The sequence below is a fragment of the Exiguobacterium sp. ZWU0009 genome, assembly GCF_000798935.2.
GTDB classification, from domain to species: Bacteria; Bacillota; Bacilli; order Exiguobacteriales; family Exiguobacteriaceae; genus Exiguobacterium_A; species Exiguobacterium_A acetylicum.
Genome location: NZ_CP018057.1, coordinates 1,758,437 through 1,812,925, shown reverse-complemented (window position 1 = coordinate 1,812,925; position 54,489 = coordinate 1,758,437). Strand labels below are relative to the sequence as shown.

Below are 54,489 nucleotides of genomic sequence, written 5' to 3'. Positions count from 1 at the left end.
GATCGACAGTGTCGTTGTGATTGACCGAGGTGTACCGTATATTAAATCCGATGCTGCGTTACGGATTGCCGGTCATTTAAGAGGTGGGTGGCATCTGTTAAGTATACTTCGGATTGTTCCACGTCGACTTCGGGATCGTGTCTATGACTTCGTTGCAAATAATCGCCATCGTTGGTTCGGGCAAAAACAGCAGTGTGCACTGCCGTCTCCGGAGACACGTGCTCGATTTCACGACTAAATATGAAAAGCCGCGACGAATCGGTCGCGGCTTTCTCTCTGTTCATTGATTCATCACATGTAACCAGTGACAACTCGGCAGCGGATCGCCGAGAAAACTTAAACCTAAATCATGGGCTTGGTGAATCGTCTCGAAACAATCGTCCCCTTCATCTAAGTACACTTCATGATGCGGTGATTGGAGATGTGTTCCTGCGATACGCCAAAGATTTGAACGATGTGCCACCTTGATCTCGTAGTCGATGTTAGGTGAGACGACGAGCGGATTACCGACAGAATGGTGGAGTGTATACCGAGTTGGTGATTGATTTGATAAATAGACCCGCTGTGTCGAGGCAACATCTTCTCGATATAACTGATGGCGAGCATCAAAAGAGCGGGTAGGATTTGCTTGTTTTGATAGTTGATGAGTAGTTTCACCACTACATGTCAGGACTTCTGTAAAGGTGCGATACTCTTTAGAAAAAGGCGAATATTGTCGCGCATCGCCTTCAAAATATCGATGCGGAGAAAACGGATTCGGATTCACGAGAATCGGAGGAGCAATGAACGTCAGTACACGTAATCGGTATGAAGAAACCTTCATATGTGAAGCGGATAGTGGGTACAAAGAAAAATAGAGCACGAACTGTTCAAATTCTCGTTCCCGGTCTTGTTCTTGTTTTATCTGATTCGTAACGCGGGCGAACTTCTCGATTGTCCGTGCGAACGGCATCGATTTTCTAGAAATGGGACGTAACACCCGGATTTCGAAACGTGTAAACCGTTCAGGGTCAATCGTTCCTTGCCACTCGGGTATCATAGTTTGACCTAACCGATGTCCATCTTGAAATACCGTATAATGCGATACTTCTGGAATTTCACCCCATAACAGTCGTACAGCATGATCTTGTTGGATCAGGACAGTCATTTTTCGGTTCCAGAACAAATCATCCGTACTTGAAACAAGCGCGGTGACGATGCGTGTCTTCGAATCTGAATCGATCAGTTCGAATGACAAAGGCTCAAATAAAGGAAGTGTCTCCGTTTGATAGCTATTCGAGTTTTGAATGAAACAGGGTCTACCATTTAATAAGAGACGGACGTTACTTGTCCCTTCCCAGGTGAGACAAACGGTTTCTCCACTTTGTTTGATTTGAATGTGATTGATGTCAATCATGAGACTGATCGCTCCTTACACGAATTCTGAAAGAAAACCCCTTCCACTTCAGGATCAGAAGGGAAGGGGGAACGTCATAATAATCCTTTAGCGACTTCTAGTTTTTCTTGATCGTGTTTTAATTGTTTTTTCAAGTCATGCGCGTGATACATATCGTGATCGATCATGTATCCGGCGATCGCAGCGTGAGTCTGAATGGCTTTGTTCAGTTGTTCGGTCAAGACTTTCCGCACATCAGGAGAAGCCGTTTCCGTAATCGCGACAGCATAAGCACGGACAAGTGATTTACTGCTGATCAAGAAGTCTGTCGCAATCAACTCGTCTCGTTTTTTACTGGGACGATTAATGGATTGAAGAGCTTCATTCATGAGAACCGCCTCCTTCATGATCTGCCAATAGCCTTTGTAAATCGTTTAATGCTTGTTCGCTATCTTTGATGTCTTGAGCAATCAATTTTTCAAGCGTCTCATCTTTAACAAAAGAACGAACAGCAACAGCTTTAACGAGACAAGCTTGTTTCATCGTCATGATTTCATGGATTTCGAGTGTTTCATGGATTGCAAGTGGTGATTTAGCCATCGGTCTCACTCCTTATCATGTAACATCCGTTTGACAGTATCTTTAACGTTTTGCATTCCTGTTTTTTCTGCTAGGTCGTGATGAAGTTTGTGTGCGGGTACCTTCATGTTCGGAATGTTTCCTTGCGGTGCAGGATTTTCTAGATGAACGAATTCACCAGTTCCATCCTGTGCTTCCCCTTGAGCCCAGCGACCTTCTTTTGAAGCTGTTCCTTCCGATAGGTCCCAGAACTCATAAGCATGCGGTTGCGCTTCCATTTCGTCTTCTGGTGCAAAAGTAGCCGGCACGACGATTCCGTTTTTCGTCTCAAGTTCTTCGATCGCAGCCATCCATTGATACTGGTGATATCGGTCGCGAGCGAGCATTTTACGGAAGGTAGCACGAACGCCTTCATCTGTCGTCATATGATAGAGGCGGGCGACCTGAAGGCGACCTTGTGATTCAGCATGTAAGTTCGAGCGCATGTCTGCCAATAAGTTACCACTGGCGACGATATAGGATCCGTTCCATGGAATGCCGTTTGCGTTCGATGGCAATCCACCGAGACCGCTGACAAGTAGGTGCTGAGGATTCATTCCCCCGAGAATTGCTGCTGTCGCCGGATCTTTTGCAGCTTCTGCCTGATCATCCGGTGACGCCCCGTCGAGCAATTGAGAAATAAGGGAACACAGCATCTCAACGTGTCCGATTTCTTCCGTCCCGATATCCATCAGCATATCCTTGTACTTTTCTTCGCCTCGGCAATTGAAGCCTTGGAAGAGATATTGCATCATGACCGTCATTTCACCGAATTGTCCACCGAGTACCTCTTGCACGGCCCGAGCAAGTTTTGGATCGGGTCGATCTACCTTGACTTCGAATTGTAATTCCTTTTGATGACGAAACATGAAAAGACCCCCTTTAAGTTTTAAACATATAAAAGTTACACATGTTATATACCTTAATCAGTTTCTTTCAAACCTGTTTTCACCTTATTTTTCGTTATGCTGAAGTGATCGGTTAATTAAAGTGTTGTTTTTAGGTTCATTGACCCACTCGGTGATGTTATTGAAAATGAAGGATGTCTCATTCAAGATGGACTGTCGCCACTGTTTATTTTTAGGAATGTAAAGTGCATCGAACCGCTCTCTAATCCGTCGAGTGGCAACTGCTTGATTGAAAAAGAGACGATTTTCATCAATCGTTGCTTTCAATGTTCGGAGTAGGGCGAAAGGATGTTTTCCAAGCGTCCCACACTCTACGGTTAAACCTAAAAAACCGATATCGCGCTTTTTTGTTTCTTGATACAGATAGTTTAACCATTCCCCTTCAATCGCATAAAACTGTTGATCTCGTGGTTGATCGACAATCGGGTAATGTGTATATCCTTCTACTTCCTTTGCGTGTCTTGGATCATCCGATGACATGACGAGTTGGACTTGCCCCGCTGGTCCATAACCAGTATGACAGTCGAGCATCACGACGTGTCGGTAAGTAGATAGGGTATCGACGAGACGACTTAATACGTCAGAGAAGTAAGCGTCTGGCGTACGTCCGCCATAATAGAATCCGGTCGGATGTTTGAATTGTCCTAGTGTCGCAGCCTTTAAAAAAGCATGTGGACCTAGACGAATCAAGTCGTATAAGACATGTAACGTAAACGGCACATAATCCAGAAGACGCCCTGATCCTGACCGTTTTATGAACAAAGACTGTAAGTCATCAAAACCTGGATTACGTAAATCTGCCTTTGAAAAATCGTGAATCGCATTTCGATTTAAATTGAGGTTATGATGTGTTTCTTTACGATGATGTTTCATCCCGTACGCATTAATACCATGGATCAGCAAAACATCGACTTCTCCCGTATTTAGCTGTTTCATATGGTCTGATAAAAATTGAAGTTGCATGGCACTCCCTGCATATCCTTCAATTCCGTGTAACCCACTCGTTAGGATCAATAATGTTGAATTGTTACCGGATTGCCCATGCCACCAATCGGAACAAAGCGATCCTTGTTGTTTGAGTGATTCATGAATAAGTTTCGGATAATACCGAGAGAGCATTTCCTTCGAAGTCTCATTGAAACGTTGGCGTGCTGTTTCATACGTACCAGAAAAATAATGCAACATCGTTATTCCCCCTTCATCAAACTTAAACTTGAAGAGCAATCAAGAGATAATGTCGAACTGAGAATTTCTAAAGCATGATCTTTTGCAACGGCGGTTTCTGCTGCCGTACAGTCTTCAGGAACATGAATAGCATATTCACGCATGTAAGCGTCGTTTGCAGTAAATAAGATACACATATCTGTCGTTAGACCGGTGATGATAAGACGTGATACTTCCAAATGCTTCAATAAAATATCAAGTTGGGTCCCGAAAAAGCCTGAATGTTTTGGCTTGATGATGAAGTAATCGTTCTCTTCTGGGTGCATTGTTTCGATGAGTACATCGCCAAGACCACCGCGGCACTCATCAATGATTTGGTTAACATTCTCTTGCCACAGACCAAAATTATCATTGACATAAATCACTGGGATGTTTTGACGTTTACAATGTTGTTTTAATTTTGAGAGTGGTTCGAGGACAGGGAGCGTCTGTTGCAATAACTGCTCAGCTCCTTCGAAATCCATCTTATTGATGACATCGATGATCAACAATGCTGTATTTTCTTGAACAGTCATGGCGGACTCCTCTCATAAAAAGGTGACTAAATAATGATACGGCGAATAAAGCTGGGCTTTAGAGATAAAAATCTCCGAAGGGGAGGCTGATTCACGGGCTCCCCGGACATCAATTAAACAACGATAAATGAGTGATTCCAACTCTGCGATGAAATCAGGATATTGATACAAGGCATCCTCCATCCGTCTTTTACGGTGATCTTCCATCAAGACGATGCAGGGATTGGTCTCTTTTAAGGGTATTGCACTGAAGACAGTTTTTTGCTGTTTAAAATCTTGATTTAAACAGCGAACGATTTGATTTAAATCAGCTTCCACTTTCTTCACTTCCTAGTTGTAGATTATTCATACTGTTCTTATACATGTTATTGGTTGTGTTCCACTCTTCATCACGAGGTAAACGGATAAAAAAGTCGGATCCTTTTTCGATTTCTGAATGAACGGTGATCCGTCCGCCGTGCGCTTCAATGATTTCCTTACAAATCGGTAAACCGAGACCTGTTCCTTGAACTTGGAGATGATCTTCATGTTCGACGCGGTAATATGGATCAAACAGATGGGGAAGATCTTTTTTGGGAATACCATACCCGTCATCGCTAATGGTGATGACGATTTCAGCTTCACAGCACGCTAACGAGACCTGAATGTTCGAACCGGCTGAAGAGTACTTTATTGCATTATTCAGGAGGTTTAATAAGACTCTCCGGATTTTTTCTGGATCAGCCGTGATCAGGCAAGGACCATCGCTTTCGATTTGTATATGATGCGTCGATGTCGTGACGTTCAACCATTCCGTTAACTCAATGAGCATATGTTCGATGCAAAATGATTCTAACTGATATGATTCTTTTTGATGACTGAGTCGCTGATAATCAAGGAATTCGGTTAACAGTTGACTAAGTCGCTGTGTCTCACTCCGCATCGTCTCTAGATATTTGCGCTGTTTTGAAGTAGACAACGTCCGATGTAACATCAGTTCGCTAAACCCTTCAATGGACGCAAGCGGCGTTCGTAGCTCATGAGATAAAACCGAAATGAAATTTTGCTCCCTTTTGGCATAATTGACTTCAACCGTACGTTCACGAAAAACAAATAAAATCCCTTGTCGATCGGACAAAAATTCTGTATAAAGTCTTACATGACGATCGTCTGACATTGAAAAATCCTGAGCAGGAACGACTGTTGCGTGCTCAAAGCCTGCTTTGATTTGTTCGACATAGGCATATAACGCATCTGTTTCGAGAATCAACGGTTCGAAAGTTTCGATGACGAATGCTAAGTTTTCGGATTGTTTTTCAGAAGGTGACCAGTTCGGGAACAATTGATGGAACATGTGATTCGTAAAGATATTTGTGTTCGTCACATCGACGAACAATATAGCTTCTCGAAGACCATTTAAGATACGTTGAATTAATTGATGATGATCTTTTATACGGATATCATCAAGCAACCGCATCAATCCGATATTTAATAAATGTGTCGTTTTCTGAAGTGCGATTGTCTCGGTGAAACGATGATGAAATTGTAACGTCAATGTACCAATGAATTTTGACGGACTGTGTAAAGGGAGAGCACACAACGTCGATTGTTCCTTCTTGATTAGATGGAGCGATGTATCTAACTCAGTCTTCGCTTCTAACTCTAGCCGCTCTTGGTCAAATGTCGGTTCGTCTGATAAGGCGATATGTACAGGTTCAAAACTTTCCGACTGTGGTGAAAAATGGATATGCGACGCCCGAAAATGACTACCGATTGCTTGTAGCCAAGTGTGAAGACCTGACATTGATTGATGGCGTAAAATTTGAGTAGCTAACTGGTTTTGAAATTGAAGTTGTCGCTCAATTATTTTTTGTTGATAGAAAGACTCTTGAAGTTGTGAATTAACAGCTTGCGTTTGCTGATGTTCAAATGCGAGCAATGTCGTCATTTGTTGCATCGATCGCCCAAGTGAACCAATCTCATCGTGGCGGTTCTGGAAATCATGATGTTCCAATCGATCAGGTTGTTTCGTTTGATCGACGAGATCGAGTAAGTCCGTTCGAAAAGACCGCACAAGTCGTAAAATCAAGTAACTGAGAAGGCAAAAAGCGATGATCATCACACCAAAAGCATAACGTAAAACTTCAACGGTTCTTTGTTGTAGTGACTGTTGCGCTTTTCGCTCTTCATCATGAATCAATCGAAAATAGTCATTGATAGCGGAGTCAGATTGTTGAACCAGCTTTTGATTATCCGTGAGTACTTGCAACGTGAGTTCCAGTTCCAAAAATCTCGCAAATTGAACGAGTTGATGTATAAAGCGTTCGTCCGCTGGATTTGAGTAGCGTTGACTAAATGATTGAACCTGTCGTTGAAAACGTTCCAACCGCTGCTTGACCTGCTTGAGATCAGATTGATCATTAAAGTCAACTTGTTGAATTTGAAGATTTACTTGCTGTGCTTCATTCCAAAGCGTACGAGCTTTCGTTTTTTGTAGTGTTATTTCTTGAGATGAAGCACGGTGTTGCTCGAGTTCTTTTTGAGAAAAGTAAAAGGTTAGGGCGCCAATGCTTGCAAAAATCAAGAAATTTGAGAGTAACAAGATATAAAATCGATGGAACAGACTTGATGAAAGCCACTTCATGACTAGACCTCTTTCTAAAAAGATATATAAACAAACGATAAAAATACATGTTTAAAGAAATCTTATCATAGACATTAAACATTCTGCATGAATTGCTTCATCGATTAAAATATCATTTTGCCTTTTTCTGAAAAAATCCCTAGATTTTGACACTTCATATCCTTTAAGATAAACGATATACATATGTGCAAAATCACTCGAAATGACACTTCAAGCCATACTATTGATTGTGAAAAGGAGGAAGCTTCTGTACTATGTTTATATAAAGGAAAGAAAAAGAAGGTGAAATGGATGAAGATGACTCGCTCTACGGACTATGCCATTCGTGTGCTTATTTTCGCAGCGTCGCATCCGAATCGGCTCGTACAAATTCAAGAAGTGGCAACCCATTATGATATTTCTAAAAATCATTTGATGAAGATTGTCCATTCATTGAGCAAGTTTGGTCTCATCATTTCCGTACAAGGTCGTAATGGTGGATTCAAATTAGCGAAATCGCCAGAGACGATTACGTTAGGAGAAATCGTTCATTTATTTGAAGAAGTCTCCTATCTTGAAAATGTGACAGTTCCCAATAAAAATGGTAGTTTGCAAAACACACGTCAAGCGTTCGATCAAGCATTCATGTCCTTTACGGACGCGTTGCAGGCATACACGTTACAAGATTTAATCGCGCCGACGATGAACGACTGAAGAGAGAGTCAGAGAGGGATAGATGATCTCTGACTCTTTATCCGTGTACATATTCCAGTCATGCAGATTTTTATCAGATCATCATGTTAATTATGATTAAAACTAGTATCTTTTATGTTACTATAAACAAGATTCGGACGCTATTCGAATCTTAATTTTGAAACAAAAACATGTACACTTTGTACTTGTTTTTGTGGTATAACTTTACAGGAAGGAGGGGATATTTCCAATTCACCTGCTTGATTTCATACAGGACTCTTACTGTCCATTCAGATAAAGGATTAAAGGCATTCGTCCATTGATCCACGTAAAAGGGAGGGTTTCGGAATGTCCGAAATGACCATCGAAATGTTCGTTCATTTCATTCAACACCTAGTGCATTCTCCACGATTCGTCGTCCAGCGTCAGCATGAACATGAGGACGCCTATATGTTCGAAATTCGTGAGTTGAATCTATCGCGTGTCTCAAAAGCCGTATTACTTCATAAGACAGTTGATCTTCTTCATGAAAAGACGTCAGAAGATACACGCGAAACGTTGACGAATGAACTGGTCACTCTATCACAAAAGACGTTAATGAAGTCAGATACGATTGCGATGCTTGAAGTGCAGTCCACGATACAGGACTCACTGCATCTTACATTTTCACAGAACAAAAAGATTTGGTTTTCTGGCATTCTTGATACTGAAGAAGCGATCAATCGGTTCACAGAACGTTTTCAAAGCGTCATAAATGACGATCGAACGTCTTATTAAACAAAAGCAGGTCGAGCCACATCAGTGGTTCGACCTGCTTTTGTCTTATCCTGTACAGAGCATCAAGACGTTACCGTCGGGATCCGCAAACGTAAAATAAGCAAAGTCATCGAAACGTTCGATGTCTCGAATGATGGGTGCGTGTAGTGACCGCACAAACTGATAGGATGCATCGATGTCCGTCGTATAAAAATTAAACAAGGCATGGGGAGAAGGGTGATGTCGGTACGTTGCGTCATTCGTATGATCATCGAGCGTCAAACTCGTTGGACCCTCTAGTGGAAGATTGTAGACAGGTGACGAGACGCGCGACGCATCAAACGGCAGCTGCAGTAACTGGTGATACCAAGCGGCGGCACGTTTCACATCCTGAACATGCAAAAAAACAGCGTTCAAGCGGGGCGCAATGAGGTGGGTCGAAATTGACATCAGAATCTCCTCCTTTGTTTTCATACATGTTCCTTTCGATAACCGCCTCTTAATTCCTCCAATCCCTATAAATGGAATATGGTATGATATATCAGGAAAATCATTTACGAATTGGAAAGGAATGATGAGATGGAAACCATCATCTGTACGACGTGTGGTGTTGAACAAATCAATCCGCAACGCGAAACATGTCCGATTTGCTTAGAGGAACGACAGTATGTCAATCCAACGGGTCAAACGTGGACGACGCTCGCTGCCATGCAAACATCAGGAACGTATCAAAACGTCATTAGCGACGACGGAGCAGGCGTCTATGCGATTCAGACAACACCGGCGTTCGGTATCGGTCAGACGGCATATCTTGTCCAAGGAAAATCGTTCAACCTGTTATGGGACTGCATTACATATCTTGATTCAACAACGAAAGAGCAACTTGACGAATTTGGCGGAATTCAGGCAATTGCTTTATCACATCCGCATTATTACGCGACACAAGTCGAATGGGCGGAAACCTTTGACGTGCCGATCTATATTCATGAAGATGATGCGTCGTTCGTGACGCGACCAAGCGAGCGCATCGTCTTCTGGAGTGGTGAACGCTTGGAGTTGACGGAAGATTTGATGTTACATCGCGTAGGTGGTCACTTCAAAGGAGCAGTCATTTGTGAACGAAAAAACGCATCAGCGGGGCTGTTGTTGACAGGAGACATCATTCGGATCGTTGCCGATCGGGCATGGGTCAGTTTCATGTACAGCTATCCGAATGTGATTCCGCTTCCGGCAAAGACGGTCGCGCGAATGGCAGAAACGTTACGTCCGCTTCACTTTGAAAAATTATATGACGCCTTTCATCGGAAAATCGAAACCGGTGCGTCTGAAGCAGTAGCGCGCTCTGCAGAGCGGTACATTGCTGCCTTAAACGGGGACTGGTTCACGACATGAAGTCGCGCTTGATCGTCATCCGTGGGAATTCTGGTAGTGGAAAAACCACGCTTGCAAAAGCGTTACGATCGGTCTTACCGGATAGCATCTTATTCTCGCAAGATGTCATCCGCAGGGAGATGTTGAACGTAAAAGATGGACCAGGAAATCCGGCGATTCGCTGGATCGAAGAGTTGATCGGACTTGCTGACGGACGCCACGCGACGATTCTGCTGGAAGGAATTCTTGCACAGGACTGGTACGGTGAGATGATTGACCGGTTGGAACGACGCTTTACTTCACGGTACGCGGCGTATTATTTTGACGTCTCATTTGAAGAAACGGTTCGTCGCCATGAAATGCGCCAGCCCACGGAGTTTTCTGTGACGGATATGAAACGCTGGTGGATTGATCGGGATCACCGCCCGACAGATCGTCTAATTGCTGAGGATAGATCGATAGAATCCGTGATTCAAATGATAAATCAAGAGCAAAAAGGGGAGAGCGAATGACACACTACATTTTTGACATGGATGGAACGTTGTTTCAAACGAATGCCGTGCTGTCGCATGCGCTAGAAGAGGTCTTTCAAGAGTTGCGTCAAACGGGGCGCTGGGAGGGGGAAACCCCACTCGCCCTCTATCAGCAGATCATGGGCGTCTCGTTGCCGGAAGTCTGGCAGACGTTACTAACGGACTTTTCAGCCACAGACCAACAGGCTGCGGATCACAAGTTTCGACGTAGCTTAGAGCAGGCAGTCAAAGCGGGGCACGGTCGCTTATATCCAGGAACGGTCGAGTTGCTCGCTCGTTTGAAACAAGCGGGTCACTCCGTCTATATCGCCAGTAATGGGTGGCCATCCTACTTGTCAGCAATCGTGACGACGTATGGACTTGAAGCGTATATCGATCATGTCTATAGCATTGAAGACATTCGTTCCGGTGATAAATCAGCACTCGTACGGGAGATTTGTAAGATGCACGATATCTCGTCAGGCTACGTTGTCGGTGACCGCTTATCTGATTTCAAAGCGGCGCATGCGAACGGGCTCGCTGCAATCGGTTGTCAGTTCGATTTTGCACAAGAGCAGGAACTCGCAGTCGCGGACCGCGTCGTAAAAGAGTTGAGTGCTGTCTACTAAAAAGAGCCGTCTTCTGTGGAAGACGGCTCTTACTTATAGCTAGCAATTATTCTGCCCACCAGAGGGCATCGTTTGGTTTCTTCGCGATTGATGCGACTTCTTTTTCACTCGATACAGTCGGATGCGATCCTTTAAGTGCTTTTCCGGCTGTATTTTTAAAGAAGAAGAAGAACGTGACGAATCCGATGACGCTGACTGCTGTTAGATAGAAAGCAGGAGCAAGCGGATTTTGTGTCGTATGGACGAGCCAAGTCGAAACGAGTGGCGTCGTTCCACCGAAGATCGAGACCGAGACGTTGAACGTCACCGATAGTGTCCGATAACGGACATCCGTATAGAAGATACTCGGTAGAAGACTTGGCATCGTTCCTTCAAAGATCGCCAAGAAGAAGCCGAGGATGAAGATCCCGATTCCGACGAAAAAGAGTGGTTTAAGACCAATCAAGAAGAACGACAGGATTGAAAGCAACGATAGTCCGGCTAACGCGAAAAGGACGATATTACGATTCCCTTTTTTATCACTGAGCTTCCCGAAGAAGTAAGCGAGCGGAATCATGATCACCATGACCCCAGTAATTAGAATCGTACTTGTCGAACTTGACATGCCGATGACTTCATCGAGGTACGATGGCATGTAGGACAAGAGCATGTAGTTCGTAATATTGAAGAAGGCAACAGCGATGAAACAAACGATGATATCACGTTTGTGGTCGCGAAGAATTTCGCGGAATGTCGCAGGCTCTTCTGTGTTTTCATTAATCTCATTTTCGAAGATCGGTGATTCATCCAAGTGACGACGTAAATAGAGACCAAATAAACCGAGTGGTGCTCCAAGAATGAAGGGAATCCGCCATCCCCAAGATGCCATTTGATCATCCGATAAGGTGACGAAAAGTGTTGTAGCCAGTAATGAGGCGAGAATATATCCACCGAGTGTACCGATTTCAAGTCCACTTCCGAGGGCACTCCGTTTGTTATCTGGTGATGACTCAGCGATGTAGACCATTGCGCCGGCATATTCACCGCCAGTCGAGAATCCTTGTAAAATCCGGGCTAACAATAACAGGATCGGTGCCCAAATTCCGATTTGATCGTAGGTCGGTAATAGACCAATGATGAGCGTGGAACCAGCCATCATGACGATCGTCGTTGTTAAGACGACCTTCCGCCCGAGTCGATCTCCGATGCGTCCAAAGACGATTCCGCCGATTGGTCGCATTAAAAAAGCGATCGCAAACGTCGCAAAAGTAAAGACGAGCTTCAGTTCATCATTTTCAACAGCGCTAAAGAAGTTTTGACTGATGATGATTGCGAGATAGGAATAAAGACCAAAATCGAACCATTCCATCGCATTCCCAATTCCGGTCGCGTAGACACTCTTTTTGGTTTGCTGCATGTCAACGACATTGACTTTTTCTTTTCTGAATTTCATAAGTTCTGTTCACTCCCTTTGATAAGTTCGTATCGTACCATAGCAGGAAATGAAGTCAAGTTGCTAATGCGCTTAATCAATTGAAAACGACTGAAAACGGCTCTGTGCCGGGAGTTGTCAAACCGTTGCTACTCTAAGGACGAACAGGGGTGTGCATTTTTTATGAAAAAAATTGAAATTTTTTTGGATGTTTTCATAAATTCGAAACAATTTTCATATGTTTTCACAACTAAAAAATCAGTAATCCGCCTTTAGGATGAGGGAAATTAAACTATTTTTTGGTAATTTTAAAATGAAGATGGAAAGTAAAAGGAGAATACTTATGAAGAAGAAATGGATCGCCATTGTATGTCTTGGGCTCATTGTAGTCATCGGTAGTTGGTATGCTGGATTTCAAGAATCAAAAGTATCCGGTTTTCCGGTGCCGCGATTTGCTACGGCAGTTGAAAAACAAGGCGAGTGGAAAATCAAAACCCGTCTAGTCTCGGAAACTGACGGACCGGGTTTACTCTATGGGACTCGGATTCGCCAAGCCGATTGGAAAGAACTCGATCGTGAAGGCGCAACGGCGTGGTATGAAAAAGACGGGAAAGTGATTGCCTTGACGACATTTGATGGGGAACTGTATATCGAAAATTCTAGTAAAGAAGAGATAGGTATTTAAAGGATGCGATTATTTATAAAATGGAACGGATGGAGTCTGTTTTTCGCCTTGATTCTCTTTCTTCCTGTTGAGATGACATTGAACATCGAACGTATTATCCGCATAACGGGAACATCATACCAGTTTTTTATCTAATGGATTTTCTATTAATCACGGTGTGTATGATCCTATTTTTTACGCCTATTCGTCTGATGCAGGGGATAATAGTTCGAGGTCGAATTACTTGGTCGTTTTCCTTTAGTTGGATACCGTATTTCGTCTTCATGTCGTATGCTCTGAGTCAGTGGTTCCCAGTCACGTACCCTACTGATTTTCCGAGCCCAGTCCTTGGCTTATTATTGATTGCCGTTTTAGCGATTTATCCGTTTTGTATATTAATTTTAATTAGTTTCTTAAAAGAAAAAGCGAAATCCGATGGAACGTCTTCAGTAAAATGAAGACGATCATCAGACTTCGCTTTTTTACTTTTTTCATTTGTTAAAGATATAGTCCGTTCGCCTGAACGACGAAATGCGAGTGTTCATAATGATAGGTGATGACGGAATAGTCGAACGGACGACCGTTCGTCAAATGAAACACCGTCTCGATCGTCAATCCAGGATCGCCCTCGGTGAGATCCAGATGATGAGCCGACTCAGCGCTTAACTTCCCGACGTGCATATACATATCCGAGAACCCGATATTCAATTGGAGTGCCGTCTCTAAGTATTCGAAGATCGACTGCTCGACGATTTCACGATTTAAGTACGGAACGATTGATTGGCGATAGTAAGACTCTTCGAGACAGAGGATCTTGCTGTCGATGTAGCGGATTCGCTTGACGTAATAAACTGTCTCACCTGCCTCGATCCCGAGATTTTTCGCGATATTATCGGTTGCAGCGATTGGTTCGAGTGCGAGAACGGTCGACTCGATCGTATGACCGACGAGATTCTGCTTGAATCCTTGGGTCGAGAACAGGCGAATGTAGCCGGTGCGATTCGTCTTCCGGACAAAAATCCCGCTTCCACGGACTTGAAAGATAACCCCTTTTCGTTCGAGTAACTCAAGTGATTTTGTCATCGTCGTCTTACTGACGGCGAACTGCCGGATCAACTCTTCGAGAATCGGTAGTTTGTCCCCTTGTTTCAACTCATGTTGTTCTATGTACCGTTCGATTTCATCGGCCGTCTGTTGGTATTTCAGCATAGGACACCTTCTTTTCTTGCGAACTTTTTCTTTCTTTAGTATAGCATAAGCCTTCTGTTGATTAATAACATGTTAAATTTAATTATTTATGTATTGATTAATTGTGAATGTACAATTAAAATGAAAGGGTATTCAAGCGTCATATTCAGGGGAGGTACACGATATGGGCAAGGTTCGCGATTATCAACAATTGGCGCATTCGATTTTAGAAGCTGTCGGGGGAGAAGACAACGTCATCAGCGCCGTCCGATGTGCCACACGACTTCGTCTCGTCTTGAAACGATCGGATTCGTCAGCTAAGGAAACAGTCAGTGCACTACCTGGCGTCATTACGGTCGTTGAGTCTGGTGGGCAATTTCAAGTCGTCATTGGTCAACACGTCGGGGAAGTTCATCACGAATTTTTGAAGCTCGTCGATTTGGAACAATCGGAAACGGAAGAGGCGCCGAAAGGGACGGTCCTCAACCGAATCATTGCGACGATGTCAGCCGTCTTTGCACCGTTTGTCTACATCTTAGCTGCAGCGGGGATTCTGCAGGGAATTTTGATTTTGACGACGCTCGCTTTTCCAGCATTTGCGAAGACAGGTACTTACGAAGTCTTCAGCTTCATTTCATGGGCACCGTTTACGTTTTTGCCGATTTTCATTGCCATCACGGCAGCGAATCATTTTAAGGTCAATGCCTTCATCGCGGTCGCCTGTAGTGCGGCACTTGTCAGTCCAACATGGGCAGATATCGCAGCACGCATCACGGCTGGTGAATCCATCACGTTTTTAGGAATCGCATTATCCGGGACGACGTATACGTCATCGGTCTTACCGCCATTATTCCTCGTCTGGATCCTGTCTTATGTCGAGCGATTCCTGAACAAGACAATTCATGAAGTCGTCCGTCCTTTGTTCGTCCCGTTCTTCAGCATGGTGTTGATGGTGCCGCTTACGATTCTCTTGATCGGACCGATCACGACATTGGGTGCAGAAGGGATTGCAAACGGGTATAACTACTTAGCAGAGAATGCTCCTGCGGTTGCTGGTCTCATCATCGGTGGCTTTTGGCAAGTCATCGTCATCTTCGGTGTCCACTGGGGTGTCACGCCGATGGTGCTTGCGAACTTCGAACAATATGGTCGCGACTCGTTCCAGGCCTACCAAACGATTGCCGTCATCGCTCAAATCGGTGCCGTCATCGGAGTCATCTTGAAAGCACGCAACAAAGAAACGAAAAAAGTCGGGGTCTCAGCCGGACTGACAGGTATCTTCGGTATCACGGAACCGGCTATCTATGGGGTGACGCTCCGCTTTAAGAAACCGTTCATCTATGGCTGTATCTCGGGAGCAATCGGCGCTGTCACGGCGAGTTTCTTTAAACCATATTACTTTGCCTACGCCGGATTACCGGGACCATTGACGCTTGTCAACGGTATCGACTCCGACTATCCATCGTCGATCATCGGCTTATTGATCGGAACGGCGATTGCCTTGATTCTACCGATCGTCTTGATTCAAGTGTTCGGCTTCGGGGAGCAGGCTGCTCCGGTCGTAGCACCTGCAAGTACAGCGACACCAGTTGCAAAACAGGAAGTCAGCGCAACTCTGACAAATGAAGAGACGCTTCGTGCACCACTTGAAGGAAAAATCGTTGCCTTATCGGATGTACCGGATCCTGTCTTTGCTTCCGGTGCGATGGGACAAGGGGTAGCGATTCGTCCGACGAACAACCGGGTCACGGCACCGTTTGACGGGACCGTCGTCATGGTCGCCCCGTCAGGTCACGCGATTGGATTACGCTCGACGAGTGGTGTCGAAGTTTTGATCCATGTCGGACTTGAGACCGTAACGCTCGACGGTAAACCGTTTACGCTTCACGTCCAAGAAGGTGATACGGTGACGACAGGTGATCTCCTCGTAACGTTTGATGCGACAGCGATTGAGACGCATGGACTCGAGACGATCACACTAATCATTATCACGAACACGCAGAGTTATGCACAAATCCTACCGACGGACGAGACAGTCACGACGGCAAATACAGAAATCTTGACGATCATCAAGTAAGAGAAAAGAAGGAGGACATGAAGATGAAGACATTACCAAATGATTTCCTATGGGGCGGTGCGTTAGCGGCGCATCAATTCGAAGGTGGCTGGAATGCTGGCGGAAAAGGACCGAGCGTCGTTGATGTATTGACGGCAGGAGCACACGGCGTTGCACGACGCATCACGGATCAGGTAGAGGAGAATGAATTCTATCCGAATCACGAGGCGATTGATTTTTATCACCGTTATAAAGAGGACATCGCCCTGTTCGCTGAGATGGGACTGAAATGTCTCCGGACGTCAATCGGGTGGAGTCGGATTTTCCCGAACGGAGACGAGGCGGAACCGAACGAAGAAGGACTGAAGTTTTATGATGACGTTTTCGACGAATTACTGAAATACGGCATCGAACCGATCATCACACTGTCGCACTTTGAGATGCCACTCCACCTCGCACGTGAATACGGTGGATTCCGCAACCGGAAAGTAGCGCTGTTCTTCGAAAAATTCGCGGAAGTCTGTTTCACGCGTTACAAAGACAAGGTTAAGTACTGGATGACGTTCAATGAGATCAACAACAAGATGGACGTCAGCAATCCGTTGTTCCTTTGGACGAATTCTGGTGTCCTACTTGATCCGAAAGAGAACGCGATGGAAGTCATGTATCAAACGGGGCATCATGAGTTACTCGCGAGTGCACTAGCTGTCGCGAAAGGGAAAGCGATCAACCCGGACTTCGAGATCGGAGCGATGGTTTCCCATGTACCGATCTATCCGTACTCGTCGCACCCGGAAGACATTCTGCTTGCTGAGACATCGATGCGTCAGCGTTACTTCTTCCCAGACGTTCAAGTCCGCGGCTATTATCCGTCTTACGCGTTAAATGAGTTCAAACGGGAAGGGTATGACATTCCGATCCTAGAAGGTGACGCAGAAATCTTACGAAACGGAACGGTCGATTATCTCGGATTCAGTTACTACATGTCGACGACCGTCAAACATGATGCTGTCGTCAATAACACAGGTAACATCGTCAACGGTGGTCTTGCGAATGGTGTTGAGAACCCATACATCCAGTCGAGTGACTGGGGATGGGCGATTGATCCGGTTGGACTCCGGTATGCGATGAACCGTCTGTACGACCGCTATCAGATTCCGTTGTTCATCGTCGAGAACGGTTTCGGTGCGATTGATACGATCGAGGATGGTCAGATTCATGATACAGCGCGGATCGATTACTTGCGTGCGCATATCGAAGCGTTCAAAGCAGCCGTGCTCGAAGATGGCGTCGAATTGATCGGCTACACGCCGTGGGGCGTCATCGACATCGTCTCCTTTACGACAGGAGAGATGAAAAAACGATACGGCATGATCTATGTCGACCGGGATAACGAAGGCAATGGATCGATGAAACGGATGAAAAAAGATTCGTTCGATTGGTACCGTCACGTCATCGAGACGAATGGTGCTGCGTTACACGGTTCAGAGACGGCAAAATGATGAAGTAAGGGGCAACGGAAAAAATCCGTTGCCTCTTTTTTTAAAGAATTAGAATGAAAAAGAAGTGGGGTATGGCACACTAAGGAAAAAACGGAGGACCGGTAAATGATCAAAAAACACTATGCCGATCGACGTGACTGGCGTCGCATCACACAACGACACTATGGTCATGAACAAGTAGAAAACGAAGTGTTCAACGGACATGTGACACTCCTTCAACTGATTGAAGTCACTTCACCGTTAGACGTCCGTTATGGTGACGAAACGATTCGAATCGCTGACGCTGGTTACGTCTGGGTACAACAATTCCCAAGGGAGGCTCATCATGCCGTGACCTAGATGTATGACGCCACAGGTCAGTTGGTACAAAACTATATCGATATCTGTCTTCGTACTGGAGTGGAAGACGGACGTATTTACTGGGAGGATCTGTTTCTCGATCTGATCGTTTTGCCATCGGGAGAAGTCTTGTTAGTCGATGTGGACGAACTGGAAGCAGCACGGGAGCAAGGGGACGTCTCAGAAGCGGAATACGCGCTCGCTTTAGCGGAAGCAAAACAACTGCAAAAACAACTACAAGACGGAACTTTTCCGCTCGTCGCACACGTTGAAGTAATGAAAGAACGGTTAGAATTGCAACTCAAACAGGGAACACCGCGTTGACGGGGTTCCCTGTTTTTTTAGGCATGTCGTTCTTCGTTGATCTCGTTCGTTGCGAAATACTGTTGCTTGCGCGGGAGGAGAACCAATCCAAGGAAACAGATCGTCACGATCACGAGGAGACCGGCAAATAGAATCGTACTGAAACGAATCGACCAGATGTCACCGAGCAGACCGATCGCGACGATCGCTAGAATCTGTAGCAGACTGACGCCGACACCGTATAGACTCGTAAAGCGTCCCATTAAGTGGAGTGGAATATTCGTCTGTTGGAACGTCAAGAAACCGGTTCCCGCAAATGCGTGAAAACTACCGAGCAACAAGAAACCAGTACAGACGATCGAAAACGAATTCGCATTCGCATACAGCATGTAACCGACAGCGACAAATACATAGCCGATCGTCAGCATCGTCCTAATCGAGAGCGTTTTAGCGTAGCGGGCGACGACCCAGCTGCCGGCGACGGAACCAATCCCAGTCAGGCTCATCAGTAAACCATAGTCGGTTTCCGATAACCCGATGCTTCGTTGTAAAAAGACGACTTCTTGCGTATCAAGTGCAAGTGTCGCGATCATCATCAGCATCGCGAGGATATACAATCCCGTCACGTAGCGTGCACTTTTGCTGAACTGATAGACAAGCCGCCAATCGGATATAATGTCTTGCAGCCGCATCCCTTGTTCGACCGAAGCAGTAAAACGCGGCAAGCGCATCAGCAGGACAGCTGATCCGAGGAACGAGACAGCGTTGAGCCAAATGGCAACGTCGGCAGAAGCAACATAGAGCAGTCCTCCAGCGAGAGCCGGACCGATCAAAAAGGCACCAGACGTGATCAGACTACGATAGGCATTAAATGACGTCCGATCGTTTTGTGGAACAAGCGTCGTGATGTAGGTCAACGTTGCCGGTTCGACGACCGCTTTGATGATAGCTAAGGCGATCAAGTCGATGTAAAGCAACGATAATGGTAGAAATGGCATGATACCGATTAAGAAAGCACGCAACAAATCAGTTTGAATCAACAGTCGACGTAAGTCGGATCGGTCGACCCAACTTCCTGCGAACGACTTGATGACGAGAGCGATGACCGGACTGATGATCCAAAGCGCAGCAACGGCTGACGCTGAGCCGGTCAAGCGATAGATGTAAACGTTGATCGCAACGAGATAAATGAAGTCACCAAACTGTGAAATACCGAGTGCACTTAAGAGCGTTCGTTCCCGAGAAGACATGACAGCATCCTTTCTTACATCATTTTCCAATAGTATACCAGAAAATTCTGATAACGTTTTCGTATATCTCTATACTTTTTATGGAAGAGTGGGTATACTTGGAAAAAATCAAAGGAAGAAGGGTTCGATCATGTTAACGACCATCGATTTATTTCAAGCTTTGCCTGTACTTGAAACGGAGCGACTCCGTTTGCGACCGGTTCGCATAGAAGATGCAGCAGATATCTATGCCTATACGAAAGATGAAGAGACGGCGCGATATGTCAGCTGGCATGCGCATAAAAGCCTCACGGACTCTGAGCAATTCGTCGAACATATCCTTCGCCAATACGAAAAAGGAAATCCGGCACCTTGGGCAATCGAAGAAAAAACGAGCGGACGAGTCATCGGGACGATTGATTTCATCAAAGTCTCGTTTGAGCAACAGCAAGCAGAACTCGGTTATGCGCTGTCGCGCGATTACTGGGGGAAGGGTTTGATGCCGGAAGCAGCAGCGCGTCTCGTACAGTACGGTTTTGAGACACTCGGACTCGAGCGCATTCAAGCCCGTTGTTTTGTTGCGAATGATGGATCAGCTCGAGTCATGGAAAAGATCGGCATGACGTTTGAAGGAATCTCGCGGAGTGCTTTATTCGTTAAAGAGCGTTTCTGGGATTTAAAGATTTATGCGATCATACGAGAAGATTATATTGAAAGGAAATAATGGTTATTTTATCTTTTAAAAGGATAAGTATTTATAATAGTGTATAATTAATACAACTAATATTTATAAGGGGTGGAACAAATGGAAAACTTCGCATTGGAAATTCGAAATATTTCACAAAGAATAAATCAAATGAAAGATTCAATCTCTACTGAAGAAGCTACCAAGACTGCTCTAATTATGCCTTTTTTTCAAATGCTTGGATATGATGTCTTTAATCCTGCCGAGTTCACACCAGAATATATTGCGGATGTTGGAATTAAAAAAGGAGAAAAAGTAGATTATGCAATCATGAATCAAGGAATACCGACAATCTTAATTGAGGCAAAGTCCATAAAAGAACGCTTAACAAAACATGATTCTCAATTATTTAGATATTTTGGTACTACAAACGCAAAATTTGCGATACTAACTAACGGAGATGTTTATAGGTTTTATGCAGATTTAGAAACACCAAATGTTATGGATTCAGTCCCGTTTTTTGAAATCACACTATCCACAATAAAGGATAGTGATATAAAAGAACTTCAAAAGTTTAAGAAACAAGAATTTAATGTTGATACAATTCTTTCTACTGCTGAAGAACTTAAATACTTAAATGCTATAAAAGATCAGTTAAAAACCATTTCAGAAACTCCAAGTGATGATTTTATTAAAATGTTAATACAAGATTCGTATCAAGGAATTAAAACTCAAGCAGTAATTGATAAATTTAGACCTATTGTTCAAAAGTCCTTCAACCAGTTTATAAATGAAAGTTTGAATGAAAAACTTAAAAATGTGATTTCAGGCGAACAAGAATCAACAATAGATTCAATGGAAAGAAATGTGGAGAATCATGAAACAACTGAAATTCAAAATGACATTCCTATTCCTAAATCAATTGAAACTACTCAAGAAGAAATTGAAGGATATGCCACAGTAAAGGTTTTATTAGGATCTGCAATTGATAAAAATAGAATTTTTTATCGTGATAATGCCAGTTATTTTAATATCCTAATAGATGATAGTAATAGAAAATGGATTTGTCGTCTTCATTTAAATTCTGTAAATAATAAGTACATTACTCTTAGAGATGAACCGAATATTTGAAATAAAATAAATCACGTTTACGAAATTGAAGATTTTAAGGATCGATTAATAAAAATCGTCGAAGATTTAATTAAACCAAAAATAAAAAGTGAATAGATATATACAATTCTCTGCATTCATTTTTGAATGCAGAGAATTTTTTAATTCAAAGCAAAACACTCGGAATAAGTTTAGAACTGTGTTACACTGGAAATAAGAAAAGTAAGGAAGTAAGGAATACAAGAAAAACACAGAAAGAAGGAAGTTCGTGATGGAGCTATCAAAGTTAACGTCAAAAGGACAGATCACCATCCCCAAAAAAATTCGGCAGGCCTTGCAAGTGGAGGAAGGAGATCGCGTGGCATTCATTGAGGAGGACGGGTTTGTCATCATGGCGAAAGCGGATTTGAAACAGCTGCATGACCTTCAAGATATATTGAGCGATGAGACGTTCAAGACACTCATCCACAAAGCAAATCATCATTTGTAAACCAAAAAAAGGAGGAAATAACAGATGGATATGCGAGAAGTAGATTTACCAGGAATCGGACGGAAGTTCGAAGGCATCACGACACGAGGAGATAAGGTGGTCGTCATCGTCCATGATGATGGACGACGCGAGATGCATCACTACGATGACGATGATTTTGATGAGAGCATCTCGAGCGTGACGTTCAATGACGCAGAAGCCCGTCAGATGGCAGGAATTCTCGGAGGATTATCCTATAAGCCGAAGGATCTCGAAAAAATTGAACTCGCGTTTGATGATCTCGTCATTGAATGGTTCAAAGTCGGTCAGGATTCAAAGGTCAACAATCGAACGATCGGTGAACTCGATGTCCGTAACCATTACGATATTTCAATCATTGCGGTGCTCAAGCATGACCGTTCAAAATCGCTCAATCCAGGACCGGATACACGCCTTGAAGCCGGTGATACGATCGTCTTATCTGGAGAGCGTCAAAACATCCGTCACATCACGAAAGCATTATTCTCAATCGAAGGAGGCGGATAAAATATGGATCATCTCATATTTGAAGTCGGTACCGCGCTTATCTTAGTGGCAATCGCGGCAGTGCTCGCGAACAGACTCAATTTCTCAATCATCCCGTTTCTAATAATTCTCGGGATGATTGTTGGACCGCACGCTCCGACAATCGGGATACTAGACTTCAAGTTCATTGAAAGTGCTGAGTTCATCAGCTTCCTCGGACGAATCGGCGTCCTGTTCCTTTTATTCTATCTCGGACTCGAGTTCTCGATCGGTAAGTTGATCCGGTCTGGAAAATCGATTGTCACGAGCGGAACGATCTATTTATCGATTAACTTTACCGGTGGTCTCTTATACGGGTTCATCGCTGGATTCCCACTCTATGAAGTACTCGTCATCGCCGGGATCATTACGATCTCCTCGAGTGCGATCGTGGCAAAAGTCCTCGTTGATCTTCGCCGGACCGGTAATACGGAGACGGAGTTGATTCTTGGAATCATCATGTTCGAGGACATCTTCCTCGCCGTTTATTTGTCGGTTTTATCGGGACTGCTTCTCGGCGGTGGGACGACGTTACTCGCGTCCCTTACCTCAATCTTGATCGCCCTCGGCTATATGTTGCTGTTCTTCATCGTCGCTCGGAAGGCAACACCGCTTTTGAATAAGATGCTGAAGATCGCCTCGGACGAAGTCTTCATCATCGTCGTCTTTGCTGCCTTGTTCTTCATCGCCGGATTCTCGGAAACGATTCATGTTGCAGAAGCAATCGGGGCGTTGTTACTCGGTCTCGTCTTCTCGGAAACTGATCAAGGTGAACGGATCGAACATCTCGTCGTCCCATTCCGTGATTTCTTCGGTGCGATCTTCTTCTTCAGTTTCGGGTTGAGTATCGATCCGACGATGTTACTTGACGCCGTTTGGCTCGCACTCGGTGCCGTCGTCATCACGATCATCGGAAACTATGTGGCTGGTATGATCGCGGGACGTAAAGCAGGTTTGTCACACAAAGCATCCTCGAACATCGGCTTGACAATCGTCTCGCGTGGGGAATTCTCGATCATCGTCGCGAATCTCGGAATCGCTGGTGGGTTGATGGACATCTTGTCACCATTCTCAGCCTTGTACGTCTTGATTCTCGCCATCCTCGGACCGTTGATGACGAAGGAATCAAAACGGATTTACAACGTCATGAATAAAATCTTCAAGTGGACGGAACCAAAAGAGAAAAAAACGAAGAAAAATGCCTGACTGATATAAACGAACAACCGGTTCGCTTTCCCGAACCGGTTGTTGTTGTTTTAAGTCAAGACTTCATACGTCGCCATCAGGAATTGTCCCGAATGGCGACTTGCTGTCAAACGAAGATTCGTTTCATTCGTCCCTTCCGGAAACAGCGGGATGCCTGTTCCGAGGATGACGGGTGCGATCGCCAGTTCAATCGAGCGGATGCGTTTTAAACGCAACGCTTCTTGAATCAATTCGCCACCACCGACAAGCCAGACGTTACCTTCGATCGTTGGCGTGATCCGGTCAAGCAGTTGATCGAGCGGTTCATCCGTATAGGTGACCGTCTCAGACGTTCGTTGCGTCCAACTATAGATATAACTCGGAATATCTGCGTAAGGGTATGTCTCGCTGAGTTGCAGGACCTCATCATATGTTTTTCGTCCCATGATGACGGCACCGACTTGATCATAGAACGCTTGATAACCATTATCCCCGTCTCCGGCAACGGCAAATAACCAATCAAGTGAACCGTCGAGTCTAGCAATTTTCCCGTCAAGACTACAAGCGATATAAAGAACGGTCGTAGGTTGTGACATCCATAATTCCTCCTTTTGCATCGTGTGACTTCATCTTAGCGTATAATGACGACAAAAGATGTCGTTATTTGAGGAGGAAATGTATGAATACGAGACAATGGCGTTTAGTCCGCTTGTTAAACCGGGGGGAACACTTCTCTGCACGGATGCTTGCGGAAGAATGTCAGGTGTCGATCCGGACGATTCAACGGGACATGACGGTACTTGAAGCAAATGGTTATCCGATCTACAGCGAACCAGGCGTAGCGGGGGGTTACCGGATGCTGCCGCACCGGAACATGCCGCCACTCGTCTTGACGGATGAAGAGACGATTGTCTTATTCATCCTTCTGGAATGGGTCGGACAGATTCCCGATTTTCCATTCGGTACGATTCGACAGGAAGTCGCTGAACGCTATGCGAACGAGTTACCGAAAATGACGGAGCAACAGATTGTAAAATGGAAAGACCGCTTTCGCTTTCAAGCGGTCGATACACCACCGTCGCCGCAAAATCCTGCGTTACTCGACTTGTTAGAGAGCGGACGGATGGGGAATATTCTTTATGAGACGACAAAAGGACGACACGTGATCGTCGTGGATCCGATCGGTATATCGTTCGAACAGAATCGCTGGTACTTCTATGGACAGACGAATCGAGGGTATCGCCAGTTCCGTGTCGATCGGATTAAAGACGTGACGCTCCATGAGTTGCCGGCAACCGAGTTAACCTTTTCAGATTTGGAGCAGGGTACGGCACACGTACCGATGACGACGGTGAAACTGGAAGTATCACCATTAGGCGAACGGTTGCTAGAGGGGATTTTACCGATTCAGTCGGAACGAACATGGTTGGTTCCGGAAACTGAACTGCCGTATCTCGGACGCCAATTGATGCGGCTCGGTCCGGAAGTGCGAGTCCTTGAACCACTCGAACTCCGGGAGCAGTTGATTCGTCAAGCAGAAGAAATGATTGCTGTGCAACGGTCCGATAAGGCGCTCGGACAGGATTGATTAAAAAACTATGTTAGGATATAGGTAGAAAGAAACAATAGAGGAAGGGGTTTTCCATGGAAACACTATCATTGATTTTATTGATGCTTGCGCTTATTTTATTGACGCAAGTCATCGGACATTACATCCGTTTCATCCCAACGGCTTTGATTCAAATCATTGCCGGAACCGTCGCCGCTCTCCTGATGAGTGGTTTGACGATCGAGGTCGAATCCGAGTGGTTCCTCCTCTTATTCATCGCACCGTTACTTTACAACGATAGTTCTCACTTCCCACGAGAAGATTTATGGCGGATGCGGACAGCGATCTTCGGGAACGCGATCATTCTCGTCTTGTTGACGACGATCGTCGGAGGGTACTTCATCAACTGGTTGATTCCAGTTATTCCAGTCGCTGCTGCCTTTGCTTTGGCTGCGATTTTATCGCCAACGGATCCGATTGCCGTCAACGGGATCGCGAAACGTGTCCAGATTCCAGAACAGATTCTGACACTCGTTCGCGGAGAGTCGCTGATCAATGATGCTTCAGGATTAGTTGCGTTCAGTTATGCGGTCGCTGCTGTCGTCACAGGATATTTCTCGCTTCAAAGTGCGACGACTGAGTTCTTCTACATGTTCATCGTCGGAGCATTGATCGGATTGACGATCTCACTCGCGATGAACTTTCTCAAGGTTCGCTTGCGTCGCGCCGGCATTGAAGATGTCGTCTTTTATGCCTTATTGCAAATTTTAACGCCATTCATAATCTTCTTCATCGCCGAAGAAGGGTTTCACGCGTCAGGCGTCATCGCCGTCGTGACAGGTGGTATCTTGCATGCCTTGATCAAAGAACGGACGGAAACGTTCTTTGCACAAGAGCAGACGTTGACGGATAACATCTGGACGATGATCGCGTATACGTTAAACGGGATCATCTTCTTATTGCTCGGTTTGACGTTACCAGAAGCGACACGCGAGATTTTTGCGGATGACGCGATCAACAACTGGCGTCTCATGCTATATGTCATCGAAATCGGTTCATTCATTCTCGCGATCCGTCTCGTCTGGACGATGTTCTTCAATTGGTTCGATCATCGGTTCTTTAAAAAAGAGGACCGCGATCATCGTCGACCGTCCTTCAAACAAGATTTAATCACGACACTGGTCGGGGTTCGCGGAACGATCACGATGGTCGGGGTCTTGTCATTACCGTTCTTGACGGAGTCCGGCGAAGCCTTCCCAGAACGCTCATTGATTATCTTCCTTGCAGCGGGTGTCATTATCTATACACTCGTTCTCGCAACGATTCTTTTACCGGTCTTGAACCGTGGTGAGGCGGCTACACCAATCGCACTCGACCTGAATGCCCAAAAACAACGGATGATTCGCCGTGCAATCTCAGAAATTAAACAAGTGACGGACGAAGACAATGCAGTCGTTGCGTTTGATCTCCTTAATGAGTATCATGTCATGCTTCGGTTACTTCGGGCACAGGAAAAAAGTCAGGAAGAGCTCGATCAATTCAATGATCAATTGAAAGCACTGCGACTGGAAGCCGTCCAGTGGGAAAAGGAAGAATCAAAACGTTTCGTCGCTGAGCACAAGGTGCCGGATCTGTTGAAGAAGGATGTCTTCCGCTCGATCGAAAACCGTCGTAAGGCGATCGGCAAGGATTCGCGTTTCCAAATCGTCCAACCGATTCGTAAATTGTGGTGGAAGCGGAAACGATCGAACATGTCGTCTGATGCGTTGATTCAAATGACACAAGTCGAGCATGAACTGTATGAAAAGGTAATGGGCACAGTGATCGAACGTCTCGAGAATTGCCGCTCATCTTATCCACCAGACGTCGTTCAAAGTGTGCTGGAGTTCTATAAACGACTTCGCTTCAAACATACGCGTTGGTCGTCGCCGATTGGCGGCAAGGACGTCGATCAGCAGAAGGAAGAACTCTGTCTGAAGGCCATCGAAGTTCAGCGTCTTGAAATTGCCAATATGTCAAAAGAAGGCGATCTCTCGAACGAAGAGGAGAAGGAATTACGCCGCTTCATTCACTATATCGAGAGTGTCGTTTTGTACGAATACGTTGAATAACGACTAGGCTGCTCGTTTGTCACAACGGATAGTATTTAAAAGGTGCACGTTTCTCTGAACAAGAGAACTGTGCACCTTTTGTTTGACTCGATTTAAATCATTTCTAGCGTCTTTTGGACTGCGTAGCGTTGATGTGCGTGGAATAAGCCTTCTATAGCAGAAACGGGATCAATCCATATTAGATGATGATCGTCTTCGATTGGGTCATATATGTTCTGCCCAGCATCGCAACGATAGAACTGCCCTTCGTTTAAATAATATGTCGTTTCATTTTGTGAATAGAAATATTGATTGGCTCGTCCGATGAAATCAACCACCGTAACATCTATTCCGGTTTCTTCTAATACCTCTCTTTTAAGACAGTCTTCATGCGTCTCATAGGTCTCGATACCGCCACCCGGAAGAAACAACTTACCGTCCTTTTTTTGAATGACGGCGATTTTACCTGTTTGATGGTCGAGTATGACCGCATAAACAGCAGGTCTTGTGATGTAGCGTTGATTCTGTTCTTTCTGTCCGAAGGTGATGACATTCATTCTTCCATCGCTCCTTTCCATAAAATCGTTCGATGTCAATCATACCTTAAATTTCGTATGCAAGTATGAGCCGTACAAAAACCCCTCATTTCGTTTTAGAAATGAGGGGTTTCCTAGGAGTGACGATCGTTTGCTTCAAACAAATCGTCTAATGGATTAACCGAGCGACAAGTATTTGACTTCGAGATAATCTTCGATGCCGTAGACGCCACCTTCACGTCCAAGACCACTCTCTTTGTAGCCACCAAATGGGGCTTGTGCTGCAGATGGCGCACCATCGTTCAGACCGACGATCCCGTATTCGAGTCGTTTTCCGAGCATCAATGCTTCATCGATGCGTTCAGAGAACGCGTAAGCCGCAAGTCCGTATGGTGTGTTGTTCGCCCGTTCGATGACTTCATCAAGCGTCTCAAAGACAGAGATCGGTGCGAGCGGACCAAACGTCTCTTCCTGCATGCAAAGCATGTCTTCTGTGACATTCGAAAGCACGGTCGGAGTGACGAAGTAGCCGACAGACTCGTCAATCGTACCACCAGTCAGGATCGTTGCCCCTTTTGCGACAGCGTCATCGATGTGTGCTTTGACTTTTGCGACGGCTTTCGCATTGATTAATGGACCAACTGTCGAGTCAGCGTCCATCCCATTACCGACTTGCAGTTGTTTGACGGCTGCTGTGAATTTTTCCGTGAATGCGTCAAGAACAGACGCTTGCACGTAGAAGCGGTTCGTCGCGACACACGCTTGTCCACCGTTCCGGAATTTTGAGCGCATTGCCCCTTCGACAGCTTTATCGAGATCCGCATTTTCCGTGACGATGAAGGGTGCGTGACCACCGAGTTCAAGTGATAGTTTTTTCATCGTATCGGCTGCTTGACGCATGATCAATTTCCCGACGGCTGTTGAACCTGTGAACGTGATCTTCCGGACGCGAGAATCGGCTTGCCAGACACCACTGATCGTTGCCGCGTCACCTGTTAGGACGTTGATGACACCTTTAGGGATACCTGCTTCCTCTGCTAATTCAACGAGGCGAAGTGCCGTAAACGGTGTTTCTTCCGATGGTTTAAGGACAATCGTACAACCCGCTGCAAGAGCCGGTGCAAGTTTACGTGTGATCATCGCTGCCGGGAAGTTCCATGGTGTGATCGCTGCGACGACACCGACTGGTTCTTTTTCGACGAAGAGTCGTTTTCCTGGAACAGAAGCCGGAATCGTTTCACCGTAAATCCGGCGTGCTTCTTCAGCGTACCAACGGACGTATTGATTTCCGTAATCGACTTCACCGAGTGCTTCGACGTACGGCTTTCCTTGTTCTGTCGTCATGATCCGAGCGAGTTCCTCACGGTGTTCGTTGATCAAGCGATACCAGGCATCGACTAAATTCGCGCGTGTGTCTGCTGTTTCATTTGACCACTTGACGAATGCTTCGCTCGCTGCGTCAACGGAACGTTGTGCGTCTTCCGCTGAACTTGCAGGAACATGTCCGAGCAGTTCTTTCGTTGCTGGGTCGTAGACCGGAATCGTTTCTGTCGTATCGTACCATTCACCATTAATTAAGTTCTTTTCAATCATCTTGTTGCACCTCCGTGAATTTCATTACGTCCTTTATTAAACACCTCAAGACGAGTGAGCGGAAGTTCCGCTTTGGATGGAAAGTCATAACGAAACGGAATGACTCAAAAAAGTAGTTAATCGACTGAACAATCGGGAACAGTTAGAATAGAGGGGGATGAAAACGTCAAAATTGATGAAGGAGTCGAAAAACATGAGACGGAACTGGATCATTGGCGGTGTGGCGCTGAGTCTGCTACTAAGTGGATGTGGGGAAAGCGAAGTCAGCGAGAAAAAGTCGGAAAAAACACGAGAGTCACAGCAAAAAAGACAAGCTTCGCAACAGGCATACATAGAAAAGACGATACAGCGTGCTGATCGTTACGCTGCCCAGTACGATTATGACCGGGCGATCAAAGTGTTGAAACCCGTCCGCGCAAAAGAGACGAATCTGAAAACGGAAGAATACGAACAGAAAAAGCAGGCGCTCTTACCTATGAAAAAAACTGTGCCACATCTCTTTTTCCATTCACTGATTGCTGATCCAAAACAAGCGTTTGACGGCGACCGAAAGGAGGCGGGATACGACGATTATATGGTGACGCAACAGGAGTTCGAACGAATTTTGGATGCATTGTATAAAAACGATTACGTACTCGTCCGACCGACGGATTTAGCAAAAGAAGCGAACGGAAAGATTGTCGAGACACCGGTTCGTTTACCAAAAGGAAAACATCCGCTCGTTCTCTCGCAGGATGACGTCAATTATTACGAATACATGGAAGGGGATGGATTTGCGAAGAATTTAAAAGTGAAGGATGGCAAAATCGTCAACACGATGGTCGGAAAGCCCGACGGCGCCTATGAACTCGTACCAATCGTCGATGCGTTCGTCCAGTCTCATCCTGACTTTTCGTATAAAGGCGCGAAAGGGTTGCTCGGCATCACAGGCTATAACGGAGTGCTCGGGTATCGTTCTTCTTACAATCAATATGGGCACAATGAAAAGGTCGAAACGGCACGAAAACAAGCGAAGCAGACCGCCGTCGCATTAAACAAGGACGGCTGGCAGTTCGCGAGTCATACGTACGGACATATTTGGGTCGGAAAAGAATCAGTCGCGACGATCCGCGCGGATCTTAAACGCTACAAACAGGACGTTGCCCCGCTGATTGGAAAAACGCCGCAACTGATTTATCCTTACGGCAGTGATGTCGGGGATTGGCACGATTATTCGGGTGAGAAATATCGTTTGCTCATCGATAGCGGGTTCCGGTATTTCTTCAATGTCGATGCGAGTCAACATGCGTGGAAGCAAATTGGTCCCGACTACTTCCGCCAAGCCCGGATCAACGTTGATGGGATTCGTTTACGCCAAGCCGTTGCTGGAAAGACGAGCGTACTCGATCCATTCTTTGATGCGAAAGAGGTCTTTGATTCAGTACGACCGGAACGGAAGTGAGTGATCGAAAACTATTTGAAATCATCGATTAAAGAAATTAAAACGGTAGTGGCTGCGTTCCGTCCTGATCCGTAAATTGATAGGTCTTCGCGAGATTGGCAACGAAGACGGCTTGTCCAGAATAACGTCTAACATCTTCATCCGCCATCAGCGCTGTAACGGCTCGTCCGATATAGGTCGTCGATTCAGTCGTGGCACTCGCGAAACCGGCATCGACAACCCGTTCCGTTCGCATGAAACCGGGGCAGAGCGCGATGACAGAGATATTCGTTTGAGTCAGCTCTTGCGCCATGACGTACGTCATCCGATTAATTGTTTGCATTGCCAAATCATAGTAGAGGTTTCCTGCAACCTGATCTGGAGCGAATGACGTCAAATTGATGACGAGTGCGGCTGGACTTTGTTGCAGTAATGGCATCGCGGCCCGAATCGTCCACAAATACGCTTTTGGTCCGGCAGACATCATCGCGTCCCAATGCTCCGGTGGTCGCTCCCAAAACCGTCGTCCGGTTCCAGACGGTAAATGGCTTTCCGAACCACCGAACACACAATTGACGAGGAGATTGATTCGACCATGTCGGTGCTGGATCTGCTGAATGAGACGATCGATATCGTCAAGACTCGTATGGTCACAAACGATGGGGATGCCAAGTCCGCCGCGTACCGTGACACCAGCAGCCGTCTCTTCGATCGTTTCGCTTCGATGATCCGTCGTCTGTTCATTCGTACTTCGTCCCGTGACGTAAACGATCATTCCGGCGTCACCTAAGGCATAGGCGATGCCACGTCCGGCGCCACGGGAGCCACCAGTGACGAGTGCAATACGTTTTGACATGATGAAGCTCCTTTCAGATACGAGAAGACGGATGGGCAGATGCGCATCCGTCTTCTTCTGTCTTAAAAACCTTTAATCGTCATCCCACCATCGACATAAAGCGTTTGCCCGGTCACGTAACGGGCAGCGGCAGACGATAAGAAGACGGCTGGTCCAACCAGTTCTTCTAATTCACCGACCCGCCCGAGTGGTGTCACGTCAACGATCTCTTGCAGGTATGTAGAATCTTTCAGCAATGGTTCCGTTAATGGTGTCTTAAAATACCACGGTCCGATCGCATTGACGCGAATGTTTCGTGGTCCCCATTCAAGCGCCAGTACTTTCGTCATCTGAATCATCGCCGCTTTCGTCGTCGCATATACGACGCCGGTCCGTAAGGCGACGTGACCAGCAACCGAGGCGATATTCAGAATGCTTCCACCTGTCTCCTGCATCCGTTTACCGACTTCTTGAGCGAAAAAGAAAGCGGATTTCAGATTAGTCTGTTGGATCGTTTCCCACTCGTCTTCTGTTACATCGAGTGCCTTCGAACGAATGTTCATCCCAGCATTGTTGACGAGCCCATCAATCTGCGGTACTTGTTCGTAAGCACGAGCTACCGTCTCGACGACTTGTTTCCGGTCAGTGATGTCGCACGGGAATATGTAAGCCGTTCGACCAAGTCGTTCGATTTCTTGTGCCGTCTCCGTCAAATCGCGTTCCGTCCGGGCGACGAGAATGATGTCGGCACCGGCTTCTGCCATTCCGATGGCGAGCGCACGTCCGATGCCTCGACCAGCTCCTGTGATGAGAAATGTCTGATCGGTTAACGAAAAACTTGGAAGATACATGATGTCACGTCCTTTTATTGAGAGTCATCACTTACTCTAATGAAAAATTGACTGAAAAGAAAGAAAAATCACTCCAAGGTAGAGTGGAGATGGTAAAATATTGAAAAGGAGGGATGAGATGAAGCGTGGTTTAGTTGTGACATTATGTATAACACTCGTGAGCCTTGCTGCTATTCAACTAGTCGGTACAGAAGTCTATCGTTATTTCTTTTATGATCCGGCAACCTATCAAGCCCGATTTATGGTTGATGGAGGCGGGAAAGAAGAAGGAAAACCGACCGAGCAAAAAATGGACATCCAAAGCGGGGGATTTGCGGATAAGGATGCCTTAGGTGTTGCTACCTTTTACGGCGTCATCGGTCTTGTCATACTACTGATTGTCATCTTTAGTGTGCGTTATTTCTTGAAGCGTTTGCGAAAACGACGCAAACGAGAGAATGTAATCGACGATTTAATGCAGCCGCCGCCGGTGTTTTCCCCAAATCGTTCGACACGACAAACACTTGTTGGTGAAGAATCAGAGTCAGAGATTCGCCGTCTGTTACAAAAGTTCGATCGGCAACTGACACGACAAAAACGCCGCCGCTCCGAAGAGACGGTCGGCGAATGGTTACAACGGATTGATGTCACGCTTGATCCATCGATCTACCATCTCGTCCGGTACGGTGACACACCGGATTCGGCGATTTCACAAGATCAAGTCGATGGGCTGAGGCATGAACTACAAGTGCACCTTCAGCGCGACTGACCAAGTAAATCAAGCAGAATCGCATGATGAGAGGCGTCCCGTGAGACGAGTGACAATTCACGGACGACATCAAACCCGTCGACCGGTAACGTCTTGATTTCTGGGGATAGTCCGTCTTGGAAAATCTCCGGCAACAGGGCAATACCGAGCCCTGCACGGATGAAACCGAGGACGCTTGAACCGAATTCCATCTCGTTTTCTGCTTGGTAGACGGCACCTCGCTCGATGAACGCGTCCTTTAGGATGTTCGTCGAATCGCAATCGATCGGAAGCGACAAGAAAGAGGCGTCACGAATTTGCTCAAACGCCACAGACGTACAGCCTGTGAATCGTTCATCGTCTTGATGGACATAAAGTAAAAAGTTCTCCGTATACAAATGGGTCGTATGATACGGATGGACATGGTGACGATCGTCGAGTAAGACAGCATCGTATCGGCGTTCTTCAAGACCTTGCATCAAATCGATCGTCGTATGCGCCGTCTTCAACTTGAGATCTGGTGCTGTTGCTTGACGCGAGACGTGACGCGGGAGATACGTCATCGCGACGCTTGGCCATGATCCGAGCGTTAATGTCGTCCGTTCGTCGATCGTACCGATCCGTCGTTTCATCTGATCGATCCGATCAATCAGTTCACGACTCTCTTCAAAGACGATTTCGCCTGCTGGCGTCAACGTGACACCATGTGCCGATCGGTGTAACAAAGAGACATCAAGCGCACTCTCAAGACTTTTGATTTGTTTACTTAACGCCGGTTGCGTCATATGCAATACTTCGCTTGCTTTCGTCAGGCTGCCGGTCTCCGCGGTGACGAGGAATGCTTCCATCCATTCGGTCTTCATTGGTTCACGCTCTTTTCATACAGGTTGTTTAGAACGTACGTCATTTGAACGCATCTGACAATCATTTTGCATTTTTTATATTCTTAGTTTAGAATATTCCGAATTGGGAATATATAAAATAAAGAGGTGAACGGATATGAACGATCGGATACCAATACGATTCTCAGCACTCGGAGACGCGACACGGCTCCAACTGATCGAAGCGTTACGAAACGGTCCTCGCTCCGTCAATGAGTTAGCTGAACAATTACAGTTACGCCAACCGCAAACCTCGAAGCATTTGAAGCTGTTGCTTGACGCGGAACTGATCACTGTCGAACGACAGGCGAATCGTCGCTTGTATAGCCTTCGCCCAGAAGCGTTTCGAGAACTCGTCATATGGAGCAACTCGCTAGCGCAAATGGAAGCCCGCATGCATCGTTTAGACGCACATTTGAAGCAGATTCAGTCGAACGTGAAGGGAGACGGGACGAATGAAAAAGGAATTGAAGACTTCAATTGAGGGGAAGACGCTACGAATGGAATGGACGTGTGAAGCGCCGCGAGATAGCGTCTTTGCCGCATTTACGGAAAAAGAACAGCTTGAAGCGTGGTGGGGACCGGAAGGCTGGGAGACAACGATCAAGACGTTCGAATTTCAACCGGGTGGTATGTGGCATTATTGCATGCGCTGTGTTGATCCGGCGCAAGGTGACTTTTACGGCATGGAGTCGTGGGGGAAAGCGATTTTCAGAAACATCGATGCTCCGAACACGTATAGTCATGCCGATTACTTCTCGGACGCGTCAGGGGTGATCTCTGAACATTTACCAGGAAGCGAGAATGTCACGACATTCATTGACCATGGGGAGACGACGTTGATCGTCTTCGAGTCGACCTATGAGACAGAAGAAGCTGTGCAAGAAGTGCTCGGTATGGGGATGAAGGAGGGCTTTACGTCGCAACTGTATCGCCTCGATCGTCTATTAGCGAAATAGTGAGAAGGAGTCGGTGAGTGATGCGAAAGCTCTGTCTTGTGGTATGTCTGCTTTGTTTAGCCGGTTGCGGAACGTATACGATGGAAGAGGAGAAGAAGAATGGCGACATCATTGTCCAGAAGGATGTTGCGAACAGAGACCGATTCGAGTCCTTTTTGAAAAAGTCAACGCAAGGCAAATCGGATCAGATTCGCATCACGGCGTTTACGACTGAAGGTGATCCGGTGTTGTATGACATCAAGTATGATGGCAAGTCGTATCACTATACGTCCGATTCATCGCGTGATCAGTTCGGTACGACAGACATTGATCGCAAAAACGAAGTCTGTCGACAACTCGACAAGACGATCGTGAAGCAGAAGGCAACCTATACGTTACGTAAATGCGCTGAAGGAGAGGATCATGAGCTGCTACGATTGCCAAAACAATAATCAAAAAGGATCGTGTCCCGTCGAATCAATCAGCGGGCACGATCCTTTTTATTCGATCTCGAGACGACGTAAAGCTTCGCGCCAACTGGAGAAGCGTTCAATCAACAACGTCAGTGAAGGTGCTTGATGCGCACGCGCCCACTTAGCATATTGTTGACTCGTCAGAAGCGGTCCATGTGTGGCTGCAGCTTGTTGAAGAGCATCTAAGCAGTCTTGATCGGTGAAGAAGCCGTTCGAGGTGAGGTCGAAGTGTGCTAAGGCATTTTTCCACGTGCCGAAACGACGAATGATCGTATTCGCACTTAGCATCTCTGGATGTAGATCCCGCAATTCCGTGTAGGAGCGAATCGTCATGTTCGTTCCTTTTTGTGCGACATAAAAGGCGACGCTCTCTTCGATCGACCACCGTTTCGTTCGCTTGACCGCAGCGGGACGGTTTAATGTCATGCGATCTTTCGTCGATAAGTGGGAAGCCTTGACGATCCCTGCTCGTTCTAACAGGTGTGCCCACGAACCGAATCGGGCATTGATCTCTTCAAGAGAAGGATAAGGAAGTTGAGCTGCTAACTTTTGATAATGGGTAGCTTTCATAGGTGAATGGTGCATTTGATGAAGACCTTGAATCAAGCGGATGATCTTCTCATCCGTTGATAAGGTGGAAGTGGAAGTCGGATGTTGACGCATGCAAGATATCTCCCTTTTGAATGGTTGTTTCAATTAAAGGCTAGTGTAGCATGAGCGATTTCGAGAACATACTAACAATATCGTAAGGTAAGAAAAATAGCGCATTTTCATCTTTGAAATACAGGAGAATCAGAGATGAAACGCGAATACATTATTATAGAAGAAAAGAGGGGGAACTGATCAATGACAGAAACAGAAACGATTGATACGATGGAGGATATTTTAAAGATGCTCGACGCGCGATTGCGTGAACCAGAACCGTTTTGGGACAGGTTTTATGAAGATCGGACGAAACCGGTCCCGTTTTTTAAGAACATTCCTGACGAGAACTTAGTTCGCTATATCGAACAGGGATGGCTCTCACCGGGTGACGCGTTAGATCTCGGGACAGGACCGGGACGTAACGCGATCTACCTCGCAACACACGGTTTTTCGGTGACGGGACTCGATCTTTCAGCAACCGCGTTAGACTGGGCAACAGAACAAGCACAACAGACTGGAGCGCATGTTGCGTTTCGAAAACAAGATTTTCTAAAGACGACCGAACAGAATACATATGATTTCATTTACGATTCCGGCTGTTTTCATCATATGGCGCCACATCGACGTTTGACCTACGTGACGCGAATAAAAGAGATGTTGCGGCCAGGAGGATATTTCGGATTGACGTGTTTTGTTGCGGGTGGTCCGCTAGGCGGGGCGACATTGACGGACTGGGAAGTCTATCAAGAAAATAGTCTCCATGGCGGACTTGGCTATACGAAAGAGCGATTACTCTCCATATTCGATGCATTCGACGTCATCGAACTAAAGGAAATGAAACCCGTCGACAATCCAGAGGCATTATTTGGTCATGTTGGACTGTGGACTGGTCTGTTTCGATTAAAGGATTGATTCGTCCTGCATTCGAGACGCGAACCAGTCTACAAAGTAGTGGACATCCTCTAGCGAAACGATTTGGTGTGTATCGTATGCAGCGAACAGTGACAAAAAGCGCGGTTCGTCAGGGAAATAATGAAGCAAGATTGGGCGGAGTGTCTCTAGGTCATGTACGAAGCTTTGATCGTCTTCTAGAATAAGGTGATAGGCGCTCCGAACAATCTGTTTCACGATCGAATCGGAATGAAGCAAAGCGACCTGACTTGTTTCTAAGAGAAATAAATCCGTTTTTAACTGCTCATATACTCCACTGTTTAACGCGAAGCCAAGAGCGCTTGTCGGACGAAGGGATGGAAATCGACTTTGGAGATTTTCGCCTGCCAAAAACAAGTTGACGGATTTCAACCAGACGCCCCAGCGAAGTGCTTCGTCATCCCGTATGACGTCGCCAAGCAGACCGATGTCATAATCGATTTTGGTGACGAATGGATAGTCCTTCAACCAGTCTTCTGTCCGTTCATCTAACTGCATGTGTTCTTCTTCCGTCAACGGTTCTGTCAAAATCAGTGTAAAATCGAGGTCGGATTCAAAGGGACGCGCCGTTCCTTTGGCGACGCTGCCATACAAGTACACGCCATGAAACGCGGATAAGGTTTGTACATAGGCGACGACGTCCTGACTCACGGCACGATAACGGACAGGAATCGCTTCAGCGGAAGTTGGATTGTGGATGTAGCCATTTTTCGTGCCCAATGTCGTTGGATACTGCATCTGTCTTCCTCCTCATCCTTCAGGAATGGATTGATAGCGATACCACTTCTTGTTTTGCTGCACATATAAAAACATCGTATCATCTTTTTCTTGATAGATGACCGTATCGCTATTAAGACGAGTTGCCATGCCGTCCTTGAGCGTCTTTTCGGATGCTATTTTTTGAACACGTGGACCAGGAGTCAAAGAAAGAATCGAGACGGTTACGACCTGATCTAGTCGATACACGCGATCGTTCAAGCGGATGACGTCTTGATCTTGTTTAATGGCATCCGCCGCGATGAGGTCCGTCGTTGTCATCGTCGTCTCCGCTAAGCATCCACTGAGAAAAAGAATGACCAATACGATAGTAGCTAACGTTTTTTTCATGAAACACATCTCTTTCTCTATTAATATATCGTGTTTTACGATATATTCGAATTATACGATATAAGGGGGGAGCATCATGATTTCAGCTGATTTTGCAAAAATTTATTATCAATTACATCCACGGTTCGAAGAAAACCTGTCTCACCAAAGTGTGCGTATTTTGCAATACATTCAATTTGCGGTGAATCCGACGATCAAGCAGATTGCCGAGGCATTTCGCCTCTCACATAATACGACGTCCGAGCACGTCAAAAAGTTGGACAGATTAGGCTATATCGAAAAAAAACGGAATCCAGAAGACCAACGCCAAGTGACGATTGGTTTGACAGACATGGGGGATATAATTGTTCGTCGTCATACGGAACTTGATCCTGAACGGTTAAATCAAGTCCTTGCTACGATGTCAAAAACAGACCAACAGGCGATTGAACAGGCGTTTCGATTGTTGCGGGAGGCGGCAGATGACTGCTTTTCTCGTTAAGGTGTTTTCGAGCGCACTAGTCATTGGTCTTGTTACCGAAGTCGCCCGGCGTTCACCGTCACTGGGTGGTGTGTTGTCTGCATTGCCCGTCGTCAGTCTGATTAGCTTTGCCTGGCTCGTTAAACAGGGAAGTGAACGGGCAGAACTGAGTACATTCTTAAAGAGTGTGTTACTCGGATTACCAGCGACGTTCTTATTGCTTGCCGTCTTATATGGATTGATCCGCTTAGGGATTCCTATTTTTTACAGTATACTCGGTGCAACAAGTCTTTTTATCGTTTGTTGGTATATCCAACGTTACCTACAACAGTGGTGGCAAACCTAAAAAAGGAGACAAAGTAATGATAACCCTTCAAACAAAGCGATTGACGATTCATCCATGTACAGCGAATGACGTGACACGTTTACAACAACAGCACTACGATAACGGACCGGAAGTTCAGCATCATTTGATGTCAATAGCGTCAGATCCCTCGCTACTATACTGGGGCAGCTGGCTCGTCATGACAAAGGATAGTCAAGTAATCGGGGATATCGGATTCAAGGGGAAGCCGGACATACGACAAGCGGTTGAAATCGGTTATGGTCTGTTACCAGCGTATCTCAATCAAGGGTTTGCGACGGAAGCAGTTCAAGCATTGATTAAATGGGCGTTTGAACAAACGGAAGTGACAGGGGTACTTGCGAAGACGGAGTCGACGAATAAAGCATCGATCCGAGTGCTCGAAAAAGCGAGATTGATTCAGGTCGGGAGTGATGATCGATATATCATGTGGAAGCGAACAAAGAGGTTGTAAAGGAAACTTGACAGGTAGTGTGTTATTTACATATAGTGGAATTACGAGGTGGAATCATGAAAAATATAGTCAAGGAGATGCGCGAAGAACGAGGCTGGTCGCAAGGCGAACTGGCAAAACGATTGAATGTGTCGCGTCAGACGGTCATTTCCATTGAAAAAGAGCGGTATAATCCGTCACTCGACCTCGCGTTTACACTAGCTGATCTATTTGAGCGGCGAATCGAAGAAATTTTTACACCGAATCGAACGAGCGAGGAGGGAACAGCATGAAGCGAGTCAATGTGTTCTTAGACATCATTTTAATTGGAGCGGGTCTTTACTTAACAATGACGGATCCAGCGGCTAAAACACTCGGAATCATCCTTGTTTTAGCAGGTGTCACGTCACGTATCACAGGAACGGTATTCTCGCCAACGGAACCGTATGATGAGCGCCAAGGAGCGGTTAAAATCCGTAGTGGACATATCGCTTATCTCGTAAGTATCGGATATCTTTTTTTAATCTTGGTACTCGTTAATCTGTCGATCATTCAAGACATTCAATTTGCTCTGTTACTAGCATTAGGAGGACAACTTTTATTCTTTCCGCTTGTATTGCTGTACGTGAATCGAAAGATGTGAAGAATTAAATGTTTATAAAAATGATGCTTGTAACCGTTATCAAAAATGGTATAGAATGTAATGGAATAGGGATTGTTACTGGTCAAGCAGGCGAAACCCAAATCAGCGATCACTGGAACCGTGAGTGACGTTTGATTTGGGTTTTTCTATTTTTTCGATTTGGAAGGAGGTCACCTATGATCATTCATCAAATTTTCAACAACAATGTCATCAGTGTATTTGACGAAGCAGGGCGTGAGCGAGTCGTCATGGGGAAGGGGATCGGATTTAAACGGAATTCAGGGCAGGCGATATTAGCCTCCGATGTTGAAAAAGTCTTTTATCTCGATGATGCTGGCAATCATGAACGATTTAAATTACTACTTCAAGAAATTCCTGAAGAAATCATCGTCTTGACTGATGATATCGTAACGATTGCTAAATTGACGCTTGGAAAAAAACTCAATGAACTTGTCTATATCGCTCTTGCCGATCATTTACATTTTGCATTAGAACGTCATGAAAAAGGTTTAGAGATCAAAAATGTATTGCTTTGGGAGATTAAACGTTTATATCAAGATGAGTTTAGTGTTGGTCTGCAAGCACTTGAACTAGTTGAAGAAAAATTCAATATCATATTACCTGAAGACGAAGCAGCCTATATTGCACTTCACATCGTGAATGCTGAATTAAACGAAGAGATGCCGAACATCGTCTCAATGACAAAAGTCATTCAAGAAGTATTAAATCTCGTAAAATACCACTTTGCATTAGAATGGGATGAGAATGCTCTCGCCTATCATCGTTTTGTTACTCACCTTAAATTTTTTGCACAACGACTCGTGTCACGAACCGAATACGAAGGAGATGAGAGTGCGCTTTTCGATTTAGTGAAAATGCAATATCCAAAGTCCTATGTCTGCACTGAAAAAATCGCTACCTTTATTCAGACAAAATATGATTATCGGTTGACGGATGAAGAGAAACTGTACCTAACGGTTCATATCACAAGGTTAATCAAAGAAAAAAAGAAAGGTTGACATATAAATGTATAATTGTTATTATATGTTTAATAAATATATTTAATGGGATTGTTACTGGTCAAGCAGGCGAAACCTAGGTGAAACAAAACGTATTTTCATGAAATACGTTACTTGTTCTCATCTGGGTTTCTTTTTGTGTCTATCAACTATGGAGGTGTCTTATGAAATACGATCAATTGGCAAAAGAAATCATTGAATCTGTCGGAGGCGAACAAAACGTTAGTTCACTTGTTCATTGTGCGACCCGTCTACGTTTCGTACTTAAAGACAAAGTAAAGGCTGATAAATTAAAACTTGAAAAACTAGAAGGTGTCATTGCAGTAAAAGAGAGCGGAGGGCAATTTCAGGTCGTTGTCGGAAATACAGTACCTGAGGTATATCAAGCAATTGGGAAACAAACAAAGCTGATGGAGGAGTCAACAGACACTAGTGAGATAAATGAAAAAGGAAACATTTTTGGTCGAGCAATCGATATTATTTCAAGTATCTTTACGCCATTGCTTGGTGTCATGGCGGGAGCTGGTATCTTAAAGGGGTTACTTGCGATTGCGACGAATGCAGGTTGGTTAATTCCTACTGAAACTACGTATATTATTTTAAATGCTACAGCGGATAGTCTCTTTTACTTTTTACCTATTTTGTTAGCGGTTACATCAGCGCGGAAGTTTGGTGCGAATCAATTTGTTGCCATGACAGTAGCAGGTGCCTTGATCTATCCGACAATCATTCAACTGAAGACGGATGCAGTCGCGACGACATTCTTCGGTATACCCGTGACGATGATGTCATATACCTCTACGGTCATTCCAATCATTCTTGCCGTTTGGGTTATGAGTTATGTTGAAAAATTCTTCAATCGACATATCCATGAGAGTGTTAAAAATTTTGTTACACCTTTGATTGCTCTCATTACAATCGTTCCATTGACATTAATCGTGTTTGGACCAATCGGCGTCACGTCAGGCGACTTGATTGCTGCGTTCATTTTAAAGGTATTAGCATTTAACCCAATTTTAGCAGGGGCGTTTATTGCTGGTGTATGGCAAGTCCTTGTCATTTTCGGTATTCACTGGGGAGTCGTTCCGATTTTCATCAATAACATTGCGACTAAAGGATATGACTATATCAAACCAGCAACTGCTCCAGCAATTTTTGCACAGGCAGGAGCTTCATTCGGTGTCATGCTTCGTTCAAAAAATAAAAAGTTAAAGACATTAGCAGGATCTACGGGAATTACCGCATTATTCGGTATTACAGAGCCAGCTGTATATGGAGTTACTTTACGCTTAAAGCGCCCTTTCATTGCAGCGGTCATTAGTGCAGCAGTAGGTGGAGGAATTGTAGGACATTTTGGAAGTGTAGCGGTAGCTTCTGGTCCTCCGGGATTATTGACATTACCCGTCTTCATTGGAGATAGTATGACAGCATTTTACGGGTTATTAATTGGTGTCGGTGTCTCATTCTTATTATCGATGGTCTTAACATACATCCTTGGATTTGAAGATGATCCAATTGAAAAAGAAGCGGAAATAAATGTTCGTCCATCAACAGAGATGACGATTCCAAGCCCAGTGTCAGGTCAAATCGTGTCTCTCGAAAAAGTTTCGGATAGTGTGTTTGCAAGTGGAGCGATGGGACAAGGTTTCGCAGTCGTTCCGACTGAAGGAAAAGTCGTTGCCCCAGTGTCAGGTCAAGTAACTGCTATATTTGCAAGCAAACATGCAATTGGTATTCGATCAGAGGACGGAATGGAGATTCTCATTCATGTTGGGATTGATACGGTACGCTTAGATGGAACTCACTTCGAATTACACGTCACACAAGACCAGAAAATCGAACCAGGAGATGTATTAATCACTTTTGATATGGAATCGATTCAATCGGAAGGGTATGACATCATCACACCTGTGATTTTCACGAATTTATCAGAAGAACGACAAATTACGATTGACCAAGATCAAATTTCAGTGAGTAAATACAATAAACCTGCTTTTGCATAAGAAAGGATGAGACGATGCAATTTCCAAAAAACTTTTTATGGGGTGGCGCTATTGCTGCCAATCAAGCAGAAGGTGCCTATTTATCCGATGGAAAGGGATTATCTTCCGTTGATTTAATTCCTAGTGGGTCAACTCGAAGAGCCGTCATGAAAGGAGACTTATCACATTATGAGCCGCTCCCAGAACTAACTTATCCATCCCATGATGCGATTGATTTTTATCATCGCTACAAGGAAGATATTGCGTTATTCGCTGAAATGGGATTTAAAGCACTTCGTCTATCGATTTCATGGGCGCGTATCTTTCCAAATGGTGATGAAGAACAACCAAACGAACAAGGATTGAAGTTTTACGATGATGTGTTAAATGAATTATTAACATATGGAATTGAACCGGTTGTCACGATGGCGCATTTTGATGTTCCCGTTCATTTAGTAGAGCATTACGGAAGTTGGCGCAATCGAAAGATGGTTACATTTTTCGAACAATATGTGAAGACGATTGTATCCCGGTATCATTCAAAAGTTCGCTATTGGATGACTTTCAATGAAATAAATATGTTGTTCCACCTTCCTTATATGGGAGCTGGATTAGTATTCGTTGAAGGAGAGAATCGGCAACAAATTCAGTATCAAGCAGCACATCATCAATTGGTGGCGAGTGCGCGTGCCGTGGAAATTGCTCATACGATTAATTCGGATCTTCAAGTTGGGTGTATGTTAGCAGCAGCCATGACATATCCTTATACCTGTAACCCAGATGACGTCGAAAAAGCGATGGAACGTGATCGTGAGAATTTCTTCTTCATTGATGTACAAGCTCGCGGTGCCTATCCTGGTTATGCATTAAGACAATTGAAAGATGCTGGAATTGAAATTCAGATGGAACCAGGTGATATTGAACTATTGCGCAACCACACAGTGGACTTTATTGGCTTTAGTTATTACTCGAGTCGCTGTATCAGTACTGATCCAGAAATACTGAATAAGATGACGGCGGGGAATGTGTTCCCGACTGTTAAAAATCCATATCTAAATCAATCGGAATGGGGATGGACGATTGATCCGAAAGGACTCCGTTTAACGGCAAATCAGCTATACGACCGTTATCAACTTCCTTTATTCATCGTCGAAAATGGATTAGGAGCATTTGATGAATTGGATGGTGAAGGAAACATTCAAGATGACTATCGAATTGCTTATTTAACAGATCATATACGCGCAATGTACGAATCGATACAAGACGGTGTTGAACTTATCGGTTACACGAGTTGGGGATGTATTGACCTTGTTAGTGCTTCTTCCGGAGAATATGCAAAACGGTATGGCTATATCTATGTAGATCGTCATGATGATGGCAGTGGAACGAATCGAAGACAAAAAAAGGCGTCATTTGATTGGTATAAAAAAGTAATTGCATCAAATGGTGCCTTTATAGAAAATCAAAAACATATTAAAATCAAATAAAAGTATAGCTAACGACGTGGATCTAGAAATGCTTAGATTACAAATCGTTAGCTTTTTACTTATGATTGGGATTCTTTCATAAAAAAATCATTAATAAAGATATTTTCAAGATTCAACCATGAATCGCAAACGTATCCCGTAACTCGATGATTGTTCCTTCGGGTGCTTTTAATTTGCTGAGATGACCATCGACGACGAAGTAGATGTTTCCGCCGTGTTTCGGTAAAAATGGCATCCCGAGTTGTTCTAGACGTGTTACTTCTTCTTGCAAGTCGTCAACGTAAAGTGCGAAATGGACGGGACCCGCTGCTTGTTTCGTATAATCGGTGAACGGCTGACCCGATTTGGGTGTTTGCAACTCGATATAGAAGTCGCCGAGACGTAACCAGCTGTTAAAGTCACGGTCGTGAAACCCAGGCGACTCTTGAACAAGCGAGAATCCGAGCTGTTCATAAAATTGTTTAGACGCAGCATAATCCGTTGTCTGAATACAGATGTGATGAATTTGTTTCATACTAAAAACCTTCCTTCGTGTTCAATGAAATCATGCAGAACTAGTGTAGCATTTCACGGATCGGTTGGAACGAACGAAATGGAGAATATGATGCAACAAACGATGAATTTGATTTGTGAACGATTTTTATTAGGGCAAATGATTAGCGAACCTGTACGATTGACAGGCGGACTCTTGCATGAGACATGGCGACTACAGACGACGACTGGATCTTACGTCTTAAAGCGATTGAATCCGGACATCATGCGACGCCCTGAAGCACGAAATAATTTTAAGATGTCAGAAGCGGTCGCCATGCAAGCGTCATTTCACTTAGCAGCATTACCGGCACGTTGCATCAACGATCAAGCGGTACAGACGATTGACGGATCGGATTACCTTTTGTTTGACTGGATCGATGGCAAGACGTTATCAACCGACCAGCTTCGATCGGCACATGCACGACAAATCGGAGTTCAATTAGGACTATTGCACGGTCTTTCCATAGCGACGACTGGCTTTATAAAGCCGGATACCTCAATTACTTCAATCGATTGGAACGGTCATTTAGAAGAAGGAAAACGGCAGCAAGGAAAGTGGCTGCAGCTATTCATGGAAGAGCAGGAACATTTGCAACGAATTGAAAGATTAGCACAGAAAGCACAGAAACAACTGCCAGTAGACTGGATCGTCAGTCATCGTGATCTCGATCCAAAGAACGTCCTCTGGACACCAACGGGTCCAGTCCTGATTGACTGGGAGTCTGCGGGTCTGATTCATCGAGCCGTCGACGTGTTCGAGACAGCCTGTTATTGGTCGAAGCAGGAAAACGATACGTTCGACAGCGTTCGATTTAACGCATTTCTTGACGGTTACGCAACAAATCAAGTTTTGCCTGATGTCGACTGGACGCACGTCATCGATAGCAGTGTTCAAGGAAAGCTGGACTGGCTGAATTTTAATCTGGAGCGCTCACTCGGGAAAAGTGGGATCCCTGAAGCGGAACGAGTACTTGGAACAGAACAAGTCGTTTTAACAATAAAAGAATTACGAGCGCACGACCGGAATCTCTGGATCAAGTGGATGTCGGTAAGATAAGCGTAAATGAGGCACCGAATCACTCGATTCGATGCCTCTTCGTTATTAAAACGATTTGACCAACTGTTCAATAGTTGATTCAGGAGTGCGAATCGGAATATAACCAAGTTGCTTGATTCGGTCATTCGCAAATGTCGCGTGTTCCGCTGCACGCTTCGGTATTTGGTACGGCTTGTCACTTGCTGTGATCAACTTCATCCGGAAATCCGTCTCAGGTAGATTCGAATCGATTGCATTGAAGATATCCCCATTATGCGCATTTGTTGCGGCAAGGACGATCATTTCGACTAGATTATCCGTATGGACCCACGGGACGACATCATCCGGATGCACCCAGGTAATCACATCCGCCTCCTTCATCCGCTCGACTTGACGATCCCCCCAATAGGACTGCTCCTCGGCACAAATTGATCCTGGGCGTAAGATGATTAAATCGGAATCGGGTGTGTTTTCCTGTAACAGGCGTTCGGATTCCTGCTTTGTATGGATGTAGACGTGCTCGGACGGTAGGAGCGGTGACGTTTCCGTAAAATGTCCACTCACGACTTCGCCGTACACGGAAGTCGTCGAGATGTGAACGATGCGCTTGACACGAGCTTTTGTCGCAGCATCCGCGAGATGTTGTACACCAGTGACATTTGCTTCCTGTGCTAAATCGGGATCATCTCCGAGATAGGCAGCACAGTGAATCAACAGATCGACGCCTTGAAGTGCTGTAAGAAGCGAATTCGGATCACCGAGTTTACCGATGACTGCGTGGACACCTTTGAAGGCGTGTTGATCCGCTTGTTCCTGAGAGCGATACAAACCGCGTACTTCACGCGCTTCTTTTAGAAAACGTCGCGCAACACGAGAACCAAGCGTTCCGGTCATTCCTGTAACTAAAATCGTACTCTCTTTCAGGTTCATAAGTGCTTACCCCTTTGACTCTGTCTTTTCAGCGAAACATTGCTCACAAATGAAACGTCCTTCGCTTTTTAGGTATGCTTTGACTTCCGTCATCCCGCGATGTTTCGGATAGCGCATCTGGATGTAGACTTTTTCGTTTCCTTCAATCGTTTTGCCGCAATGAATACATGTCGGTTCTTTGCCGAACATCCTAACGCCCCCTGATTATTTTTATCTTCTACCTTATCGTAAAGGAAAAACAAAGGTGTTGGAAGAATAAAGTAAAAAAGGAATCTAAAGGAGGGTGTCTATGATCTTCATTGCTATTTTTCTCGCCGTTGGTGGAGTCGCCTGGTTCATTTCAGCGCGGAGTCAATCGAAACATCGCTCGCTCGACGATCAGGAATATACACTGAATCAACATGATGTCCATCAACAACAAAATCATCGTGATTTTTGAAGGCATATAAAGGAGCACCCGGTCGACGGACCGGATGCTCCTTTTTAGCGATTGCGTACATGGAGAAAATATTTTGCGTTGCTCCAGATCAAGGCGAAAATCAATAAGCTGATCGCGAAGATCTGAGATTGACCGGTCTCATATGAATACACGACCAATACGACGATAATACCCATTAATAGGAGTTGCAAAGAAGATTGTGAACGGATGAGTCCTTCTAACATGACGTGTCGCTCGCCGTCATCTGAAGCAGCGAACAGCTTTTTGATATAGTTTGTTTCCGAGTACTTCGGGAACTGACGGTCCGGATATATATGATGCATGAGATTAAGATAAAAAACAGAGACAAGACTACTGATGATAAAAAAGAGTCCGCTCAGTATCAAATGAAGTCCGAACTGGTTTTCAATGATGCTAAATGATGCAAGTCCGATGCTGAGAAGATTGGAGAACTGCACGATCATCATGCCGTCCGCATAGTAGCGATTCACTTGATCGTCAATCGCGTCCTCTTCGTTGGAAGAAACGGAGCGTCGAGTCAATTGACGAATTTGCAAATAGCGTACGATGTAACTGAGAGTCAAGATCGTCAAGATAACGAAAAGACCAGTGAATATGTAATCAAGATAGAGCGATCGTTCAAACTGTGACAAATGCGTATTTTTGAGGACAAACATAACGATATAACTACTAATGAAACCGAGTAATCCTGCGATGATGACCTTGACTGCTTCCTTGTTCATGTTAATTCCTCCTCATCGAAATAAAAGATGTCTTCTAGCGGTGTGTCAAACACACGAGAAATTTTGACGGCGATCAGTAGCGACGGCATGAATTCTTCGCGTTCGATTAAGCTGATCGTCTGGCGAGAAATGTTCGCGCGCCGTGCCAGTTCAGACTGATTCCATCCGTGGCGAGCACGTAATTCTTTTAAACGGGATTTCATATAGGGATTCACCTCCTATATAATGTAACTTATCATAGTCTTTTTGACAACGATAATAGTCAAAAAAGACAACATAATAGTCATTTATTCGTAAAATGATCATATCGTTGGCATAAACTGTATACTGGAATAAGTTGAAAGGAGATGTGAAATCCGTCGATGAAATCTCAGTCATGTATAAACAATGTTATTAATAATGATGAGAATGTTACGCACCAGATTGCTTCGATTCTCCAAATGGAAGAGACATTGCTCAAACAAAAAATCACGTATCTCCAGGACGTGACAGACTCGGACGCAACTAATACATACGAACAAGGACGTCAGCAGCTATCAGACAAACTCGATACGTTAAGACATTCGGTAAAAATGAATTTTATCTCGCGCGACGACGTTCCGATTCGAACGCGAGCACTCTGGAAACAGTCACTAAGAGCGACGTCTGTGACGGAAGAGGAAGCACGTCTCATTCAAGAGTATCTCCAGAATGAGGCAACGATGCTGACAGAAGCGGGAGAAGTGGTTTCTGATCTCTATGCCGCCTTATTTGATGCAGATGAGCCGACACGGAAACAAGCATTCTTATCGATTGAGGAAGCGTTCCGGACGAATGAATCTGTCATTCAACGATTATTTTCGCAACTCGTCGACTTGCGACAAGCGCGTGCTTCTGCAAGGCATCAGTCGGGATACGAAGAATTAGCTTTTGCGGAGCTCGGACGTATCGATTATACAAGCAAGGATGTCGATCATTACGCCAGCATCATTCAAACTTATTTTCTGCCGGTTAAACAGCGATTTCAGCTCGAGCAACAAACGTTTCTCGGCAAACAGGCGCTCCATCCGTGGGACGTTCGGCAATCGGCCTATACGCAGATTGATCATCATGTAACCGGGTCTGATACTTCATTCTTAGATAAGGCACAAGCAATCCTCGAGAGCGTGCATTTATATTTTGCTGACGTATTAAGAGAAATGCGACATACAAATCATCTCGATATCGGTGCCCGGTCGAATAAAGCGGGCGGAGGGTTTTGTGAGTATTTACCGGTCGAACAACAATCGTTCCTATTCATGAATCGCATCCATACGTTTGATGATCTCGTCATCTTTATGCATGAGATCGGGCATGCCGTCCATCATGATGCGATGAAAGAGACGTATGATGGACTACAACCGATTCCGCTTGAAGTAGGGGAATTCGCTGCTATGTCACTTGAGTTGTTGTCGATGAACGAGTGGCACCAAGTGATTCCAGGTCGAAAAGACGTTGCCCGAGCGAAACTCGAACAGATTCGTTCCATAGTGGAGTTTTTGCCACAAACGATTATCGTTGATCGTTTCCAGTCGTGGCTCTATGCTCACCCGGACCATCTGCCGGAAGAGCGCCAAGTTTCTTTTGCTCGTCTCCGGGAGACGTATGATACGGACGTCATCGATTGGTCGGAAACGCTCGATTGGAAAGGCCTCGAATGGATGAGTGTCATTCATCTCTTTGAGACGCCATTTTATTACATTGAATATGCGATAGCCCAAATTGCTGCTCTTCAGTTGTATCACTGTTTTACGAAAGATCCTGACCAAACGATGAAGGACTTCCTTGCAGCTTTAGCGCTTAGTCACACCCATTCGATTCAAGACGTCTATGCGAGAGCGGGAGTATCCTTCTTACCAAGTGATGCGGAAATGAAAGAGTTGATTGCGTTCCTAGAAGGTCAAATTGAAATTTGGACAAATGAGTTAGAAAAGACATATTAAAAACAACACGCTTTGATCAGAAATAGCAGATGTACAAAACGATAGGAGGATGAACATGAACACACGAAAAAACATTGTTTATGCGACCTTATTCAATGCCACAGGCAGTCAGTTATTGATGGTTGAAAATCGTGGCGATCACGGTGACTACTATACATTGCCCGGTGGGACGGTCGAACGTGACGAAACGTTACATATGGCAATCGCGCGTGAAGTATTAGAAGAGACAGGATTTACCATCATCCCAGGTGACATCGTCCATGTGGCAGAAGCATTCTTTCCGCAAGCGGGGGAACATTGTCTCTTTTTCTTCTTCGCGGGAGAAATCACTTCCGGTCAATTGCAGACGAATGTCCCAGAAGAAATTTCCGGACTCGTCTGGATGGACCGTGAAGAAGCGTTCAAACACCTCAATTTACCGGAAGCGTCAAAAGAATCGCTCTTTGCTGGTCGAACGGTACCATATGATTTTGCCGGAGAGATCATTCACGCGTAAGGAAGTGTTGCTTGACGTACTAAGGTGACGGATTTTCGGGTACAACATTACAGGAGCATTACCCGAAATTTGTAGAAAGTCAGGTGAACACACAGTATGTCGATTCTTACGTTTCACGAAGTCAGCTATCAACACATCTTACACGAAATAACGGGTGAGTTCCGAGAAGGTGTCATTACGACGCTCGTCGGACCGAGTGGTGCCGGAAAATCCACGACATTGAAACACATCAACGGACTTATTTCTCCCGATCGCGGCGAAATTTGTTTTCGAGGCGAACCACTCGAGCAGATGAATCTGCTCGACGTCCGCAAACGGATCGGAATGGCGTTCCAAAGCGCGCCGATGATTCCAGGTACCGTCTACGATAATATCAATTTACCGAAATCGATCTTCGGGGAATCGTTGCCACGCGAGGAGGCGGAACGCTTGCTACAACAAGTCGAACTATCCGTCGAACTTGAGCGACCGGTCAAAGATTTGTCCGGTGGCGAACGAAGCCGACTTGGAATCGCACGGACACTCGTCAATCGTCCAGACGTCCTGTTGCTCGATGAAATCACGGCAAGTCTCGATTACCGAATGGTACAAGAGATTGAGAAGCTAATCCTTGATCTACAGCAGGAGTTACAGACGACAATCATTTGGATTACGCATGACTTAGAGCAAGCAAAGCGGGTCAGCGACGACGTCTGGTTTTTAAAGGATGGACGATTGATCGAGTCTGGTGATTTTAAAGAACTCGCTTCAAGTGGTCAAGCCGAGACGCAAGCATTCTTGAAGGGGGAATCGGTATGAGTTACCTCCAACTGGCAACTTCGCTAATCTTCATTCTGATCCCCCTCGTCTTAGCACGGACGTTACAGCTTGGTTTAGAGAAGGACATCATCATCGCAACCGTTCGATCAATCGTCCAACTCTTGATCATCGGTTACATTCTGACGTTCGTCTTTGAGAGCGGCAGTCCAATTTTCATGTTACTCATGATTCTGTTGATGATCGGTGCAGCGACACTGAACGTCATCCGTAAAGGGGACGGGATTCCTGGGATCCAGTGGATCATCTTGTTGACACTGATTGCGGTCGAAGCATTGACGATGGGCATTTTGCTTGGATTACAAATCATTCCGTTTGAAGCCCAGCAAGTCATTCCGATCAGCGGGATGGTCATTGGGAACTGTATGATTTTGTCCTTATTGTTTCTTAATAAGTTCAAGGACGAGGTCGAACGAAGCGACGAGGTCATTGAACTGATTCTTTCGCTTGGTGGAGATGCGAAGACAGCGATTGATACGAGCTTAAAAGGCGCGATTCGGACAAGTATGATTCCAACGATTGAAGCGCAAAAAACGATGGGCCTCGTCCAACTGCCAGGGATGATGAGTGGGTTGATCATCGGTGGCGCGGATCCGATGGAAGCAGTCCTTTATCAACTATTGATTCTATTCCTGATCTTGACGACGGCGGCGATGGCATCGGTCCTCGTTGGTTTTCTATCCTACCGTCGACTGTTCAATGAAAAAGCACAATTCATCGGTTTGACCTATAAGAAAAAAGACACGTAAGGAGCACGTTATGCAGACTTATCCGATTACAGAAGCCGACCTACAACTGGTCGAACTAGCAACCGAAACGATTCAAAGCCGTTACGCTGACGATAAACATCACGTCGCAGCTGCGTTGCGGACAAAAGATGGCGCGACGAAAACGGGTGTTCATGTCGAAGCCTATATCGGACGGGTGACGGTGTGCGCGGAAGCCATCACGATCGGTTCCGCCATCACGGATGGATTGACGGATTTTGAGACGATCGTCGCTGTCCGACATCCTTATTCGGATGAGACGGACCGAACGATTCGTGTCGTCAGTCCGTGCGGCATGTGTCGCGAATTGATTTCCGATTATGCACCGGACGCGTTTGTCCTCTTGACGATCGACGATCAGTTGACGAAAGTCCGGATCGCGGATTTGATTCCATTGAAATATGTCCGACAATAACCAGTAACTCCTCGTCGTTTGGATGAGGGTTTTTTTTGCATTTACTTCTAAAAAATCCTTATTATGGTTATGATAAAGACGGAATAATTAAGGAGGGATTTGCGTGTCAGCTTTATTAGAAGTCGAACGGTTATCAAAAACCTACATACGTGGAACGGAGACGATCCATGCGTTGAAGCAAGTCAGCTTTACGTTAGAGGAAGGAGGATTCATCGCCATCATGGGCACGAGTGGCTCCGGGAAAAGTACACTGTTGAATATCCTGGGAGCGCTTGACGCGCCAACCAGCGGAACGTTGACCTTAAAAGAAAAACGGCAACGCGACATCTTCACTGAACCTGCTGCGACGTTATACCGACAACAACATATCGGCTTCATCTTTCAATCGTTTCATTTACTCGATGACTTGACGGTGCATGAGAATATCGCCTTACCGTTGATGTTGAAGGGGACGGATGATAAAACGATCAATCAAGAGGTAGAGACTTGGCTCAAACGAGTCGGACTGACGAAGTGGAACAATCATCGACCGCAAGAGCTGTCGGGTGGACAACAACAACGTGTTGCGATCGCACGTGCCTTGATCAGTCGACCACCGATCATCTTAGCGGATGAGCCGACGGGGAACCTCGATTTCAAGACATCTGCTGAAATCATGCAATTGCTACAAGAACTCAATCGCGAACAACAAACGAGTATCCTGCTCGTGACCCATGATGCGACCGTAGCTGCTCATGCGAAACGTGTGCTGTATTTCCATGACGGACAGCTCGTTGCCGATCAGCTGTCGACCGGAGACGTGGCGCCGATCTTAGAGACATACGAGCAGTTCGTGGGGGCTGTATGAAACGACAACATCTCTTCCGTCTTTCGCACCGACTGTACCGTAAAAGTCCGATGATTTTAGTGACCTCAATCGGAAGCGTCATGATTTCGATTGGTCTTGTCTTAACGATGGTCATTTTTTTACTACATAATCAAGCCGCAATCGAAGCGGATCGTGAACAAAGATACGGTCAAGTCGATCTGACGGTCAAATATACACCTGAAGATGAGCAGGCGGATCAGTCCGTGTTTGAGCAACTTAAAAAGGATCACGATGGCTTGGACGCAGAGTCGATCTTACAGACGACAGCGCGCGTCGCTGGTCAAACGATGGCCGACGTGGAAACGATGGGAGTTCATTCGGATGCTCTGACGAAAAGTCGGTATCATTTCACGAACGATTTGAAACAGGGAGAAGCGATCGTGTCAGCTCGACTCGCGACGTCGCTTGATCGTAGTGTCGGACAAACGCTTCGCGTTGGAGAAGCGACGTATCGAATCCGTGAGATTTTACCAAATACAAAAACGCCTGAAGCTTCGCACGATCAAGTCTTGCTTTCGTATGCTGATCTGAAAAAGAACCATCCAATCGAAACGAAAGCCGTCTTGCTCAATCTAAAAAAAGAGGTGGATTTCGTCCACTATGCCGATAGACT

At 45.3% G+C, this 54,489-nt stretch carries 67 protein-coding genes (2 of these 67 only partly in view); 41 read left to right on the top strand and 26 right to left on the bottom strand.

Features of this window, described 5'->3' with window-relative positions; all coding sequences use genetic code 11:
* On the top strand, positions 1-238 hold the 3' portion of the coding sequence (locus L985_RS09630) for a thiol-disulfide oxidoreductase DCC family protein (protein WP_029341890.1). Its footprint begins 152 nt before the window's first position; the window shows 238 of its 390 coding nt (coding positions 153-390); the start codon falls outside the window, past its left edge; it ends in the stop codon at positions 236-238.
* 42 nt (positions 239-280) lie between these two features.
* Here the strand turns inward: L985_RS09630 and L985_RS09625 are convergent, their stop codons facing one another.
* The 8 genes from L985_RS09625 to L985_RS09590 all read right to left on the bottom strand — a co-directional run bounded on the left by L985_RS09625 (position 281) and on the right by L985_RS09590 (position 7,263).
* Positions 281-1,396, bottom strand: a complete 1,116-nt coding sequence (locus L985_RS09625; protein WP_047394829.1) for a hypothetical protein — start codon at positions 1,394-1,396, stop codon at positions 281-283.
* 74 nt (positions 1,397-1,470) lie between these two features.
* Positions 1,471-1,764, bottom strand: coding sequence for a spore coat protein (locus tag L985_RS09620; RefSeq protein WP_029341888.1), 294 nt, complete (start codon positions 1,762-1,764; stop codon positions 1,471-1,473).
* Positions 1,757-1,975 carry a hypothetical protein gene (locus tag L985_RS09615; RefSeq protein ID WP_029341887.1) on the bottom strand — a complete coding sequence of 73 codons (219 nt, stop codon included), beginning with the start codon at positions 1,973-1,975 and terminating at the stop codon, positions 1,757-1,759. Before L985_RS09615 ends, L985_RS09620 begins: the two co-directional genes overlap by 8 nt.
* 5 nt (positions 1,976-1,980) lie before the next feature.
* On the bottom strand, positions 1,981-2,862 hold the full coding sequence (locus L985_RS09610; protein ID WP_029341886.1) for a manganese catalase: 882 nt from the start codon (positions 2,860-2,862) through the stop codon (positions 1,981-1,983).
* 84 nt (positions 2,863-2,946) lie between these two features.
* Entirely contained in the window at positions 2,947-4,086 is a 1,140-nt protein-coding gene (locus tag L985_RS09605; protein WP_047394825.1) for a M14 family metallopeptidase, read from the bottom strand.
* Positions 4,087-4,088: 2 nt separating this feature from the next.
* Positions 4,089-4,640, bottom strand: a complete 552-nt coding sequence (locus L985_RS09600; protein ID WP_029341884.1) for a cysteine hydrolase family protein — start codon at positions 4,638-4,640, stop codon at positions 4,089-4,091.
* A 12-nt stretch (positions 4,641-4,652) separates the two neighbouring features.
* On the bottom strand, positions 4,653-4,958 hold the full coding sequence (locus L985_RS09595; RefSeq protein ID WP_029341883.1) for a hypothetical protein: 306 nt from the start codon (positions 4,956-4,958) through the stop codon (positions 4,653-4,655).
* A complete protein-coding gene (locus tag L985_RS09590) occupies positions 4,948-7,263 on the bottom strand; it encodes a sensor histidine kinase (protein WP_047394822.1) in 2,316 nt (771 codons plus the stop codon). The genes L985_RS09595 and L985_RS09590 overlap by 11 nt, the downstream gene beginning before the upstream one ends.
* A gap of 291 nt (positions 7,264-7,554) precedes the next feature.
* On the opposite strand from L985_RS09590, the gene L985_RS09585 reads away from it, so the two are divergent.
* On the top strand, positions 7,555-7,956 hold the full coding sequence (locus L985_RS09585; protein ID WP_047394819.1) for an RrF2 family transcriptional regulator: 402 nt from the start codon (positions 7,555-7,557) through the stop codon (positions 7,954-7,956).
* 327 nt (positions 7,957-8,283) lie between these two features.
* On the top strand, positions 8,284-8,712 hold the full coding sequence (locus L985_RS09580) for a hypothetical protein (protein ID WP_047394817.1): 429 nt from the start codon (positions 8,284-8,286) through the stop codon (positions 8,710-8,712).
* A 45-nt stretch (positions 8,713-8,757) separates the two neighbouring features.
* Here L985_RS09580 and L985_RS09575 read toward each other — a convergent pair whose 3' ends face one another.
* Positions 8,758-9,141, bottom strand: a complete 384-nt coding sequence (locus L985_RS09575; RefSeq protein ID WP_231681718.1) for a VOC family protein — start codon at positions 9,139-9,141, stop codon at positions 8,758-8,760.
* A gap of 129 nt (positions 9,142-9,270) precedes the next feature.
* Here L985_RS09575 and L985_RS09570 point away from each other — a divergent pair, with 129 nt between their 5' ends.
* The 3 genes from L985_RS09570 to L985_RS09560 are packed head-to-tail and all read left to right on the top strand — an operon-like array spanning position 9,271 to position 11,203.
* A complete protein-coding gene (locus L985_RS09570; protein WP_047394814.1) occupies positions 9,271-10,083 on the top strand; it encodes an MBL fold metallo-hydrolase in 813 nt (270 codons plus the stop codon).
* Complete coding sequence (locus L985_RS09565) at positions 10,080-10,574, top strand: AAA family ATPase (protein WP_047394811.1); 495 nt, start codon at positions 10,080-10,082, stop codon at positions 10,572-10,574. The genes L985_RS09570 and L985_RS09565 overlap by 4 nt, the downstream gene beginning before the upstream one ends.
* Positions 10,571-11,203 (top strand): HAD hydrolase-like protein, encoded by a 633-nt coding sequence (locus tag L985_RS09560; protein ID WP_047394806.1) that lies wholly within the window; start codon positions 10,571-10,573, stop codon positions 11,201-11,203. The genes L985_RS09565 and L985_RS09560 overlap by 4 nt, the downstream gene beginning before the upstream one ends.
* Before the next feature lie 46 nt (positions 11,204-11,249).
* Here L985_RS09560 and L985_RS09555 read toward each other — a convergent pair whose 3' ends face one another.
* Complete coding sequence (locus L985_RS09555; RefSeq protein WP_029341875.1) at positions 11,250-12,635, bottom strand: MFS transporter; 1,386 nt, start codon at positions 12,633-12,635, stop codon at positions 11,250-11,252.
* 322 nt (positions 12,636-12,957) lie between these two features.
* Here L985_RS09555 and L985_RS09550 point away from each other — a divergent pair, with 322 nt between their 5' ends.
* Positions 12,958-13,299 (top strand): hypothetical protein, encoded by a 342-nt coding sequence (locus L985_RS09550; RefSeq protein WP_029341874.1) that lies wholly within the window; start codon positions 12,958-12,960, stop codon positions 13,297-13,299.
* A gap of 477 nt (positions 13,300-13,776) precedes the next feature.
* On the opposite strand, the gene L985_RS09545 is transcribed toward L985_RS09550, so the two are convergent.
* Positions 13,777-14,487, bottom strand: a complete 711-nt coding sequence (locus L985_RS09545) for a GntR family transcriptional regulator (protein ID WP_029341873.1) — start codon at positions 14,485-14,487, stop codon at positions 13,777-13,779.
* Positions 14,488-14,650: 163 nt separating this feature from the next.
* On the opposite strand from L985_RS09545, the gene L985_RS09540 reads away from it, so the two are divergent.
* From L985_RS09540 to L985_RS16790, 4 genes are all read left to right on the top strand, one after another.
* Positions 14,651-16,543, top strand: a complete 1,893-nt coding sequence (locus L985_RS09540) for a beta-glucoside-specific PTS transporter subunit IIABC (RefSeq protein ID WP_047394803.1) — start codon at positions 14,651-14,653, stop codon at positions 16,541-16,543.
* A 23-nt stretch (positions 16,544-16,566) separates the two neighbouring features.
* Entirely contained in the window at positions 16,567-18,024 is a 1,458-nt protein-coding gene (gene bglA / locus L985_RS09535; protein WP_047394799.1) for a 6-phospho-beta-glucosidase BglA, read from the top strand.
* Between the two features lie 105 nt (positions 18,025-18,129).
* Positions 18,130-18,363, top strand: a complete 234-nt coding sequence (locus tag L985_RS16795) for a hypothetical protein (protein WP_052169479.1) — start codon at positions 18,130-18,132, stop codon at positions 18,361-18,363.
* Complete coding sequence (locus tag L985_RS16790) at positions 18,364-18,687, top strand: DUF402 domain-containing protein (protein WP_052169478.1); 324 nt, start codon at positions 18,364-18,366, stop codon at positions 18,685-18,687.
* A gap of 17 nt (positions 18,688-18,704) precedes the next feature.
* Here the strand turns inward: L985_RS16790 and L985_RS09525 are convergent, their stop codons facing one another.
* Positions 18,705-19,916, bottom strand: coding sequence for an MFS transporter (locus L985_RS09525; protein ID WP_029341869.1), 1,212 nt, complete (start codon positions 19,914-19,916; stop codon positions 18,705-18,707).
* A gap of 130 nt (positions 19,917-20,046) precedes the next feature.
* Between L985_RS09525 and L985_RS09520 the strand changes: the two genes are divergently transcribed.
* From L985_RS09520 to L985_RS09500, 5 genes are all read left to right on the top strand, one after another.
* A complete protein-coding gene (locus L985_RS09520) occupies positions 20,047-20,619 on the top strand; it encodes a GNAT family N-acetyltransferase (RefSeq protein WP_047394796.1) in 573 nt (190 codons plus the stop codon).
* A gap of 81 nt (positions 20,620-20,700) precedes the next feature.
* A complete protein-coding gene (locus L985_RS09515) occupies positions 20,701-21,711 on the top strand; it encodes a type I restriction endonuclease (protein ID WP_335583427.1) in 1,011 nt (336 codons plus the stop codon).
* A 250-nt stretch (positions 21,712-21,961) separates the two neighbouring features.
* Positions 21,962-22,180: an AbrB/MazE/SpoVT family DNA-binding domain-containing protein gene (locus L985_RS17205; protein WP_023468485.1), complete on the top strand. Its 219-nt coding sequence runs from the start codon at positions 21,962-21,964 to the stop codon at positions 22,178-22,180.
* A gap of 24 nt (positions 22,181-22,204) precedes the next feature.
* Positions 22,205-22,705 carry a cation:proton antiporter regulatory subunit gene (locus tag L985_RS09505; RefSeq protein ID WP_029341865.1) on the top strand — a complete coding sequence of 167 codons (501 nt, stop codon included), beginning with the start codon at positions 22,205-22,207 and terminating at the stop codon, positions 22,703-22,705.
* 3 nt (positions 22,706-22,708) lie between these two features.
* Positions 22,709-23,929, top strand: a complete 1,221-nt coding sequence (locus L985_RS09500; protein WP_035397077.1) for a cation:proton antiporter — start codon at positions 22,709-22,711, stop codon at positions 23,927-23,929.
* 50 nt (positions 23,930-23,979) lie between these two features.
* On the opposite strand, the gene L985_RS09495 is transcribed toward L985_RS09500, so the two are convergent.
* Complete coding sequence (locus L985_RS09495) at positions 23,980-24,504, bottom strand: dihydrofolate reductase family protein (protein ID WP_029341863.1); 525 nt, start codon at positions 24,502-24,504, stop codon at positions 23,980-23,982.
* 83 nt (positions 24,505-24,587) lie between these two features.
* On the opposite strand from L985_RS09495, the gene L985_RS09490 reads away from it, so the two are divergent.
* Complete coding sequence (locus L985_RS09490) at positions 24,588-25,496, top strand: helix-turn-helix transcriptional regulator (RefSeq protein ID WP_047394792.1); 909 nt, start codon at positions 24,588-24,590, stop codon at positions 25,494-25,496.
* A gap of 56 nt (positions 25,497-25,552) precedes the next feature.
* Positions 25,553-27,568 (top strand): Na+/H+ antiporter, encoded by a 2,016-nt coding sequence (locus tag L985_RS09485; RefSeq protein WP_023468480.1) that lies wholly within the window; start codon positions 25,553-25,555, stop codon positions 27,566-27,568.
* Between the two features lie 92 nt (positions 27,569-27,660).
* Here L985_RS09485 and L985_RS09480 read toward each other — a convergent pair whose 3' ends face one another.
* Positions 27,661-28,104 (bottom strand): NUDIX hydrolase, encoded by a 444-nt coding sequence (locus L985_RS09480; RefSeq protein ID WP_047394788.1) that lies wholly within the window; start codon positions 28,102-28,104, stop codon positions 27,661-27,663.
* 156 nt (positions 28,105-28,260) lie between these two features.
* Complete coding sequence (locus L985_RS09475; RefSeq protein WP_047394785.1) at positions 28,261-29,676, bottom strand: NAD-dependent succinate-semialdehyde dehydrogenase; 1,416 nt, start codon at positions 29,674-29,676, stop codon at positions 28,261-28,263.
* Between the two features lie 193 nt (positions 29,677-29,869).
* Between L985_RS09475 and L985_RS09470 the strand changes: the two genes are divergently transcribed.
* On the top strand, positions 29,870-31,117 hold the full coding sequence (locus L985_RS09470; protein ID WP_235609826.1) for a polysaccharide deacetylase family protein: 1,248 nt from the start codon (positions 29,870-29,872) through the stop codon (positions 31,115-31,117).
* Positions 31,118-31,154: 37 nt separating this feature from the next.
* On the opposite strand, the gene L985_RS09465 is transcribed toward L985_RS09470, so the two are convergent.
* Together L985_RS09465 and L985_RS09460 are read right to left on the bottom strand one after the other, a co-directional pair.
* Entirely contained in the window at positions 31,155-31,952 is a 798-nt protein-coding gene (locus tag L985_RS09465; protein WP_047394782.1) for an SDR family NAD(P)-dependent oxidoreductase, read from the bottom strand.
* A 62-nt stretch (positions 31,953-32,014) separates the two neighbouring features.
* Positions 32,015-32,782, bottom strand: coding sequence for an SDR family NAD(P)-dependent oxidoreductase (locus L985_RS09460; RefSeq protein ID WP_047394779.1), 768 nt, complete (start codon positions 32,780-32,782; stop codon positions 32,015-32,017).
* 118 nt (positions 32,783-32,900) lie between these two features.
* Here L985_RS09460 and L985_RS09455 point away from each other — a divergent pair, with 118 nt between their 5' ends.
* Positions 32,901-33,530: a hypothetical protein gene (locus L985_RS09455; protein ID WP_047394776.1), complete on the top strand. Its 630-nt coding sequence runs from the start codon at positions 32,901-32,903 to the stop codon at positions 33,528-33,530.
* On the opposite strand, the gene L985_RS09450 is transcribed toward L985_RS09455, so the two are convergent.
* Positions 33,518-34,372, bottom strand: a complete 855-nt coding sequence (locus L985_RS09450) for a LysR family transcriptional regulator (protein ID WP_047394774.1) — start codon at positions 34,370-34,372, stop codon at positions 33,518-33,520. The two genes, L985_RS09455 and L985_RS09450, sit on opposite strands and share 13 nt — an antisense overlap.
* Before the next feature lie 136 nt (positions 34,373-34,508).
* On the opposite strand from L985_RS09450, the gene L985_RS09445 reads away from it, so the two are divergent.
* Genes L985_RS09445 through L985_RS09435 form a run of 3 tightly spaced genes read left to right on the top strand, consistent with a single transcriptional unit; the run spans position 34,509 to position 35,780 of the window.
* Positions 34,509-34,874, top strand: coding sequence for an ArsR/SmtB family transcription factor (locus L985_RS09445; protein ID WP_052169477.1), 366 nt, complete (start codon positions 34,509-34,511; stop codon positions 34,872-34,874).
* Positions 34,875-34,890: 16 nt separating this feature from the next.
* Complete coding sequence (locus tag L985_RS09440; RefSeq protein WP_235609825.1) at positions 34,891-35,349, top strand: SRPBCC domain-containing protein; 459 nt, start codon at positions 34,891-34,893, stop codon at positions 35,347-35,349.
* 20 nt (positions 35,350-35,369) lie between these two features.
* Positions 35,370-35,780, top strand: a complete 411-nt coding sequence (locus L985_RS09435; RefSeq protein WP_047394767.1) for a DUF4362 domain-containing protein — start codon at positions 35,370-35,372, stop codon at positions 35,778-35,780.
* 48 nt (positions 35,781-35,828) lie between these two features.
* Here L985_RS09435 and L985_RS09430 read toward each other — a convergent pair whose 3' ends face one another.
* Positions 35,829-36,464, bottom strand: a complete 636-nt coding sequence (locus L985_RS09430; RefSeq protein WP_047394763.1) for a homing endonuclease associated repeat-containing protein — start codon at positions 36,462-36,464, stop codon at positions 35,829-35,831.
* Positions 36,465-36,647: 183 nt separating this feature from the next.
* Between L985_RS09430 and L985_RS09425 the strand changes: the two genes are divergently transcribed.
* On the top strand, positions 36,648-37,358 hold the full coding sequence (locus L985_RS09425; RefSeq protein WP_071908808.1) for a class I SAM-dependent methyltransferase: 711 nt from the start codon (positions 36,648-36,650) through the stop codon (positions 37,356-37,358).
* Here the strand turns inward: L985_RS09425 and L985_RS09420 are convergent.
* Both L985_RS09420 and L985_RS09415 read right to left on the bottom strand, forming a co-directional pair.
* Positions 37,347-38,114 (bottom strand): nucleotidyltransferase domain-containing protein, encoded by a 768-nt coding sequence (locus L985_RS09420; RefSeq protein WP_047394760.1) that lies wholly within the window; start codon positions 38,112-38,114, stop codon positions 37,347-37,349. The two genes, L985_RS09425 and L985_RS09420, sit on opposite strands and share 12 nt — an antisense overlap.
* 12 nt (positions 38,115-38,126) lie before the next feature.
* Complete coding sequence (locus tag L985_RS09415) at positions 38,127-38,483, bottom strand: hypothetical protein (protein ID WP_047394757.1); 357 nt, start codon at positions 38,481-38,483, stop codon at positions 38,127-38,129.
* Positions 38,484-38,559: 76 nt separating this feature from the next.
* Here L985_RS09415 and L985_RS09410 point away from each other — a divergent pair, with 76 nt between their 5' ends.
* The 8 genes from L985_RS09410 (at position 38,560) to L985_RS09375 (ending at position 44,871) form a co-directional block, all read left to right on the top strand.
* Complete coding sequence (locus L985_RS09410; protein WP_029341845.1) at positions 38,560-38,964, top strand: MarR family winged helix-turn-helix transcriptional regulator; 405 nt, start codon at positions 38,560-38,562, stop codon at positions 38,962-38,964.
* A complete protein-coding gene (locus L985_RS09405) occupies positions 38,945-39,289 on the top strand; it encodes a DUF3147 family protein (protein ID WP_029341844.1) in 345 nt (114 codons plus the stop codon). Before L985_RS09410 ends, L985_RS09405 begins: the two co-directional genes overlap by 20 nt.
* Before the next feature lie 16 nt (positions 39,290-39,305).
* Positions 39,306-39,761, top strand: coding sequence for a GNAT family N-acetyltransferase (locus L985_RS09400; protein ID WP_231925623.1), 456 nt, complete (start codon positions 39,306-39,308; stop codon positions 39,759-39,761).
* A 56-nt stretch (positions 39,762-39,817) separates the two neighbouring features.
* On the top strand, positions 39,818-40,033 hold the full coding sequence (locus tag L985_RS09395) for a helix-turn-helix transcriptional regulator (protein WP_047394753.1): 216 nt from the start codon (positions 39,818-39,820) through the stop codon (positions 40,031-40,033).
* On the top strand, positions 40,030-40,383 hold the full coding sequence (locus L985_RS09390) for a hypothetical protein (RefSeq protein WP_051656274.1): 354 nt from the start codon (positions 40,030-40,032) through the stop codon (positions 40,381-40,383). Before L985_RS09395 ends, L985_RS09390 begins: the two co-directional genes overlap by 4 nt.
* Before the next feature lie 176 nt (positions 40,384-40,559).
* Positions 40,560-41,402, top strand: coding sequence for a BglG family transcription antiterminator LicT (gene licT, locus L985_RS09385; protein ID WP_047394750.1), 843 nt, complete (start codon positions 40,560-40,562; stop codon positions 41,400-41,402).
* A gap of 164 nt (positions 41,403-41,566) precedes the next feature.
* Positions 41,567-43,405 carry a beta-glucoside-specific PTS transporter subunit IIABC gene (locus L985_RS09380; RefSeq protein ID WP_047394747.1) on the top strand — a complete coding sequence of 613 codons (1,839 nt, stop codon included), beginning with the start codon at positions 41,567-41,569 and terminating at the stop codon, positions 43,403-43,405.
* 14 nt (positions 43,406-43,419) lie between these two features.
* A complete protein-coding gene (locus L985_RS09375; RefSeq protein ID WP_047394744.1) occupies positions 43,420-44,871 on the top strand; it encodes a 6-phospho-beta-glucosidase in 1,452 nt (483 codons plus the stop codon).
* Positions 44,872-44,983: 112 nt separating this feature from the next.
* Here L985_RS09375 and L985_RS09370 read toward each other — a convergent pair whose 3' ends face one another.
* The gene (locus L985_RS09370) at positions 44,984-45,385 is read right to left on the bottom strand and encodes a VOC family protein (RefSeq protein WP_071908806.1); all 402 of its coding nucleotides are present in this window, start codon (positions 45,383-45,385) and stop codon (positions 44,984-44,986) included.
* Between the two features lie 87 nt (positions 45,386-45,472).
* Between L985_RS09370 and L985_RS09365 the strand changes: the two genes are divergently transcribed.
* Positions 45,473-46,462 (top strand): phosphotransferase, encoded by a 990-nt coding sequence (locus L985_RS09365; RefSeq protein WP_158513346.1) that lies wholly within the window; start codon positions 45,473-45,475, stop codon positions 46,460-46,462.
* Positions 46,463-46,507: 45 nt separating this feature from the next.
* Here L985_RS09365 and L985_RS09360 read toward each other — a convergent pair whose 3' ends face one another.
* Positions 46,508-47,371, bottom strand: a complete 864-nt coding sequence (locus L985_RS09360; protein ID WP_047394737.1) for an NAD-dependent epimerase/dehydratase family protein — start codon at positions 47,369-47,371, stop codon at positions 46,508-46,510.
* A gap of 6 nt (positions 47,372-47,377) precedes the next feature.
* The gene (locus L985_RS09355; RefSeq protein ID WP_029341834.1) at positions 47,378-47,560 is read right to left on the bottom strand and encodes a hypothetical protein; all 183 of its coding nucleotides are present in this window, start codon (positions 47,558-47,560) and stop codon (positions 47,378-47,380) included.
* Positions 47,561-47,660: 100 nt separating this feature from the next.
* Between L985_RS09355 and L985_RS16970 the strand changes: the two genes are divergently transcribed.
* The gene (locus L985_RS16970) at positions 47,661-47,810 is read left to right on the top strand and encodes a hypothetical protein (protein WP_158513345.1); all 150 of its coding nucleotides are present in this window, start codon (positions 47,661-47,663) and stop codon (positions 47,808-47,810) included.
* Positions 47,811-47,854: 44 nt separating this feature from the next.
* On the opposite strand, the gene L985_RS09350 is transcribed toward L985_RS16970, so the two are convergent.
* Both L985_RS09350 and L985_RS09345 read right to left on the bottom strand, forming a co-directional pair.
* Positions 47,855-48,553 carry a DUF3169 family protein gene (locus L985_RS09350; protein WP_029341833.1) on the bottom strand — a complete coding sequence of 233 codons (699 nt, stop codon included), beginning with the start codon at positions 48,551-48,553 and terminating at the stop codon, positions 47,855-47,857.
* Positions 48,550-48,756: a helix-turn-helix transcriptional regulator gene (locus L985_RS09345; protein ID WP_023468455.1), complete on the bottom strand. Its 207-nt coding sequence runs from the start codon at positions 48,754-48,756 to the stop codon at positions 48,550-48,552. Before L985_RS09345 ends, L985_RS09350 begins: the two co-directional genes overlap by 4 nt.
* 159 nt (positions 48,757-48,915) lie before the next feature.
* Between L985_RS09345 and L985_RS09340 the strand changes: the two genes are divergently transcribed.
* The 7 genes from L985_RS09340 to L985_RS09310 all read left to right on the top strand — a co-directional run.
* Complete coding sequence (locus tag L985_RS09340; protein ID WP_084642238.1) at positions 48,916-50,514, top strand: M3 family metallopeptidase; 1,599 nt, start codon at positions 48,916-48,918, stop codon at positions 50,512-50,514.
* Between the two features lie 55 nt (positions 50,515-50,569).
* On the top strand, positions 50,570-51,010 hold the full coding sequence (locus L985_RS09335; RefSeq protein WP_047394729.1) for an NUDIX domain-containing protein: 441 nt from the start codon (positions 50,570-50,572) through the stop codon (positions 51,008-51,010).
* A gap of 96 nt (positions 51,011-51,106) precedes the next feature.
* Positions 51,107-51,808, top strand: a complete 702-nt coding sequence (locus L985_RS09330; RefSeq protein WP_029341830.1) for an ABC transporter ATP-binding protein — start codon at positions 51,107-51,109, stop codon at positions 51,806-51,808.
* Entirely contained in the window at positions 51,805-52,575 is a 771-nt protein-coding gene (locus L985_RS09325; protein WP_029341829.1) for an ABC transporter permease, read from the top strand. Before L985_RS09330 ends, L985_RS09325 begins: the two co-directional genes overlap by 4 nt.
* Before the next feature lie 10 nt (positions 52,576-52,585).
* Positions 52,586-53,008, top strand: a complete 423-nt coding sequence (locus L985_RS09320; protein WP_047394725.1) for a cytidine deaminase — start codon at positions 52,586-52,588, stop codon at positions 53,006-53,008.
* A 97-nt stretch (positions 53,009-53,105) separates the two neighbouring features.
* A complete protein-coding gene (locus L985_RS09315) occupies positions 53,106-53,855 on the top strand; it encodes an ABC transporter ATP-binding protein (RefSeq protein WP_047394720.1) in 750 nt (249 codons plus the stop codon).
* A protein-coding gene (locus L985_RS09310; RefSeq protein ID WP_047394717.1) for an ABC transporter permease crosses the window boundary here: on the top strand, positions 53,852-54,489 show its start. It continues 1,807 nt past the right edge of the window; 638 of the gene's 2,445 nt are visible here — the first part of the coding sequence; it begins with the start codon at positions 53,852-53,854; its stop codon lies off the right edge, out of view. Before L985_RS09315 ends, L985_RS09310 begins: the two co-directional genes overlap by 4 nt.

What these genes read in the sequence shown, in the direction of transcription:
- L985_RS09425 (WP_071908808.1), top strand. Translation starts at nt 36,648, where the DNA reads ATGACAGAAACAGAAACGATTGATACGATGGAGGATATTTTAAAGATG.
- L985_RS09350 (WP_029341833.1), bottom strand. Translation starts at nt 48,553, where the DNA reads ATGAACAAGGAAGCAGTCAAGGTCATCATCGCAGGATTACTCGGTTTC.
- L985_RS09610 (WP_029341886.1), bottom strand. Translation starts at nt 2,862, where the DNA reads ATGTTTCGTCATCAAAAGGAATTACAATTCGAAGTCAAGGTAGATCGA.
- L985_RS09365 (WP_158513346.1), top strand. Translation starts at nt 45,473, where the DNA reads ATGATGCAACAAACGATGAATTTGATTTGTGAACGATTTTTATTAGGG.
- L985_RS17205 (WP_023468485.1), top strand. Translation starts at nt 21,962, where the DNA reads ATGGAGCTATCAAAGTTAACGTCAAAAGGACAGATCACCATCCCCAAA.
- L985_RS09600 (WP_029341884.1), bottom strand. Translation starts at nt 4,640, where the DNA reads ATGACTGTTCAAGAAAATACAGCATTGTTGATCATCGATGTCATCAAT.
- L985_RS09355 (WP_029341834.1), bottom strand. Translation starts at nt 47,560, where the DNA reads ATGTTCGGCAAAGAACCGACATGTATTCATTGCGGCAAAACGATTGAA.
- bglA (WP_047394799.1), top strand. Translation starts at nt 16,567, where the DNA reads ATGAAGACATTACCAAATGATTTCCTATGGGGCGGTGCGTTAGCGGCG.
- L985_RS09360 (WP_047394737.1), bottom strand. Translation starts at nt 47,371, where the DNA reads ATGAACCTGAAAGAGAGTACGATTTTAGTTACAGGAATGACCGGAACG.
- L985_RS09400 (WP_231925623.1), top strand. Translation starts at nt 39,306, where the DNA reads ATGATAACCCTTCAAACAAAGCGATTGACGATTCATCCATGTACAGCG.
- L985_RS09515 (WP_335583427.1), top strand. Translation starts at nt 20,701, where the DNA reads ATGGAAAACTTCGCATTGGAAATTCGAAATATTTCACAAAGAATAAAT.
- L985_RS09450 (WP_047394774.1), bottom strand. Translation starts at nt 34,372, where the DNA reads ATGAAGACCGAATGGATGGAAGCATTCCTCGTCACCGCGGAGACCGGC.
- L985_RS09625 (WP_047394829.1), bottom strand. Translation starts at nt 1,396, where the DNA reads ATGATTGACATCAATCACATTCAAATCAAACAAAGTGGAGAAACCGTT.
- L985_RS09505 (WP_029341865.1), top strand. Translation starts at nt 22,205, where the DNA reads ATGGATATGCGAGAAGTAGATTTACCAGGAATCGGACGGAAGTTCGAA.
- L985_RS09585 (WP_047394819.1), top strand. Translation starts at nt 7,555, where the DNA reads ATGAAGATGACTCGCTCTACGGACTATGCCATTCGTGTGCTTATTTTC.
- L985_RS09405 (WP_029341844.1), top strand. Translation starts at nt 38,945, where the DNA reads ATGACTGCTTTTCTCGTTAAGGTGTTTTCGAGCGCACTAGTCATTGGT.
- L985_RS09370 (WP_071908806.1), bottom strand. Translation starts at nt 45,385, where the DNA reads ATGAAACAAATTCATCACATCTGTATTCAGACAACGGATTATGCTGCG.
- L985_RS09345 (WP_023468455.1), bottom strand. Translation starts at nt 48,756, where the DNA reads ATGAAATCCCGTTTAAAAGAATTACGTGCTCGCCACGGATGGAATCAG.
- L985_RS09465 (WP_047394782.1), bottom strand. Translation starts at nt 31,952, where the DNA reads ATGTCAAAACGTATTGCACTCGTCACTGGTGGCTCCCGTGGCGCCGGA.
- L985_RS09325 (WP_029341829.1), top strand. Translation starts at nt 51,805, where the DNA reads ATGAGTTACCTCCAACTGGCAACTTCGCTAATCTTCATTCTGATCCCC.
- L985_RS09445 (WP_052169477.1), top strand. Translation starts at nt 34,509, where the DNA reads ATGAACGATCGGATACCAATACGATTCTCAGCACTCGGAGACGCGACA.
- L985_RS09560 (WP_047394806.1), top strand. Translation starts at nt 10,571, where the DNA reads ATGACACACTACATTTTTGACATGGATGGAACGTTGTTTCAAACGAAT.
- L985_RS16795 (WP_052169479.1), top strand. Translation starts at nt 18,130, where the DNA reads ATGATCAAAAAACACTATGCCGATCGACGTGACTGGCGTCGCATCACA.
- L985_RS09485 (WP_023468480.1), top strand. Translation starts at nt 25,553, where the DNA reads ATGGAAACACTATCATTGATTTTATTGATGCTTGCGCTTATTTTATTG.
- L985_RS09460 (WP_047394779.1), bottom strand. Translation starts at nt 32,782, where the DNA reads ATGTATCTTCCAAGTTTTTCGTTAACCGATCAGACATTTCTCATCACA.
- L985_RS09500 (WP_035397077.1), top strand. Translation starts at nt 22,709, where the DNA reads ATGGATCATCTCATATTTGAAGTCGGTACCGCGCTTATCTTAGTGGCA.
- L985_RS09570 (WP_047394814.1), top strand. Translation starts at nt 9,271, where the DNA reads ATGGAAACCATCATCTGTACGACGTGTGGTGTTGAACAAATCAATCCG.
- L985_RS09550 (WP_029341874.1), top strand. Translation starts at nt 12,958, where the DNA reads ATGAAGAAGAAATGGATCGCCATTGTATGTCTTGGGCTCATTGTAGTC.
- L985_RS09520 (WP_047394796.1), top strand. Translation starts at nt 20,047, where the DNA reads ATGTTAACGACCATCGATTTATTTCAAGCTTTGCCTGTACTTGAAACG.
- L985_RS09525 (WP_029341869.1), bottom strand. Translation starts at nt 19,916, where the DNA reads ATGTCTTCTCGGGAACGAACGCTCTTAAGTGCACTCGGTATTTCACAG.
- L985_RS09470 (WP_235609826.1), top strand. Translation starts at nt 29,870, where the DNA reads ATGAGACGGAACTGGATCATTGGCGGTGTGGCGCTGAGTCTGCTACTA.
- licT (WP_047394750.1), top strand. Translation starts at nt 40,560, where the DNA reads ATGATCATTCATCAAATTTTCAACAACAATGTCATCAGTGTATTTGAC.
- L985_RS09420 (WP_047394760.1), bottom strand. Translation starts at nt 38,114, where the DNA reads ATGCAGTATCCAACGACATTGGGCACGAAAAATGGCTACATCCACAAT.
- L985_RS09575 (WP_231681718.1), bottom strand. Translation starts at nt 9,141, where the DNA reads ATGTCAATTTCGACCCACCTCATTGCGCCCCGCTTGAACGCTGTTTTT.
- L985_RS09475 (WP_047394785.1), bottom strand. Translation starts at nt 29,676, where the DNA reads ATGATTGAAAAGAACTTAATTAATGGTGAATGGTACGATACGACAGAA.
- L985_RS09495 (WP_029341863.1), bottom strand. Translation starts at nt 24,504, where the DNA reads ATGTCACAACCTACGACCGTTCTTTATATCGCTTGTAGTCTTGACGGG.
- L985_RS09480 (WP_047394788.1), bottom strand. Translation starts at nt 28,104, where the DNA reads ATGAATGTCATCACCTTCGGACAGAAAGAACAGAATCAACGCTACATC.
- L985_RS09410 (WP_029341845.1), top strand. Translation starts at nt 38,560, where the DNA reads ATGATTTCAGCTGATTTTGCAAAAATTTATTATCAATTACATCCACGG.
- L985_RS09620 (WP_029341888.1), bottom strand. Translation starts at nt 1,764, where the DNA reads ATGAATGAAGCTCTTCAATCCATTAATCGTCCCAGTAAAAAACGAGAC.
- L985_RS09490 (WP_047394792.1), top strand. Translation starts at nt 24,588, where the DNA reads ATGAATACGAGACAATGGCGTTTAGTCCGCTTGTTAAACCGGGGGGAA.
- L985_RS09430 (WP_047394763.1), bottom strand. Translation starts at nt 36,464, where the DNA reads ATGCGTCAACATCCGACTTCCACTTCCACCTTATCAACGGATGAGAAG.
- L985_RS09440 (WP_235609825.1), top strand. Translation starts at nt 34,891, where the DNA reads ATGGAATGGACGTGTGAAGCGCCGCGAGATAGCGTCTTTGCCGCATTT.
- L985_RS09320 (WP_047394725.1), top strand. Translation starts at nt 52,586, where the DNA reads ATGCAGACTTATCCGATTACAGAAGCCGACCTACAACTGGTCGAACTA.
- L985_RS09555 (WP_029341875.1), bottom strand. Translation starts at nt 12,635, where the DNA reads ATGAAATTCAGAAAAGAAAAAGTCAATGTCGTTGACATGCAGCAAACC.
- L985_RS09340 (WP_084642238.1), top strand. Translation starts at nt 48,916, where the DNA reads ATGAAATCTCAGTCATGTATAAACAATGTTATTAATAATGATGAGAAT.
- L985_RS16970 (WP_158513345.1), top strand. Translation starts at nt 47,661, where the DNA reads ATGATCTTCATTGCTATTTTTCTCGCCGTTGGTGGAGTCGCCTGGTTC.
- L985_RS09615 (WP_029341887.1), bottom strand. Translation starts at nt 1,975, where the DNA reads ATGGCTAAATCACCACTTGCAATCCATGAAACACTCGAAATCCATGAA.
- L985_RS16790 (WP_052169478.1), top strand. Translation starts at nt 18,364, where the DNA reads ATGTATGACGCCACAGGTCAGTTGGTACAAAACTATATCGATATCTGT.
- L985_RS09330 (WP_029341830.1), top strand. Translation starts at nt 51,107, where the DNA reads ATGTCGATTCTTACGTTTCACGAAGTCAGCTATCAACACATCTTACAC.
- L985_RS09335 (WP_047394729.1), top strand. Translation starts at nt 50,570, where the DNA reads ATGAACACACGAAAAAACATTGTTTATGCGACCTTATTCAATGCCACA.
- L985_RS09390 (WP_051656274.1), top strand. Translation starts at nt 40,030, where the DNA reads ATGAAGCGAGTCAATGTGTTCTTAGACATCATTTTAATTGGAGCGGGT.
- L985_RS09375 (WP_047394744.1), top strand. Translation starts at nt 43,420, where the DNA reads ATGCAATTTCCAAAAAACTTTTTATGGGGTGGCGCTATTGCTGCCAAT.
- L985_RS09540 (WP_047394803.1), top strand. Translation starts at nt 14,651, where the DNA reads ATGGGCAAGGTTCGCGATTATCAACAATTGGCGCATTCGATTTTAGAA.
- L985_RS09455 (WP_047394776.1), top strand. Translation starts at nt 32,901, where the DNA reads ATGAAGCGTGGTTTAGTTGTGACATTATGTATAACACTCGTGAGCCTT.
- L985_RS09545 (WP_029341873.1), bottom strand. Translation starts at nt 14,487, where the DNA reads ATGCTGAAATACCAACAGACGGCCGATGAAATCGAACGGTACATAGAA.
- L985_RS09590 (WP_047394822.1), bottom strand. Translation starts at nt 7,263, where the DNA reads ATGAAGTGGCTTTCATCAAGTCTGTTCCATCGATTTTATATCTTGTTA.
- L985_RS09380 (WP_047394747.1), top strand. Translation starts at nt 41,567, where the DNA reads ATGAAATACGATCAATTGGCAAAAGAAATCATTGAATCTGTCGGAGGC.
- L985_RS09395 (WP_047394753.1), top strand. Translation starts at nt 39,818, where the DNA reads ATGAAAAATATAGTCAAGGAGATGCGCGAAGAACGAGGCTGGTCGCAA.
- L985_RS09435 (WP_047394767.1), top strand. Translation starts at nt 35,370, where the DNA reads ATGCGAAAGCTCTGTCTTGTGGTATGTCTGCTTTGTTTAGCCGGTTGC.
- L985_RS09580 (WP_047394817.1), top strand. Translation starts at nt 8,284, where the DNA reads ATGTCCGAAATGACCATCGAAATGTTCGTTCATTTCATTCAACACCTA.
- L985_RS09415 (WP_047394757.1), bottom strand. Translation starts at nt 38,483, where the DNA reads ATGAAAAAAACGTTAGCTACTATCGTATTGGTCATTCTTTTTCTCAGT.
- L985_RS09605 (WP_047394825.1), bottom strand. Translation starts at nt 4,086, where the DNA reads ATGTTGCATTATTTTTCTGGTACGTATGAAACAGCACGCCAACGTTTC.
- L985_RS09565 (WP_047394811.1), top strand. Translation starts at nt 10,080, where the DNA reads ATGAAGTCGCGCTTGATCGTCATCCGTGGGAATTCTGGTAGTGGAAAA.